Genomic DNA, 56175 nt, shown 5'->3' with positions numbered 1-56175 from the left:
ACATTCCGTACAACGGCGGCAACCCCGCGCAGCTCGCGCTGCTGTCCGGTCAGGTCGACTTCAACTTCGACAACCTCGCCACCGCGGCGCCCAACATCCGCGCAGGCAAGCTCAAGGCCATCGCCGTGACCACCGCGGAGCGCAGCAGCACCCTGCCCGACGTACCGACAGTCGCGGCAACGCTGAAGGGTTTCTCGATCGATACGTGGTGGGGCCTGGTGGCGCCGGCCGGAACGCCGCCGGACGTCGTGGCGAAGCTGAATCACGCCTTCGTTGCTGCGCTGAACGCGCCGGAAACGAAGACCAAGTTCGCATCGCTTCTGGCCGAGCCGGTCGCCAGCACGCCGGAGCAATTCGGCGCGTTCATGAAGAGCGAACTCGCCAAGTACGAGAAGGTCGTCAAGGCCACCGGAGCAAGGGTGGACTAACCCCCAGGCTTGCTCGCTTCGCGTAGCCGCCAACCCCCTTTCAGGGGGCAATGCCTGCGGCCCGGCGAAGCCGGTTCCGCGGCATTCCTGAACTCACTCGCCCAGGTAGGCGGCGCGCACCTTGGGGTCGCTCAACATCACCTTGGCGTCGCCGCTCATGGTGATCAGGCCCGACTCCATCACGTAGCCGCGATCGGCCAGTTGCAGCGCACGGCTGGCGTTCTGCTCGACGAGGAGCACGGTGACGCCCTGGTCGTAGACCTGCTTCACGACTTCGAAGATCTTGTCGACCATGATCGGCGACAGGCCCATCGACGGTTCGTCGAGCAATAGCACCTTGGGGCGTGCCATCAGCGCGCGGCCCATGGCGAGCATCTGCTGCTCGCCGCCGGACATGGTGCCGGCGAGCTGCGTCGCACGTTCCTTCAGGCGCGGAAAGGTCGCGAAGACGCGTTCGATGTCCTTCGCGATCTCGGCCTTGTCCTTGCGGATGTAGGCGCCGATCTGCAGGTTCTCGGTGATCGTCATGCGCGTGAAGACGCCACGGCCTTCGGGCACCATCACCAGGCCTTCGCCGACCAGATCCCAGGCGCCGCGGCCCTTGATGCTCTTGCCGAGAAATTCGATGTTGCCGCCCAGGAAGGGCTGCGTGCCGGTGATGGCCTTCATCGTCGTGGTCTTGCCGGCGCCGTTGGAGCCGATCAGCGACACGAGTTCGCCCTCGTGCACCTCGAAGTCGACGCCCTTGACGGCCTGGATGCCACCGTAGGCCACCTTCAGTCCGGTGACTTTCAAAAGAGTTTGCGCCATTTCAGTGTCCTCCCGTGCCGAGGTAGGCCTCGATCACCTTTTCATTTCTCTGCACGTCGGCGGGCGTTCCCTCCGCGATCTGCTTGCCGTAGTCCAGGACCGTCACGCGGTCGCACAGGCCCATCACGAGCTTCACGTCGTGCTCGATCAGCAGGATCGTGCGGTCGTCCTTGCGGATCCGGTCGATCAGTTCGCGCAGGAGGACTTTCTCGGTGGCGTTCATGCCGGCCGCGGGCTCGTCAAGCGCGATGAGTTGCGGATCGGTCGCCAGCGCGCGGGCGATCTCGAGGCGGCGCTGGTCGCCGTAGCTCAGCGTGCGTGCCTTGTAGTCGGCGAACTTGCCGATGCCGACATAGTCGAGCAACTGGTGCGCACGATCGGCAATCGCCGCCTCCTCGGCCTTGAAGCCGCCGGTGCGGAAGATGGCGCCGAAGACACCCGAATGCGTGCGGATGTGGCGTCCGACCATCACGTTCTCGAGCGCGGTCATCTCCGAAAAGAGGCGGATGTTCTGGAATGTGCGTGCGATGCCAGCCTTGGCGACTTCATGCACCGCCGTCGGCTGGTAGGGCTTGCCAGCCAGTTCGAACGTGCCGCTGTCGGGCGTGTAGAGGCCCGTGATGACGTTGAAGAAGGTGGTCTTGCCGGCGCCGTTGGGGCCAATCAGTCCGTAGACCTGGCCGCGCTGGATCTTGATGCCGACATCGGAGAGCGCCTGCAGGCCGCCGAAGCGCTTGGAGATGCCGTGAACGTTGAGGATGGTTTCAGTCATTGTCGTGCTCCCGTCGCTCACGGATTGATCGACATGGGTCGCGACGCGGCACCCGGCACTTCATCGGCCGGTGCCTCGATGCCGGGCGCTGCCGCCGGCATGCCGGACGCGGGGGCAGTCCCCTTCCGCGCCAGCGATTTCCCATGCTCCGGAGACGGCCACAGGCCGCGCGGGCGCACCAGCATGATGATGATCATCGCCAGCGCGATGAACAGTTGGCGCAGGATCGACGCGTCCAGGCGGCCATCGGTCATCGCCTGCAGCGGGCCGGCGACATAGCGCAGCACTTCGGGCAGCGCAGCCAGCAGGACCGCGCCGAGGATCACGCCCGGGAGGTGCCCGATGCCGCCCAGCACCACCATCGCCACGATCATCACCGACTCCATCAGGCTGAAGGATTCGGGCGACACGAAGCCCTGGAACGACGCAAACATCGCACCGGACACGCCGCCGAAACTCGCGCCCATGCCAAAGGCCAGCAGCTTCATGTTGCGGGTGTTGATGCCCATGGCCTTGGCCGCGATCTCGTCCTCGCGGATCGCCATCCACGCGCGGCCGATGCGCGACACCTGCAAGCGGTGCGAGATGACGATGGTGAAGACCACGAGCGCCAGGAACAGGTAGTAGTACAGCGTCACCGACGAAATGGTGAAGCCGTCGAACTTCAGGGGCTTGCCCAGGTTGAGTCCCCAGAAATGGACCGGGTCGATCGCGGTGATGCCCTTCGGCCCGTTGGTGAGGTTGATCGGGTGATCCAGGTTGTTCAGGAACACGCGGATGATTTCACCGAAGCCGAGCGTCACGATCGCCAGGTAGTCGCCGCGCAGCTTGAGCGTGGGCGCGCCCAGCAAGGCACCGAACAGCGCCGCCAAGCCCAGCGCCGCCGGGATCACCAGCAGCAGCGAACTGTGCAGTCCGTTCGGGAACATGGCCTTGACCGCGGGGAAGGTGTCGGTCAGGTGAGGCGACGCCAGCAATGCATACAGGTACGCACCGATGGCGAAGAAGGCGACATAGCCGAGATCGAGCAGGCCGGCGTAGCCCACCACGATATTCAGGCCCAGCGCCAGCATGACGTAGAGCAGTGCGATGTCGGCGATGCGAACCCAGGCGTTGCCCTGGCTCTGCAGCAGCAGCGGCAGTACCAGCAGGCCGACGGCCGCGATGACGAAATAGACGATGGACTTGCTGTTCTTCATGGTGCGCTCCTCAAGCCCGGTCCGCCACACGCTCGCCGAGCAGGCCGGACGGCCGCAGCGTGAGCATGATGATCAGCACGATGAACGCGAAGATGTCGCTGTAGTGGCTGCCCAGCACATCGCCGGTGAGCGCACCGATGTAGCCCGAGCCGATGGCTTCGATCAGCCCCAGCAGGATGCCGCCGACCACCGCGCCGGCGAGATTGCCGATGCCGCCGAACACGGCCGCCGTGAAGGCCTTGAGGCCCGGAATGAAGCCCATCGCGTGCTGCGCGATGCCGTAGTTGGACGCATACATCACGCCGGCCACGGCGGCGAGCACGGCACCGATGATGAACGTTGCCGAGATGACCATGTCGGGGCGGATGCCCATCAGCGCCGCGACGCGCGGGTTCTCGGCGGTGGCGCGCATCGCGCGGCCGAGCTTCGTGTAGTTGACCAACCAGGTCAGGATGGCCAGGCAGATCGCCGTGACGCTCAGGATCATGACCTGCGTCGGCGAGATCACCGCGCCGCCCACATGGATGGGCGTCGTCGACAGCAGGTTGGGATAGGCCTTGTTGGTGGGCTTCCAGATGATCATCGCGAGCGTCTGGAGCAGGATCGACATGCCGATCGCGGTGATCAGCGGCGCCAGCTTAGGGCTGTTGCGCAGCGGCCGATAGGCCACCTTTTCGATGACGAAGTTGAGTGTCGCGGCGACGACGCAGGCAATGAGCAGCGCAATGATCAGGATGATCCAGCCCGGCGTGCCCGGCATCGACTCCTGCATGAGGCCGATGATCGTCCAGCTCGTGAGCGCTCCGACCATGAGCACTTCACCGTGCGCGAAATTGATGAGGTTGATGATGCCGTACACCATGGTATAGCCCAAGGCTATCAAGGCGTACATGCTGCCGAGAACCAGACCGTTGATGATCTGCTGCAGCAAGATGTCCATATCGAGAGTTCCCTAATTTTGTGGCGGCACCCTTGAGAGGTGCCTCAGCTGACCGGGCGTACCGGATTGACGCCTGGTTTCACTTAGCAAAAAACCCGCCAGCATGTGTCGACGGCGGGTTTGTGGGCGGGATTGTAGTCACGCGCGGGCGCCAATTCGGTGCGTTTCCGACGGGGGTTTTCCCGCTGGCGTGCGAGGGAAGGCGGGCGTGAAGTTTCTGGTTTTCAGCGGGAAGCGTCGCGATTTCGATTGCGTAGCTCGCGCAGCTTTTCCGCGATGCGGATTTCGAGTCCACGCTCCACCGGGCGGTAGAACGGCGGGGGGTCGAGGCCCTCCGGCATGTACGTCTCGCCGGCCGCGAAGCCGCCCTCCTCGTCATGGGCGTATCGATAGCCTTTGCCGTAGTCGAGCTGCTTCATGAGCCGAGTCGGTGCGTTGCGCAGATGCATCGGCACCGGACGGGTGCCATCCGACTTGATCAGGGCGCGCACCTCGTTGTAGGCCTTGTAGACGGCGTTGGACTTGGGCGCGACCGCGAGATAGACCACGCATTCGGCCAATGCCAGCTCACCTTCGGGTGAGCCCAGACGCTCGTAGACCTCGGCGGCATCGAGTGCGAGACGCAATGCGCGCGGGTCGGCCAGTCCGATGTCTTCGCTGGCCATGCGAACCAGGCGACGCGCCATGTAGCGCGGATCGGCGCCACCGTCGAGCATGCGCACGAACCAGTAGAGGGAAGCGTCCGGATCGCTGCCGCGTACAGATTTGTGCAGCGCGGAGATCGTGTCGTAGAACTGCTCCCCGCCCTTGTCGTAGCGCCGCATGCGCTCGCCCAGCACGCGCAGAAGCCAGTCGTCGGTGATGTTTTCGAGTTTCTCCGCGCCAGCAGCGACGGACAAAGTCTCCAGGGTGTTGAGGAGCCGGCGGGCATCCCCGTCGGCGTAGGCCACGAGGCGGTCCACGGCCTTGGCCTCGATGGCCGGCACGGCCCGGATGCCTTGTGCGCGCGTGACGATCTGCTTGAGGTCGTCTTCGCCGAGCGGCTGCAGCACGTAGACCGCCGCCCGGGACAGCAGTGCCGAGTTGACCTCGAAGGAAGGGTTCTCGGTGGTCGCGCCGATGAAGGTGAAAAGGCCCGACTCCACGTGCGGCAGGAAGGCATCCTGCTGGCTCTTGTTGAACCGGTGGACCTCGTCGACGAAAACGATGGTGCGTCGCTGCTCGAGACCGTCGCGTGCCGCAGTGGCGCGCTCCACCGCATCCCGGATGTCCTTCACGCCGCCGAGCACGGCGCTGATGCTCAGGAACTGCGCGTCGAACGCATCGGCCATGAGCCGCGCGATGGTGGTCTTGCCCACGCCGGGCGGCCCCCAGAGGATGCACGAGTGCGGCTGGCCCGATTCGAAGGCAATGCGCAGCGGCATGCCGGGGCCCAGCAGATGCTGTTGGCCGATCACCTCGCCGAGGTTCGTGGGTCGCAGGCGTTCAGCAAGAGGCTGATGAGTGGTGGCAGCCATCGGAAGCAGGTAGTGTCGCCCGGCATCCTAAGCTGCCCGCGTGATCAGCCTATTGCCGGACGACGTCTGCGCCTGCGGGCGTCTTGAAGGCGAAGGTGCCTGCAGGAAGCGCGGGATTGACTTCGACCTTGTCGAACTTCAGCACCGAGCGCTGGCCAAAACTGTCGAGGATCTCGAGCGCTGCCAGCGCCTCGCCCTGGAAACCGATCTGCACGTTCTGCAGTTGCCCGTCCTTGTTCTTCGGGCTCGCCTTGACCCACTGCAGCCCATCGCGATCCGGCGCGGCTTCCAGCGCGAAGTCGGTCTGCAGGGCCCGCAGATCCGGCGCTGCCGCGATCAGCGCCGCCGGCGTCGAACCCAGCGCCTGCGCCTGCTTGCGCTGGGTGACCTGATTCAGGTCCGCGTCATAGAGCCACAGCGTTTCCCCATCGGCGACGATGGTCTGGACGAACGGCCTCTTGTAGTCGAACCTGAATTTGCCCGGCCGCTGGAACTCGAAGGTCCCCGTGGACACCTTCGCGCGCGACGCCTGCCCATCTTTGGGCGGCGAGGTCACGGTTTGCGTGAACTCCGCACGGCCAGACTTCACCGATTTCACAAAGGCCTCCAGGCTTTCCATCCCCCCGGCAAAAGCGCCACTCGCCGACGCAACGAGCCAGGCACCAACGATCAGTCTCTTCATAACCATCTCAATTCTCCAAGGCAGCCAGGCCCGTCCGTGAAACACCGCGGAACCGGCTCCGCCGGTCCGCCGGTGTTGCCCTCTGCAGGGGGTGGGCGGCCACACGAAGTGGGCAAGCCTGGGGGTTAGTCCGATTTAGGCACCAGGATTTCGCGTTGTCCGCTGCCACTCATGGCACTGACCAGACCTGCGTTCTCCATGTCCTCGACCAGGCGCGCGGCGCGGTTGTATCCGATCTTCAGGTGACGCTGCACCAGTGAAATGCTGGCCTTGCGGTTCTTGAGCACGACTTCGACCGCCTGGTCGTACATCGGATCCTTCTCGCCGCCCTCGCCGCCGCCCTCGCCCAGCAAGTCGCCTTCGCCGTCGACGGTACCGCCTTCGAGCACCCCTTCGATGTAGTCCGGTTCCCCTTGTGACTTGAGGTAGGCCACCACCCGATGCACTTCCTCGTCGCTGACAAACGCGCCGTGGACACGGACCGGCAGCCCGGTGCCGCTCGGCATGTAGAGCATGTCACCCATGCCCAGCAGCGCCTCGGCGCCCATCTGGTCGAGGATGGTGCGCGAGTCGATCTTGCTCGACACCTGGAAGGCAATGCGGGTCGGGATGTTCGCCTTGATGAGACCGGTGATCACATCCACGCTGGGCCGCTGCGTTGCCAGGATGAGGTGAATGCCGGCCGCACGCGCCTTCTGGGCCAGCCGGGCGATCAGTTCTTCGATCTTCTTGCCGACAACCATCATCAGGTCGGCGAGTTCGTCGATGACGACGACGATGTGCGGCTCGCGCGCGAGCGGCTCGGGACTGTCGGGCGTGAGGCTGAAGGGGTTGTAGATGAACTCCTCGCGCGCCTTTGCCTCGTCGATCTTGGTGTTGTAGCCCGCCAGGTTGCGCACGCCCAGCTTGCTCATGAGCTTGTAGCGGCGCTCCATCTCGGCCACGCACCAGTTGAGGCCGTGGGCCGCCTGCCGCATGTCCGTCACCACGGGCGCCAGCAAATGCGGGATGCCCTCGTACACCGACATTTCGAGCATCTTCGGGTCGATCATCAGCAAGCGGACATCGCGCGCCTCGGCCTTGTAGAGCAGGCTCAGGATCATGGCGTTGATGCCGACCGATTTGCCCGAACCGGTCGTACCCGCCACCAGCACGTGCGGCATCTTGGCCAGGTCGGCCACCACGGGATTGCCGACGATGTCCTTGCCGAGGCCCATCGTGAGCATCGACTTGCCTTCGTTGTAGACCTGCGAACCCAGGATTTCGCTGAGCTTGATCGACTGCCGCTTGGCGTTCGGCAATTCGAGCGCCATGTAGTTCTTGCCGGGAATCGTCTCGACCACCCGGATCGACACCAGCGACAGCGAGCGCGCCAGGTCCTTCGCGAGGTTGACGATCTGCGAACCCTTCACGCCGGTGGCCGGCTCGATCTCGTAACGGGTGATAACCGGGCCCGGCGAAGCCAGCACAACGCGCACTTCGACGCCGAAATCCTTCAGCTTCTTCTCGATCAGGCGCGACGTCATCTCCAGCGTGTCGGCCGAGACCGTTTCCTGCCGCGCCTGCGCCGCGTCGAGCAGGTCGACCTGCGGCAGCTTGCTGTCGGGCAGCTCGCGAAACAGCGGCTTCTGGCGCTCCTTGGCCACGCGGTCGCTGCGTGGCACTTCGGCAAGGGCGGGTTCGATCTGCACCGGCGGGGACGGCGCCTTGCGCTTGGGGCGCGGGACGATGCGCAGTTCCTCGTCGGGTGCATCGAGTTCCGGCTCCTGATCGGTCGACGCCAGCTCTTCGCGTTCGCGCACTGCCTGCTTGCCCATCGCGATGTCCTGGGCGATCTCGCGCTTTTCTCGGCGCGATTCGAACAGCGAGTAGAGACGCGAGCCGATGCGTTCCGCGATCTGGCCCCACGAAAATCGGAACACGAGTGCCGAGCCAACCACCCCGGCCGCGATGGCGATCAGCGCGGAGCCGGTGAATCCCATCCACTTCACGCTCGCCGGACCGACCAGATAGCCCAGGATGCCGCCGCCATGGCCCGGCAACCGGAACTCGAGTCGATAGAGACGCGACCATTCGAGCATGGCGCTGGCGCACAGAAGCAGGATCAAGCCGAACCAGAAAGCCAGCCGGCTGCGATTGAACGGGCCGCGCGGGGGTTGATCGCCCGAGCCAGCGTCTCCGCCCCGCATCCATCCGGCCAGTGAGGACAGCCAGACGCGCAGACCCGCCGCCAGGCACCACCAGACCGAGTACCCGGCCAGGAAATAGCTCGCATCCGCCAGCCACGCGCCGATGCGGCCGCCCCAGTTCTTGATTTCACCGCCCGTTCCGGACGTCGACCAGGCGGCGTCGGAAGGCGTGAAGCTCAGCATCGACAACAGCCAGAACAAAAGTGCGACGAAACCCGCGATCAGGGTGATCTCGTGCGCAAATCGCATCGCGCGGAGGCGCGCCGGTTGCGCCTCGTTCGACGAAGACGATTGAAGGGTGTTGAGCGAATAGGTCATGAACGGCACAGCCACCGGTCCGCAGTGGCGGTCCGGTAGCCCAGAGAAACTACAACGAAAACGATCGCGGCCGCGTTGTCAGGGCCGGCGACGTGGGGGCCACTGCGCGGCTGCGCGCGCGGCCAGACGGTCAGGTGAGCGATGAGAGTCGTTCCTTGACGATCATCGAGCCGTCCGGCTGGGTCTGCACGAACCCGCGCTCCTCCAAGTCCTTCATGACGCGGCTCACCATTTCGCGCGAAGCGCCGACCATCTTGGCCAGGTCCTGCCGCGAAATCTTGTCCTTCACCTTCAGGTTGCCCTGGCCGTCGTCGACCGCGAATTCGAGCAGCGAGCGCGCAACGCGGCCATAGACGTCCATCAGCGCCAGGGACTCGATCTTGCGGTCCGCATGCCGCAGACGCGCGACCAGCCCCCGCATGATGTTGTACGACATCGAGGAGTTCTCGGGCAGGCAGCGCGCGAATGCTTCACGGCCGAGCATCAGCACGTCGGTCTGGATCTCGGTGCGCACCGTCGCGGAGTGCGGCTCATCGTCGATCATGCTCATCTCGCCGATGTAGTCACCGGGTTGGAGCGTCGCGAGGATGACCTCGCGGCCCCGGCTGTCGGTGCTCATGACCCGGGCGCGCCCCGTCAGGATGATGTAGAGCGCATCGGACTTCTTGCCCTGTTCGACCACGACCTCGGCGCGCTTGAAACGCTTTTTGACGATCGCATCGGCGATGCTCGCGGACTGCGTGGGTGTCAGCGCAGCGAACAACGGCACGCGGCGAAGCAATTCAAGATTGGACAGCATCGACATTCATCAATCCCCGGATTCAGCGCGATGTTCAAATCGATGGATTAATACAATCGCGCGCATTGAAAACAGCCCCCGCCCGGTCTTGAACCGTACGGTGATACTCCATATCTATCACCCTGAAAATGTACACGCTGCCGCAGCGCCAATCCTAGGTTTTCTACTCATGTCCTCCCCACGCCACGCCAAGGTTCTTATTCTGGGCTCCGGCCCCGCCGGCTATACGGCCGCAGTCTACGCGGCTCGCGCCAACCTCCAACCCATGCTGATCACTGGCATCGCCCAGGGCGGTCAACTCATGACCACGACCGAGGTCGACAACTGGCCGGCCGACGTCCACGGCGTGCAGGGGCCTGATCTCATGCAGCGCTTCCTGGAACACGCAGAGCGCTTCAAGACCGAGATCGTCTTCGATCACATCAACAAGGTCGACCTGAGCAAGCGCCCCTTCACGCTGACAGGCGACAGTGGCGTCTACACCTGCGACGCATTGGTGATCGCCACCGGCGCCTCTGCGAAGTACCTCGGCCTCGACTCCGAACAGCACTTCATGGGCCGCGGCGTCTCGGGCTGCGCGACTTGCGACGGCTTCTTCTATCGCGACCAGGAGGTCTGCGTGATCGGCGGCGGCAACACGGCCGTCGAAGAGGCGTTGTACCTTTCGAACATTGCCAGCAAGGTCACGCTGGTGCACCGCCGGGACAAGTTCCGGGCCGAGCCCATCCTGATCGACAAGCTCCACGAGAAGGTCAAGGAAGGCAAGATCGAACTCAAGGTGCACAACACGCTGGATGAAGTGGTCGGCGACGACTCCGGTGTCACCGGCATCCGCCTGAAGAACACGCAGACGGGAGCGACCGAGCAGCTGGATCTCAAGGGCTGCTTCATCGCGATCGGACACCATCCCAACACGGATATCTTCCAGGGCCAGGTCGAGATGAAGGACGGCTACATCGTGACGCGCTCCGGGTTGCAGGGGTTCGCGACCATGACGAGCGTGCCGGGCGTGTTCGCCGCAGGGGACGTGCAGGATCACATCTATCGCCAGGCGATTACCAGCGCCGGAACGGGTTGCATGGCCGCACTAGACGCGCAGCGCTTTCTGGAGCAGGACGGAACGCTCTGACCGCCGGCTCGGGCGAAAGGCTATAATCCAAGGCTTTGCCGAATCTGCCACTCCTTTCGGAGCCTGGCTCATACGACAAGCCGGGGTACCGCCACCCGTTTCTGGCGAGGTCAAGCTGCAAACCACCTCGCAATCCGATTGCGTCCAGGTGCCAGCTGTTCAAGAAAGAGTGTCCACATGGCACGCGTATGCGAAGTAACGGGCAAAGGCCCGATGGTCGGGAACAACGTTTCCCACGCCAACAACAAAACCAAGCGCCGGTTCCTGCCGAACCTGCAATACCGTCGTTTCTGGGTCGAAACGGAAAACCGTTGGGTTCGCCTGCGTGTTTCGAGCGCTGCCCTGCGCCTGATCGACAAGAACGGCATCGATGCCGTGCTCGCAGACCTGCGTGCACGCGGCCAAGCTTAAGGAGCTGAATCATGGCAACGAGCAAAGGCGGACGCGAAAAGATCAAGCTGGAATCCACCGCGGGTACCGGCCACTTCTATACCACCAGCAAGAACAAGAAGACGATGCCTGAAAAGATGTCGATCATGAAGTTCGACCCGAAGGCGCGCAAGCACGTCGAGTACAAGGAAATCAAGCTGAAGTAATTCAGCTCGGAACCACAAAAAACCCGCTGCGAACCAGCGGGTTTTTTGTTGTCTGCCTTATTGAGACTGCGGCGAGCGAATGAATCCTTCGGACACTAAAAAGCCGGCGCGAGCCGGCTTTTTAATTGAGCAGACCGATCGCGTCAGGCACGTGCCGCGCGCAAGCGCGTCGAGAACTCGCGCAGACCTGCAATACCGCTTGCTTCCGCACGGTGGCACCAGGCAGCAAGATCCGCGGCAAGCTGCTCACGCGACTGGGAAGTGTTGAGCCAGAGCTGGCGCAGCTCTTCTCGCATCGTCACCATCTTGTCGAGGACAGGATGCGCAGCACGGGCCTGCACCAGGTGCGAGCGCGCGGCGGCGGGCACCTTGTCGTCGTCACGGTGCAACCAGCGCTTTGACGCCTTGAGAACGGAAAGGTCCGCACCCTTGGCCTTCAGTTGCGCGAGCTCGTCGCGGGTCGCGCGGCGCATTTCGCGCGCATAACCCGCCATCACTTCGTACCGATTGGCGATCAGGGCCTCGAGCGTCTTCTCGTTGGCGACGGGGACAACATCACCCATCTGCATCTTCGGCGGCACCTTCTTGACCTTGGCCCAGCCGATCTTCTGCATCAGGCTGATGTAGACCCAGCCAATGTCGAACTCGTACTTCTTGACCGAGAACTTGGCCGAAGTCGGGTAGGTGTGGTGGTTGTTATGCAATTCTTCGCCGCCGATGATGATGCCCCACGGAATCAGGTTCGTGCTGGCATCGGTCGCCTCGAAATTGCGATAGCCCCAGAAGTGGCCGATGCCATTGACGACGCCGGCAGCCCAGAACGGAATCCACAGCATCTGTACGGCCCAGACAGTCAAGCCCAACCCGCCGAACAAGGCAACGTTCAGGATGAGCATCAAGCCGACGCCTTGCCAGCTGAAGCGCGAATACAGGTTGCGCTCGAGCCAGTCGTTGGGCGTGCCGTGCCCGAAACGCTCCATCGTTTCCTTGTTCTTCGATTCCTTGCGGTACAGCTCGGCGCCGCGCCACATGACTTCGTCGATGCCCTTGACCTGCGGGCTGTGCGGGTCTTCCTCGGTTTCGCACTTCGCGTGGTGCTTGCGGTGGATGGCGACCCATTCCTTCGTCACCATGCCGGTGCCGAGCCAGAGCCAGAAGCGGAAGAAATGCGACGGGATCGGGCCCAGGTCCATGGCCCGGTGCGTTTGCGTCCGGTGCAGGAAGATCGTGACGGCTGCAATCGTGATGTGCGTCGTGACGAGCGTGTACAGCACGACTTGCCACCACGTGAGGTCCCACAAGCCGTTTCCGAGCCAGTCGATGGCCGCGCTCAGTACGGCAGAGTCAGGAAGCAACATTGAATTCGGTACTCCATGGCCACACGAAGGTGCAGCCTCCAGGTAACCGGCAATTTTAAAGGTTCGGCCCCCAAAAGGGGGTTAAATCCTTGATACATCGCAAGTTTTCCCCTTCTTTGGAGCTTTGCACCTACTTGCGGTTCCACACCGCAGCGAAGAAGCCGTCGGTGGCATGGCGATGTGGCCAAAGTCGGAGGTAGCGCTTGCCGTTCTCTCCGCCAGCGCACAGGGATTCAGCCCCGGGGACCTTCAGGGCGTCAAGCACCTCCGCTGCATCGAGCGCCTGAAAATCGGGATTGGCCGCGCTAAACGCCTCCGCAATGGCTTCGTTTTCCTCGGGAAGCACGCTGCACGTGGCGTAGATCAGGCGGCCGCCTGACTTGACCAGGCGCGCCGCACTCTGAAGGATCGCCGCCTGCTTGACCGTGAGTTCCTGCACCGACTGCGGTGATTGACGCCATTTCAGGTCCGGATTGCGCCTCAGGGTGCCAAGGCCCGAGCAAGGAGCGTCCACCAGGACGCGGTCGATCTTGCCTGCGAGCCGCTTGATCCGATCGTCGCGCTCATGGGCGATCGCGGCGGGATGCACATTCGAAAGCTTGCTGCGTGCAAGCCGCGGCTTGAGCGCGTCCAGGCGGTGCGCCGACGTATCGAATGCATAAAGGCGACCCGTATTGCGCATCGTGGCGCCGATCGCGAGCGTCTTTCCCCCCGCGCCAGCGCAGAAATCGACGACCATCTCACCCCGCTTGGCGTCGAGCAGCAAGGCCAGCAACTGGGAGCCTTCATCCTGCACCTCGACCGCGCCGCGCGCGAATGCGTCGAGCTTGGTGAGCGCTGGCTTCCCGTCGACGCGAAGTCCCCAGGGCGAAAACGGGGTCGGAACTGCCTTGATCGAGGCGAGCGACAGCTCCTTTTGCACTTCGGGCCGCTTGTCCGTGAGGGCATTGACCCGCAAGTCCAGCGGCGCAGGCTGCTGCAAGCTCTCGACCAATGGCCAGAACTGGTCGCCGAGCTGCGCCTTCAGCGGCGAAACCAGCCATTCGGGCAGGTTGTGCCGATGCCGTTCGAGCAGGTCGTCCTGCTTGACGGCGTCGCAGTTGTCGAGCCAGCGCTTTTCCGTGTCGTTGAGCGCACTTTTAAGAAAGTCGCGCGGGCCATGGAAACCCAGGATCGCCATGCGCCGCTCCTTCGGGCCGCTGCCTGAAGGCGAAAGGTGATCGAAGAGCAGCTTCTTCCGCAACACGGTGTAGACCGTCTCGGCCAGCGTGGCGCGCTCGCGCGGCCCCAGTTCGCGATGGTCCCGGAAAAAGCGGGAAACGACCTGATCGGCCGGGTGATCGAATTTCAGGACGAGGCCGACCAGATCGGCGCTGGCCTCAAGAAGGGCTTTGGGGTGCATCCCCCATTGTCTCAGTCGCCAGCCGACCTAGATGGTGCTGCGCGCCCAGACCTGCCCGAATGCCAGCCGCTCGATCTCCGCGAGCGTCGGCGAATGCCCTGCCCAAAGCACCAGCGCAGCGCCCGGCAGACTCAGGGTGTGCTCGAGCTGCCTGCAGAGGTTCCAGCGCTCTTCGTCGGAAAGCATGGGAAGCTCGAGGAAAACCACATAGGCACGCCGCCAAGGGAATTCGCGGAGGTTCTTGCGAACCACCCACGCCCGGGAGATCGCGCTGCAGCGCACGAGGTCGGCGCGCAGTTCGCCCAGTTCAAACTCGCTCAGGTCGTGACGAGTGATCTGGCTGAAGTAGGGCGTCTCGGTGATCTCTTCCCACGCACGTTGCTCGGCCTCTTCCGCCGTCTTCGCCCTGTCACGCCAGAGCTTGAGCGCCCGCTCGTCGTGAGCGCCAGTGTCGGGATCCTCGAGCAGCGACACCGCCGTCTTGGCCGCCCACCACCGGCTGGCCGCGCTCGATTCGTGCAGCTTCTCGAGCACCTCGAGGCGCGCCGGCCGATCTTTGGCCGGCAGCATCTGGGCGAGTCCGCGCAATGCACCGGGGTGATTCGCGGTCATCTGCAGTGCGCGTTCGTAGATGCCACGCACGTCGGCAGTCGCGTCGACCCGGCGCGAGCAGTCGGCCCATTCGACCATCTCGTCGGCGTTATTGCGCCCGGCGCTGGCCGCCAGCGCAGCGACCCGCTCGCGCACACGCACGAGGTAGGCGTGGTGCTGGGTCCAGTCATTGGCATGAGCCCGGCACCATTCCTCGTCGAAATGTGCGGTCCATTTCTCCGGGTCGCCCAGCAACGCGAGCGCAGATTTCGCTGACCAGGATGGCAGCGCCGCCTTTTCGTCCAGCGCTTCCAGCCGGTCGCGGAGCACGGGATGGGTGTCATCGACATCGCTGACGCTACGGAGCGCACTGCGCAAGGCCGTGCGCGCGAACTCGTCGTCGACAGGCGCGCAAAGCTTCTGCGCCATGGCCGAGAACGGTCCGGCCGGCATCGGCTCGTCGACCGCGCGCGACCAGTGCGACGGCCAGAATTCATCCGCATACCAGGAGCCCTTGACCGCGATCTCCGTCAGGGCGCCCGCAACGACGCGCGTGCCCAGCAGACGCGCGGCGACGCGATCGGCTTCGTACTCGTCCTGCCGCGCCAGCGCAAAGGTCTTGGCGGCAAAGCGCGGGAAGTACCAGCGAAAGAAGGCCTGCGATGCAAAAGCCATCACGCCGTCGTCGCGCTGGAAACTCGCGTCCAGCTTGAGCCAGGACAGCCGGGTCCGGTAGATCCAGGCGCTCAGCTTCCCATGGTTGCCACGCAGATGGCCGTACTCGTGGGCCAGCACCGAGAAGAGACGGCGCCGGTCGAGCGCCATCAGGAGCGGCAGCCCGACGCTGAGATAGTTCACCGCGCCGCCAAAGAGTCCGAAGCGCGGCAACTGCCGGATGCTCGCGTTGAAATCGCGGTCGAGGTAGACGCGATGGACAGGTGGACCGTCGATCTTGTTTCGGATCCGATCGAGCGCCTCGAACAGGGCCGGCGCATCCTCGCGTTCCAGCGCGACGCCCTCGGGTTCGTCGAAGCGCACCCAGAGTGCGCGCAAGGTGGCCCACAGTAGGCCCAGCGCGAACAGCAGGAGCCATCCCCGGGTCACGCTGAAACGCGATCCCTGGCTGGTCGAGGAAATGATCCAGGAGATGATCCCGACGGCAAGGGCGAGGCAGGCAAACACCCAGAGATAGCCCAATGCGGCAAATGCAGCGACGCCGCGGCGATAGCCGGTGCTGTCGTCAGCGCTGGCATGCTCGCTCAATCGAACGAGATGAACAAAATCAGCCCGATCCATCCCGACCTTTCACCCTTTTGAAGGAAACACCCAGCGTGACCGACAACGACCTTCCGCCCCTGATCGAGACCCCGCCCGGCCGCTACCGCCACTACAAAGGCGGCGACTACGAGGTTCTTGGCACGGTCCGACACAGCGAAACACTGGAGCCGATGACCCTCTATCGCGCGCTGTACGGTCAGCGCGGCCTTTGGGTACGACCCGCGGCGATGTTCGGGGAGACCGTGGAGATCGGCGGCTCGTCACAGTTGCGCTTCGTCAAACTCGACTAGAGATTCGAAGCGCAGATTGTGTCAGTTTGTTTCTACAAACCACGCCGCAATGGCGCGCGGGTAAACCCTATGTTCTTGCGCTAATACACGGGCGGCGAGAGTTTCTTCGGTGTCGCCCGGCATCACGGGCACTGCCGCTTGCGCCAGGATTGGTCCGTGGTCGAGTTCGACCGTCACTTCGTGCACGGTCACGCCGGCCACCCGGCAACCCGCCTCGATGGCGCGGCGATGGGTGCGCAGCCCTGGAAATGCAGGCAGCAGCGAAGGATGAATGTTGAGCAGCCGCCGCTCGTAGCGGGTCACGAAGCCGGGCGTCAGGATGCGCATGAAACCCGCAAGAACCACCAGCGCCGGCGAATACTGGTCGATGGCGTCGGCCAGCGCCGAATCGAAGTCTTCGCGCGTCGGGAAGTCCGTGTGCGAAACCACGGCGGTCGGAATGCCGTGCTCACGCGCCACGGCCAGTCCCTGTGCGTCCGCCCTGTTGCTGACGACCGCCGCAACGCGTGCGCCGAAACGCGTGGCCCATCGCTCTTTCTCGGCAGCGCGAACGATGGCGGCCATGTTCGAGCCACTGCCCGAGATCAGGATCACAATGTTTTTCATGGGACGCGGGATTATCTGTGCTCGTTTCCCCGAGTCCCGGTTTGTCGCGACGCGGACACCTTGGACTAGCACGACCGTGCTAAAACTGCCGATTCCCTAGAGACGCCGCGCCCGCGGCGGTCGATCAACACAGCGAGGCACGCATGGATTTGAGCTTCACGCCCGAAGAACAGAAGTTCCGCGAAGAGATTCGCGCCTGGGTCAAAGAGAACCTTCCCGCAGAGATTTCCCATAAGGTGCACAACGCGCTCGAACTCACGCGCGACGACCTTCAGCGCTGGGCGAAGATCCTCGGCAAGAAAGGCTGGCTGGGCTACGGCTGGCCCAAGGAATTCGGCGGCCCTGGCTGGACCGCGATCGAGAAGCACCTCTTCGAGGAAGAGGCCGCCCTCGCCGGCGCGCCGCGCATCATCCCCTTCGGCCCGGTGATGGTCGCCCCGGTGATCATGGCCTACGGAAACCCCGAACAGCAGAAGCGCTTCCTGCCAGGCATCGCGAGCGGCGAAGTCTGGTGGAGCCAGGGCTACAGCGAACCGGGTTCCGGCTCCGACCTCGCCTCCGTCAAGACCAAGGCCGAGCGCAAGGGCGACAAGTACATCGTCAACGGCCAGAAGACCTGGACCACGCTCGGCCAGTACGGCGAATGGATCTTTTGCCTGGTGCGCACCAGCAACGAAGGCAAGCCGCAGACCGGCATCAGTTTCATCCTGATCGACATGAAGTCGCCCGGCGTCACGGTTCGGCCGATCAAGCTTCTCGACGGCGGCCATGAGGTCAACGAAGTCTGGTTCGACAACGTCGAAGTGCCGGCCGAGAACCTCATCGGCGAAGAGAACAAGGGCTGGACCTACGCCAAGCACCTGCTCTCGCACGAACGCACCAACATCGCCGACGTGAACCGCGCCAAGCGCGAACTGGAGCGCGTGAAGCGCATCGCGAAGAGCGAAGGCGTGTGGGAAGACCAGCGCTTCCGCGACGAGATCGCGAAGCTCGAGGTCGACGTCGTCGCGCTCGAGATGCTCGTGCTGCGGGTGCTGTCCGCCGCGACCTCGGGCAAGAATTCGCTCGACATCGCGGGCCTGCTCAAGATCAAGGGCAGCGAGATCCAGCAGCGCTACTCCGAACTGATGATGCTCGCCGGCGGCCCCTTCTCGCTGCCGCTCGTCCGCGAGGCCATGGAAGCCGGCTGGCAAGGCAACTTCCCGGGCGGCAATCCGCAACTGGCCCCCCTGTCCTCGACCTACTTCAACATGCGCAAGACCACCATCTACGGCGGCAGCAACGAAGTCCAACGCAACATCGTCGCCCAGACGGTCTTGGGCTGAGCGCAGCAAACAAGGATCAAGCAATGGACTTCAATTTCAGCGACGACCAGCAACAACTTCGCGACGCGGTCGCCAAGTGGGTCGAAAAAGGCTACGGCTTCGAGCGCCGCCAGGCGACCGAGTCGGCAGGCGGCTTCTCTCGTGAAGCATGGGACGAACTCGGCGAACTCGGCCTGGGCGGGCTGTACATCCCCGAGGACGAAGGCGGCCTGGGCATGGGCCCGGTCGAGGGCATGGTCGTGATGGAGGAACTCGGCCGCGGCATCGTGCTGGAGCCGCTGGCGCAATCCTTCATCGCGGGTGCGATGCTGGCCGGCCACGCCGACGAGGACACCAAGGACAACTGGCTGCCGCGCATCGCGGGCGGACAGGCCATGGTCGTGCTCGCCTACCAGGAGAAGAAGGCACGCTACCGCCTCGACGTGTGCGAGGCGAAGGCCGTCAAGGCGGGCGACGGCTGGGCCCTGAGCGGCACCAAGAGCCTCGTGCCGGCCGGCGACGAGGCGGACGCCTTCATCGTTCCTGCCCAGGTCGACGGCAAGATTGCCCTCTTCCTCGTGGAACGCGCTGCCGATGGCGTCGCCGCACGGGGCTACGGCACGCAGGACGGCAGCCGCGCGGCCGAGGTCGTGTTCGACAAGGCCGCCGCCACCCTTATCACCCAGGACGGCCTGCCGGCGCTCGAACATGCGGTCGACATCGGCATTGCAGCCACCTGCGCCGAAGCCGTCGGCGTGATGGACAAGACGCTCGCGATCACCGTCGAGTACATGAACACGCGCAAGCAGTTCGGCGTGCCGATCGCCACCTTCCAGGCGCTCCGCCACCGTGTCGCGGACATGAAGATGCAGCTCGAACTCGCCCGCTCCATGAGCTACTACGCGAGCCTCAAGCTCAATGCACCGGCCGCCGAGCGTCGCCAGGCGATGGCCCGCGCGAAATACCAGCTGGGTGTGTCCATGCGCTTCGTCAGCCAGCAGGCGGTGCAGTTGCACGGCGGCATCGGCGTGACGGACGAGTACATCGTGAGCCACTACTTCAAGAAGCTGACGCAGTTGGAGATGACCTTCGGCGACACCCTCCATCATTTGGGCGAGGTGTCGGCGCGCATGCAGGACACGGCGGGGGTCTTCGCCTGAGCCTGCCCTGCCGTCGCTTCCGATAGCGCAAGGCGCCCGCCGGCTTCACGCTGGCGGGCGTTTTTCTTGAAATGGAATCTGCCATGCCCACGCGCCGCGACCTATTGGCCTTCGGCCTCGCCACCACCACGCTCGCCGCCTGCACCAGCGCGCCACTGGGCCACGAGCGTCCGCCCATCGTCTTCGTGCACGGCAACGGAGACTCTGCAGCACTGTGGCAGACGACGATCTGGCGCTTCGAGTCCAACGGCTGGCCCCGTGACCGCCTCATCGCGATCGACCAGCCCTACCCCCTCGCGCGCGACGACGACACCGTTGCCCAGCCGGGGCGCAGTTCGACCGCGGAGTCGATGGCCTTCCTGGGGGCGGAAGTCGATCGCGTGCTCAAGGCCACAGGCGCAAGCCAGGTCATCCTGATCGGCAATTCACGAGGCGGCAACACGATCCGCAACTACGTACAGAACGGCGGTGGCGACAAGGTCGTGAGCCACGTGGTGCTGGGCGGGAATCCCGCGCACGGCATCTGGGCCGTGAAGGGGCTGCGCGAACGCAATGAGTTCTCCGGCCTGAGCCCATTCATGCAGCAACTCAATGCGCCCAAGAATGGCAACGGCGACGAGGTCACGCCCGGCGTGAGATGGCTGACCCTGCGTTCGGACAACAACGACAAGTATGCGCAGCCCGACGGCATCTGGATCGGCTCGAAAGGCACGCCGACGAACATCGGCTTCGACGGACCGGCGCTCAAAGGTGCGACCAACCTGGTGCTGCCACTTGTCGACCACCGGGAGACGTCGTTCTCACCGGCGGCCTTCGATGCCACCTGGCGCTTCCTGACTGGCGAAGCCCCGCGCGCGCTGCAGCCCACGCCGGAAGCGCAGGTCGCGCTGTCGGGCAAGGTCACGGGCCTCGGACTGGATTCGCTCGATCCGGCCAGTGGAGCATTCGCCAACAACCTGGCCCTGCGCGGCGCGCGCCTCGTCATCTTCCCGATCGACGCCACGACCGGTGCACGGCGCGGTCCGGCGGCATGGGAGCAGACCATCGCGCAGGACGGGCGCTGGGGCCCGTTCATGGCCCGACCGGACACCGCCTATGAGTTCGTCCTGACCGCACCGGGCTACGCCACCACGCACATCTATCGCAGCCCGTTTCCGCGCTCCAGCAGCGTGGTCCAGCTTCGGCCGGAACGCATCGCCGATGCCGATCGCGACGCCCGGGCGGTGGTGATCTTCACCCGGCCGCGCGGCTACTTCGACGCCGAGCGCGACACCATGCGTTTCGACGGACAGAGCGCGCTACCGGGCGTGCCGCCGAAAGGGTCGGGCGTGTCGAGTTCGAAGCTCAAGCTGGCCAGCGACACGGCCCGCACCGTGACGTCGGAATTCAATGAAGAACGCCTGGTCGGCCAGACCTGGCCCGCCGCGCAGGGCGAAGTCAGCGTGCTCGAACTGACCTACTGAGCCGCCGCTACCCGTGCAGCCGGGAGCTCTGCGGCAGGTGCGCCATCAGGAACTCCATCTGGTCTGCCAGGATCCGGCGATTGCGCAGGATGAAGTCTTCCCACAGGCTGGGCACGTAAGGCGCGTACAAAAGAGGCATCCCGGCCTGCTCGGGCGTGCGGCTGCTCTTTCGGTGGTTGCAGGGCCGACAGGCCGTGACCACGTTCATCCAGGTATCGACGCCCTTCTGCGCGAAAGGGATGATGTGCTCCCGCGTGAGCTCTTCCTCGTGGAAGTGGCCGCCGCAATAGGCGCAGACATTACGGTCGCGCGCGAACAGCTTGCTGTTGGTCAGCCCGGGCCGCTGCGTGAAGGGATTGATCCGTGGCACGCCCTTGGTGCCGATGATGCTGTTGATGGCGATCTGCGACTGCTGTCCGGTGACGGCGTTGTGCCCACCCCGGAACACCGCGACCTGTGCGCCCACCTCCCAGCGAACCTCGTCGGAGGCGTAGTGGATCACCGCTTGTTCGAGCGAAATCCACGATTGGGGCAGCCCTTGGGCCGACAGCTTCAAGACCTTCACCACACGCCTCCTCGAGAAAAGAGAACCACGGAAAGACCAGGACATGATGCTCGCCCGACGGGCTTGCACCTGACGCACTGCGTCACAATATACCGGCTTTATGACAAATCGCCCCGACATGCCCATTCCGTGGGCACGAAGTGCTATCAAAAAGATACCAACCCATGCAGGTCTTTAGGGGATTTCGGCATCCGGGCGTGGCTCCGGCCTGCGCCCTGACCATCGGCAACTTCGACGGTGTCCATCGCGGCCACCAGGCCATGCTGGGGCTGCTCAACACCGAGGCGCGCCTGCGCGGACTCCCGAGTTGTGTCCTGACCTTCGAGCCGCATCCTCGCGACTATTTCGCGGCGCTGACCAAACGCCCTGAACTGGCGCCTGCGCGCATCGGCACCTTGCGCGACAAGCTCAGCGAACTCGCGGGAAGCGGCGTGGCGCAGACGATCGTCCTGCCTTTCGACGGACGGCTGGCATCCCAGACCCCCGAGGAATTCATCCGGCACGTTCTGATCGAAGGCCTCGGGGCGCGCTACGTGCTGGTGGGCGACGATTTCCGCTTCGGCGCCAAGCGCGCCGGCGACTACGCGATGCTCGACCGCGCGGGCGATGCGCACGGCTTCGACGTGGCACGGATGAACAGCTACGAAGTCCACGGCCTGCGCGTATCGAGCTCCGCGGTCCGCGAGGCGCTGGCCGAGGGCCGGATGAACGATGTGCAGGCGCTGCTCGGCCGGCCCTATGCGATATCCGGCCATGTGGTCCACGGCCGAAAGCTGGGCCGCGCCCTGGGCGCTTCGTCCCCGGGCCGCGACGACGGCTTCCGCACGCTCAACCTGCGCTTCAAGCACTGGAAGCCCGCCGCCAGCGGCATCTTCGCGGTGCTGGTGCACGGCCTGGCCGACACCCCGCTGCACGGCGTCGCCAACCTCGGCGTGCGCCCGTCACTCGACGCCAACGACGTCAATGCCGGCCGGGTGCTGCTGGAAACCCATTGCCTCGATTGGCCCGATCACCTCGGCGCCGAAGGGGCCTACGGTAAAATCGTCCGCGTGGAACTGCTGCACAAACTGCACGACGAATTGCGCTACACCAGCCTCGAGGCCCTGACTGCGGGCATCGCCAAGGACGGTCGCGACGCGCGTGCGTTCTTTGCCTCCACCCACGCCGAGACCCATCGCCAGACCACGCGCGACCGAATTTAGAGCGGAACCTTCGCTTTCCGCCGCGTCCGGCCGCACCTTGCCTGCAAGGGCCGCACGCCTCATCGATCCCTCGAGCGTTGCAAGGCAGCGCAGATTTCTGGAACTTCCATGGCTGACAACAAGACTGACGGCGGCACCGACTACCGCGCCACGCTGAACCTGCCCGACACCCCCTTCCCGATGCGGGGCGACCTGCCCAAGCGCGAGCCCGGCTGGGTCAAGGAATGGAACGACGAAGGCCGCTACCACCGCCTCCGCGATGCGCGCCACGGCGCGCCCAAGTTCATCCTGCACGACGGCCCGCCCTACGCCAACGGGCAGATCCACATGGGTCACGCGGTCAACAAGATCCTGAAGGACATGATCACCAAGGCGCGCCAGCTCGAAGGCTACGACGCGCTCTACGTGCCCGGCTGGGACTGCCACGGCCTGCCGATCGAGAACGCGATCGAGAAGAAATACGGCCGCAACCTCAGCCGCGACGAGATGCAGGCCAAGAGCCGCGCCTACGCGACCGAGCAGATCGCCCAGCAGATGAGCGACTTCCAGCGCCTGGGCGTCCTGGGCGAATGGGACCATCCCTACAAGACCATGGATTTCGCCAACGAGGCCGGCGAGATCCGCGCCTTCAAGCGCGTGATCGAGCGCGGCTTCGTCTACCGCGGCCTGAAGCCGGTGTACTGGTGCTTCGACTGCGGCTCTTCGCTGGCCGAATTCGAAATCGAGTACGCCGACAAGAAGTCGCAGACGCTGGACGTCGCCTTCAAGGCGCACGACCCCGCCAAACTCGCGGCCGCCTTTGGCCTGCCCGCGCTGACCAAGGACGCCTTCGCGGTCATCTGGACCACGACCGCGTGGACCATCCCCGCGAACCAGGCGATCAACCTGAACCCCGAACTCGACTATGCACTGGTCGATACCGACCGCGGCCTGCTGGTGCTCGCCGCCTCGCTGGTCGAGATGTGCATGAACCGCTATGCGCTGGACGGCAAGGTTCTGGCCACCGTCAAGGGCGAGAAGCTGGGCGGCCTGGAGTTCGAACACCCGCTGTACGACGTCGACGCAGGCTACCGTCGGCTCTCGCCGGTCTACCTGGCCGACTACGCGACGGCCGACGACGGCACCGGCCTGGTCCACTCCTCGCCGGCCTACGGCCTGGACGACTTCAACTCCTGCGTGGCGCACGGCCTGTCTATCGACGACATCCTCAACCCGGTGCAGGGCAACGGCTCGTACGCGCCCGACTTTCCGCTCTTCGGCGGCAAGAACATCTGGAAGGCCGTGCCGGTCATCATCGAGGCGCTGCGCGATGCCGGCCGCCTGATGACGACCGAGACGATCACCCACAGCTACCCGCACTGCTGGCGCCACAAGACGCCGGTGATCTACCGCGCCGCCGCCCAGTGGTTCATCCGCATGGACGAGGGCGAAGGCGTGTTCACCAAGGACAAGGCGCCGCAGACCCTACGCCAGACCGCGCTGCAGGCCATCGAGCAGACGAGCTTCTATCCGGAAAACGGCAAGGCGCGCCTGCACGACATGATCGCCAACCGGCCCGACTGGTGCATCAGCCGCCAGCGCAGCTGGGGCGTGCCCATCCCCTTCTTCCTGCACAGGGATTCGGGCGAACTGCATCCGCGCACGATGGAGATCCTGGACCTGGCCGCCGACATCGTCGAGAAGGGCGGCATCGAGGCCTGGAGCCGCGTCACCACCGAGGAAATCCTCGGCGATGCCGACGCACCGCACTACACGAAGAGCACCGATATCCTCGAAGTGTGGTTCGACTCCGGCTCGACCTTCTTCCACGTGCTGCGCGGCACGCATCCCAACGTGCACCACGAGACCGGCCCAGAGGCCGATCTCTACCTCGAAGGCCACGACCAGCACCGCGGATGGTTCCATTCATCCCTGCTGATCGCCGCCGCGCTGGAAGGCCGCGCGCCCTACCGCGGCCTGCTCACGCACGGCTTCACCGTCGACAGCCAGGGCCGCAAGATGAGCAAGTCGCTCGGCAACGGCATCGACCCACAGGAGGTCAACAAGAAGCTCGGCGCCGAGATCACGCGCCTCTGGGTGGCGGCGAGCGACTACTCCGGCGACATCGCGGGCGACGACAAGATCCTCGCCCGCGTGGTGGATGCCTATCGCCGCATCCGCAACACGCTGCGCTTCCTGCTCGCCAACACCAGCGACTTCGACATCGCGAAAGATGCGGTGCCGCTCGACCAGTTGCTCGAGATCGACCGCTACGCGCTGAGCCGCGCCGCGCAGTTCCAGGCCGAGGTGCTGGCGCACTACAAGGTCTACGAGTTCCACCCGGTGGTGGCCAAGCTGCAGGTGTATTGCTCTGAAGACCTGGGCGCCTTCTACCTCGACGTGCTGAAGGACCGCCTCTACACGACCGCGCCGGGCTCTCTCGCACGCCGCAGCGCCCAAACCGCGCTCTGGCACATCACGCAAGCCATGCTGCGCTGGATGGCGCCGTTCCTGAGCTTCACGGCCGAAGAGGCCTGGAAGTTCTGCGGCGACGGCCAGTCGATCTTCGTGCAGACCTACAGCGATCTCGGCACGCCCGACGAGGCGCTCCTCGGCAAGTGGACCCGCATCCGCGAGATCCGCGACGCGGTGAACAAGGAGATCGAGACGGTGCGCACAGCCGGCCAGGTGGGCTCGTCGCTGCAGGCCAACGTGACGCTGAGCGCACCCGCCGAAGACCACGCACTCCTGGCATCGCTCGGCGACGACCTCAAGTTCGTGTTCATCACGTCGGCCGTCGAACTCGTCGGCGGCGATGAACTGAAGGCGCTTGTGTCGGCCAGCACGGCAAAGAAGTGCGAGCGCTGCTGGCACTGGCGCGACGATGTGGGCCACGACGCCGCCCATCCGGCCATCTGCGGCCGCTGCACCAGCAACCTCTACGGTGCGGGCGAACCGAGGACCGTCGCCTGATGGCCCGCCGTTCCCCCACCTCGGGCCTCGGCATCTGGCCCTGGCTCGGCCTCGCACTCGTGATCGTCATCATCGACCAGTTCACCAAGACGCTGATCCTCGGCTACTACAAGCTCGGCGACGCGACCTACGTCACGAGCTTCTTCAACGTCGTGCGGGCCCACAACACCGGTGCGGCCTTTTCCTTCCTGGCCGATGCGGCGGGATGGCAGCGCTGGTTCTTCATGGCCATCGGCATCGCCGCGGCGGTCTTCATCATCTGGATGCTCAAGTCGCATGCGGGGCAGAAGCTGTTCTGCTTCTCGATGGCGGCCATCCTCGGCGGCGCGATCGGCAACGTGATCGACCGGATGATGCATGGCTACGTGGTGGACTTCCTGGACTTCCACCTGGCCGGCCGGCACTTCCCGGCCTTCAACGTGGCCGACAGCGCGATCACCATCGGGGCGATCTGTCTCATCCTGGACGAACTCCGGCGCGTGAAAAGAGGGAAGTAGAGCTGACCCCCAGCCTCGCCCACTGCGTGTGGCTCGGGCACCCCCTTCCAGGGGCAACACCTTCGGACCGGCTGAGCCGGATCCGTGGTGTTTCTGGAATCAGTCTTGGGGCGCGCCGGTGCTGTTCTATAGTGCTTCTTCTTCATGAAGCACTTGTTGAATCTGCTGGCGGCCATCGCGCTGCTGGTATGGGGCACCCATCTCGTTCGCACGGGCGTCCTGCGCGTCTTCGGTGCCAACCTGCGCAGGATCCTCGTGCACAGCATGCGCAACCGGTTCACGTCGGCCCTGTCGGGGATCGGCGTGACGGCACTGGTGCAGTCGAGCACGGCCACGTCGCTGATGACTTCGTCCTTCGTCGGCCAGGGCCTGGTGACCCTGCCGGCGGCGCTGGCGGTGATGCGCGGGGCGGACATCGGTACCGCGCTGATGTCGGTGCTGTTCTCCGCCGATCTTTCGTGGCTCTCGCCGCTCTTCATCTTCGTGGGCGTGGTGCTCTTCATCACGCGGCCATCCAGCGCGGCCGGCCGCGTCGGACGGGTTCTGATCGGGCTGGGGCTGATGCTGCTTGCGCTTCAGCTCGTCGTCGAGGCCACCGGCCCGTTGTTCGAAAGCGCGGCCATGCGCGCGGTGCTTGCGTCGCTCAACAGCGACGTGCTGCTCGAAATCACCATCGGCGCCGGACTTGCGATCCTGGCGTATTCGAGTCTTGCCGTCGTGCTGCTGGTCGCTGCCATGGCGAGTTCCAACGTGGTGCCGCTCGATGTCGCCCTGGGCCTGGTGCTCGGCGCCAATCTCGGCAGCGGCTTGCTTGCGGTATTGACCACGGCGAAATCAACCGTGCCGGTGCGGCAGGTGACCCTCGGCAACCTCGTCTTCAAGCTGCTCGGTGTCGCCATCGCGGCGCCGTTCGTCGGCCTGGTCCTGCGCGAGATCAGGCCCTACATCTCGGATGCCACGCAGCTGGTGGTGCTCTATCACCTGGCCTTCAACGTGGTCGTGAGCATCGGCTTCATCGGCCTTACCAACACGGTCGCGCGAATGGTCACGCGACTGCTGCCGGTGCCTCAGGAATCGGCGGCTACCCAACGGCCCCACCACCTGGACCCCTCGGCGCTGTCGACTCCCACGCTCGCCATCTCGAACGCCGCGCGCGAGGCGCTGCACCAGGCGGACATCGTGGAGACCATGCTCATCGGCATGCTCAACGTGATCCGCAACAACGACCTCCGTCTGGCGCAGGAGCTGCGCAACCTCGACGACACGGTCGACGAGCTGTATTCGGCCATCAAGTACTACCTCACCAAGATCTCCCGCGAGGCCCTGGGCGAGGAGGAGAGCCGTCGCTGGACCGACATCATCAGCTTCACCATCAACATGGAGCAGATCGGCGACATCATCGAGCGGGTGATCATCGACATCGAGGACAAGAAGATCAGGCCGCAGCGCAATTTCTCGGACGCCGGCATGCGCGAGATCGTCGAGCTCCACGAGCGGCTGGTGGCGAACCTGCGGCTCAGCATGAGCGTGTTCCTCAACGGCAACGTGCGCGACGCCCAGAAGCTGCTGCAGGAGAAGGCACGCTTCCGCGACCTGGAGCATGCGTACGCGAACACCCATCTCGAACGGCTGACAGAGCAGACGACGTTGAGCATCGAGACCAGCTCGCTGCACATCGACCTGATCAGCGAACTGAAGCGCATCAATTCGCACATCTGCTCGATCGCCTATCCGATCCTCGAATCGGCCGGCGCGCTGGCACCCACGCGCATGCGCGAATCTCGGCTCGGGCCGTTGTAGGCTCGCCCCCAGGCTTCGCGCACTTCGTGTCGCTTCGCCTACTCCCTACCGGGGCAATACCTGCGGCCCGGCCAAGCCGGCTCCGCGGTATTTCTGGGCTATAGGGTGAGGATGGTGCAACCGGTTGTCTTGCGTGCTTCTAGGTCGCGGTGGGCCTGTTGCACGTCGGCCAGGGCGTAGCGCTGGTCGATCGGGATCTTCACCGCGCCGCTCAGTACGACCGCGAACAGGTCATCGGCCATTGCCTGCGTGCTTTCGCGGCTCGAGATGTGGGAGAACAAGGTCGGGCGCGTCACGTAGCACGAGCCCTTGGCCAGCATGCCGAGGTTGAAGGCGTGCACCGGGCCGGAGCCGTTGCCGAAGACGGCGAGCAGGCCGAAGGGCCGCAGGCAGGCCAGAGAGCCTTCGAAGGTGTCCTTCCCGACGGAGTCGTAGGCCACCTTCACGCCCTTGCCGCCGGTGATCTCCTTCACGCGCTCGGCGAAGTTCTCGGTGCTGTAGTTGATGGCATGCGCGGCACCGTGGGCGAGGGCCAGCTTGCACTTGGCGTCGGAGCCGGCGGTGCCGATGAGCTGGAGTCCCAGCGCCTTGGCCCATTGGCACGCGATCAGCCCCACGCCGCCCGCTGCGGCATGGAAGAGGACGAAGTCGCCGGGCTGCAGGCCTTCGGCCGGCAAGGTCTTCTTCAGGAGGTATTGCGCGGTCAGGCCCTTGAGCATCATGGCGGCGCCGGTCTCGAAGGAGATCGCGTCGGGGAGCTTGCAGACGAACTTCGCCGGCATCACGCGCACTTCGCAGTACGCGCCCGGCGGCTGGCTTGCATAGGCCGCGCGGTCGCCGGCTTTCAGGTGGGTGACGCCCTCGCCCACTGCCTCGACGACGCCGGACGCTTCCATGCCGAGTTGCAGCGGCATGGGGAAGGGGTAGAGCCCGCTGCGCTGGTAGGTGTCGATGAAGTTGAGGCCCACCGCCTTGTGTCGAATGCGGATCTCGCCGGGGCCCGGATCGCCGACCTCGACTTCGACGATCTTCAGTTCCTCGGGACCGCCATTGCGGTCGATGCGGACGGCTTTGCTCATGGCTCGTGACTCCTTCTGTTGATTGGGCGACTCGTTCTGGATCGAATCGGGGGCGCCTATGCTGCCACGGACTGCCGCTTCATGACTTGCGTGCCACGGAATGCGGCGCGCGCACCGGTACAGTTCAGGCCCATGCAGCAGCGACTTACCCCGGGCACCGCCCTCCTTCTCACGGTGCCTCCCCTGCTGTGGGCCGGCAATGCGGTCGTCGGCCGCGTCGTGCGCGATCTGGTCTCGCCGATGTCGCTGAACTTCATCCGCTGGCTGCTGGCCTTCATCGTGCTGCTCCCCTTCGCGATGACGGTACTGCGTCGCGGCAGCCCGCTGTGGCTGCACTGGAAGCGATTCGCCGTGCTCGGGCTGCTCGGCATCGGCTGCTACAACGCGTTCCAGTACCTGGCGCTGCAGACCTCGACACCCATCAACGTCACGCTTGTGGGTTCGAGCATGCCGTTGTGGATGCTGGCGACGGGCGCCATGTTCTTCGGTGCGCGGGTCACGGGCCGCGAATTGATGGGCGCAGCGCTCTCGATGGTCGGCGTGCTCCTGGTGCTCAGTCGCGGCCAGTGGGCGCAGCTGCTCGCGCTGCGGCTGGTGGTCGGCGACATCTACATGATGCTGGCCACGATCTCCTGGGCCTTCTACAGCTGGATGCTCTCGCGCACCCACGAGCCCGCCGAGGTGCGGCGCGACTGGTCCTCGCTGCTGATGGCGCAGATGGTGTTCGGGCTGGCGTGGTCCAGCCTGTTCGCCGCGGGCGAGTGGGCATTGACCGATGCGCACGTGGACTGGGGCTGGCCGCTGGCCGCGGCACTGGTCTTCATCACGATCGGACCGGCGCTGCTCGCCTACCGGTGCTGGGGCGCGGGCGTGCAGCGGGCGGGGCCGCAGACCGCCGGCTTCTTCACCAACCTCACGCCGCTGTTCGCCGCACTGCTGTCAGCGGCATTCCTCGGCGAGCTGCCGCAGTGGTATCACGGTGTGGCGTTCGTGCTGATCGTGGGCGGGATCTGGGTGTCGGCGCGACGCTGACACCGCAGGCGCCGACGGGCTCAGTACGTCCCCGGATAGGCCCCGCCATCCGCCAGCACGTTCTGTCCGGTCAGGTAGGCCGCATGCACGCTGCAGAGGAAGGCGCAGATGGCGCCGAACTCCGCCGCGGTGCCGAAACGCCCCGCGGGAATGCTCTTCTCGCGCGCGGCCCGGACGGCGCCGATGTCCTGCCCGGTCTTCTTTGCGGTGCCGACCATCGTGCCCTTCAGCCGGTCGGTATCGAAGGCCCCCGGCAGCAGGTTGTTGATCGTCACGCCCTTGGCCGCGATGCCCGAACGGGCCACACCGGCGACGAAGCCGGTCAAGCCGCTGCGCGCGCCGTTGCTCAGCCCGAGGATGTCGATCGGCGCCTTCACCGAACTCGACGTGATGTTCACGATGCGGCCGTATCCGCGGGCGGCCATGCCGTCGACCGTGGCCTTGATCAGCTCGATCGGCGTGAGCATGTTGGCGTCCAGCGCCTTGATCCACGCCTCGCGGTCCCACTCGCGGAAGTCGCCGGGGGGCGGCCCGCCCGCATTGGTGACGACGATGTCGAAGTCCTTGTGCAGCGCGAAGGCGGCGGCGCGGCCTTCGGGCGTCGTGATGTCGGCCGCCACGTGCTTCACGAAGGGCCTGGCGCCGCCTGCGCCGGCCGCAGCGGCCTCCAGCGTCTTCGCCGCGGCTTCGAGCGCCGCGGCGCCCCGCGCGACGACCACCACGTTCACGCCCTCGCGAACGAGCGCTTCCGCGCAACCGTAGCCCAAGCCCTTGCTCGCGCCGCACACCAGGGCCGTCTTGCCCGAAATCCCCAGATCCATGTTGGTCCCCCAGGGCCTCAGCGCCCCATGCGTGTGAATACGAAGATGCCGGTGATGACCAGCGCCGTCCCGGCCGCGATCCACGCGGTGAAGGGCTCGCCGAGGATCACCACACCCATCAGGATGGTCGACATCGGCCCGACCATACCCGTTTGCGCCGCCATCGCGGGCCCGATGCGTTCAATTGCCATCATCACGGCAAGGACGGGCACCGCGGTACACAGCGTGGCATTGAGGATCGACAGCCAGATGACCGGCGGCGCCACGTCGAAGGCGCTGCCCATCGGGCGCAGCAGCAGGAACTGCACGATGCACAACACGCAGGCCACGCTGGTCGCCAATCCCACCAGCCGCAGCGAGCCGAGGCGCTTGACGAACTCGCCGCTCGCGACCATGTACATGGCGTAGCTCACCGCGCTCAGGAAGACCAGGAAGGTGCCCCACACGGCGGAGGCGCTCTGTCCCAGTTGCACCTCGTGGCCGAAGACCAGCAGCACGCCGACGTAGCTGATGGTCATGCCGGCGAACTGCCATCGCGTGATGCGTCGTCGGTAGACGATCCAGCCGAACAGCAGCACCAGCGTCGGGTTGAGATACAGGATGAGCCGCTCCAGGCCGGCAGTGATATAGGCCAGCCCGGCGAAGTCGAGAAAGCTCGCGAGGTAGTAGCCCGAGAAGCCCAACCCGACCACGCCGACCCAGTCGCGCCGCGTAAGCGCCGGCTTGCCGCGCCCGGCCCACCAGGCCATGCCGGCAAACAGCGGCAGCGCGAACAGCATGCGCAGCATGATGAGCGTGACCGCGTCCACGCCATGCCGGTAGGCCAGCTTGACGATGATCGCCTTGCCGCTGAACGCGATGGCGCCCAGCGTGGCAAGGATGAGGCCCGGCGCGAGACTCTTGCGAGCGGCGTGCTCCGACGTGGCCTGCAACTGCATCGAGCGGATCAGAACCCGGCAGCGAGGCCGTCGCGGCGGGCATCGCTGGCCGCCACGTAGCCTTCGATCGCCGGATCGCCCGCGCGCCAGATGAACTGGCCCGCACCGAAGTCCTGGTAGGAATCATTGATGACGTCCACCTTGTGGCCGAGTTCGGTCAGGCCTTGGACCGTCTTCGGGTCCATGGCCGCCTCGACGTTGATCTCCAGCCCGGAATTGAAGCGCCAGCGCGGCGCGTCGCAGGCGGCCTGCGGGTTCTGCTTGTAGTCGAGCATGCGCACCAGGGTCTGCATGTGGCCTTGCGGCTGCATGTTGCCGCCCATCACGCCGAAGCTCATCACCGGCGCACCGTCCTTCGTGAGGAAGGCCGGGATGATGGTGTGGAAGGGGCGCTTGCGCGGCTCGACCACGTTCGGGCTCCTGGCGTCGAGGCTGAAGCCGTGCCCGCGATTCTGCAGGCTGATGCCGAACTCGGGCTCCACGCAACCCGAGCCGAAGCCCATGTAGTTGCTCTGGATGAAGCTCACCATCATGCCGCTCTCGTCGGCGGCCGTGAGGTAGATGGTGCCGCCCTTGACCGGGTTGCCCGCCTTGAAGTCCTGCGCCTTTTTCACGTCGATGAGTTTGGCACGCGATGCGAGGTAGGCGCCATCGAGCATCTGCAGGGGCGTCACCTCCATCGACGATGGATCGGACACATAGCGGTAGGTGTCGGCGAAGGCGAGCTTCATCGCTTCGATCTGCAGATGCTGCGAGGCGACCGAGTCGACCGGGATCGAGCCGATGTCGAAGTGCTCGAGGATGCCCAGCGCGATCAGCGCCGCGATGCCCTGGCCATTGGGCGGGATCTCGTGCAGCGTGTGGTCGCGGTAGTTCTGCGCGATGGGCTCGACCCACTCGGGCCGCCAGTTGGCGAGGTCGCGCACCTTGAGGCTGCCGCCGTTGGCATTGGAGAACTTCTCGAGCGCCTCCGCGATCTCGCCGCTGTAGAACGCATCGCCCTTGGTCGCGCCGATGGCCTTCAGCGCGCGCGCCGCGGCCTGGAAGCGGAAAAGTTCGCCGACCTCGGGCGCGCGGCCCCACGGCAGGAAGCCCTGAGCGAAGCCCGGCTGCGATTGCAGGATGGGCATGGCGGCGGCCCACTTCTGCTGCACCACCGGCGGCATCAGGTAGCCGCGCTCGGCGATCTCGATGGCCGGCGCCATGAGGTCCTCGAAGGGCAGCTTGCCGAAGTGCTCGGACATCGCCACCCAGGTGCCGACCGCGCCCGGCACCGTGACCGAATCGATGCCGCGCTGCGGCGGCGTGCGCGCGTCAGTGCCGTACTTCCGCCGAAAGTACTCCGGCGACCAGGCCTCCGGCGCGCAACCCGAGCCGTTCAGCCCATGCAGCTTCTCGCCGTCCCACAGGATGCAGAACGCATCGCTTCCCAGCCCGTTGCTGACCGGCTCCAGCACCGTCATCGCCGCCGCGGTAGCGATCGCAGCATCCACAGCATTCCCGCCCTGGTAGAGGATGCGAAGCCCAGCCTGCGCAGCCTGCGGATGCGAGGTGGAAACAACATTGCGCGCAAACACCGGTATGCGGGTCGACGTATAGGGGTTCGCGTAGTCAAATTTCATAGTTGCATCCAATTCAGAGAACGGGTCTCCCGATTTCAGAAACACCGCGGAACCGGCTCCGCCGGTCCGCCGGTGTTGCCCCCGGCAGGGGGTAGGCGAAGCGACACGAAGTGCGCGCAGCCTGGGGGCGAGCTACTGGTCCCCGGTGATCTTGCGGTCCGTGATGATCTTCTTCCACTTGGCAGCGTCTTCCGCCACCATGCTCGAGAGTTGCGCGGGCGTGCTCGTCGTCGGCGAAATGCCGAGCCGCGCCAGCTTGTCCTTCACTTCCGGATCGGCCAGCGCCTGGTTGGCGGCCGTGTTGATGCGCGTCACCATGTCCGCCGGAAGACCCTTGGGACCATAGAGCCCGAACCAGGTGTTGGACTCGAAGCCCGGCAGCGTGTCGGCAATGGGCGGGAGTTCGGGCGCCAGCGGGCTGCGCTTGAGCGTCGTCACACCCAGCGCGCGCAGCCGGCCGTCGCGCACGTGCGGCATGCCGGTCGGCAGCGAGTCGAACAGCACGTCGACCTTGCCGCTGATCAGGTCCGGGATCGCGAGCGCCGTGCCCTTGTACGGGATGTGCGTGACGAAGACGTCGGCCTGCGACTTGAAGAGCTCCGCCGTGAGCTGGACGATGGTGCCGTTGCCGCTCGATGCGTAGTTGAGCTTGCCCGGGTTCTTCTTCGCGTAGTCGATCCATTCGCGCACGGTCTTGGCCGGCGAGCTGTTGGGCACCAGCATGATGCTGGGCGCGTCCCCGACGTGGGCGATCGGCGTGAAGTCGCGCACCGTGTCGTAAGGCAGCTTGGGCGTGATCGCCGGGCCGATCGAATGCGTGCTGGTCGTGGCCAACAGCAGCGTGTAGCCGTCCGCCGGCGCCTTGGCCGCCATGTCGGAGCCTATCGCGCCGCCCGCGCCGGGCTTGTTGTCGATGACCAGCGTGGTACCGAGCTTCTCGCCCATCTTCTGCGACAAGGTGCGCGCGAACAGGTCCGTCGCGCCGCCGGCCGGAAACGGCACGATGAGCCGGATCGGCTTGGTCGGGTAGCCGCCTTGCGCCAGGGCGGCGCTGGTCGCGGCCATGCAGAGCGTGGCGGCGATGGCTTGGAGGAACTGGATTCGTTTCATGGTGCTGGATTGTCCCCGTGGAGGAATTCGAATGCTATGCAGCGAGGGCGCATCGAGCCAGATAATCCAGCTTATCCAACTATGAGCATTTCTTATGCCCAAGACCGGCACGGAAGAGATCTCCCTCCAGCAACTCCGGGCCCTGGCAGCGGTCGCCGAATCGGGCAGCTTCACCCTGGCCGCGGAGGCCCTGCAGCTCACGCAGCCTGCCATCAGCCACCTCGTCAAGCGCATGGAGCACGAACTCGGACAGCCGCTCGTCGTGCGCGGCCGCCGCATCCGCATGACCAATGCGGGCGAGATGATGGTCGACACCGCGGTGCGTGCGCTCCGGCTGATCGATGAATCCGTCGACGCCTGCCGCTCTCAGTCCCAGCTACGCGAGGGCCGGGTGGTGCTGGCGGTGGGCCATCTGACGGCCGGTGCGCTGATGCCGCCCCTGCTGAGCCGCTTCTCGCGGCAGCACCCCTCGCTGGCGACGGCGCTGCTCGACAGCACGGCCGAGCAGATGATCTCGCGGATCCTCTCGCAGGAGGCCGACCTCGGCTTCGGCTCGGACATCGGGCAGAAGCATTCGGAGCTCGCGACCGAGCCGATCTTCAGCGAGCGCATGAGCCTCTTCGTGCGCGAAGACCATCCGCTGGCCAAGCGAGTGGTGATCGATGCGAAGCACCTGGATGCGCTGCCCTTCATCCACGTCAATCCGGACGCCAACGTCTGGCGCTCCGTCAGCCGCCAGTTGTCGAGCGTGGCCAATGTCTATCCGAGGGTGGTGCATCACGTGTCGATGCTGTCGACGGCCTTCGGGCTGATCCAGTCCGGTGCGGGTGTCGCGTTGCTGCCGCGCTATGTGGAGGTGCTGATGCCCGCGAACCTGCGCGCTGTGGCCGTGACACGGCCAACGCTCGAATACCCGGTCGTCGCCGTGCGACTGGCCAAGCATCCGCTCAGTCCCGCGGCCATGGCTTTCCTTTCGATGGCGCGGCAACATATGAAGGGCTGACCCCCCAGCCTCGCCCACTGCGTGTGGCTCTGCACCCCCTCCGGGGGCAATCCCTGCGGCCCGGCGGAGCCGGTTCCGCGGGATTTCTGGATCGGAAGAAGAAACGGCACCCGAAGGTGCCGTTTGAGAGAAGCGCCATTGCCCGATCAGGCTTCTTCCTCTTGGAAGGCTTCCTCGCGTTTCGACTTCACGGCCGGCAGCAGCACGATCACCAGCAGCAGCAGCGCAGCGGCGAGCAGGCCGGCGGAGATCGGGCGCGTGACGAAGACGATCCAGTCACCGCGCGAGAGCAGCAGCGCGCGGCGCAGGTTCTCTTCCATCATCGGCCCCAGGATGAAGCCCAGCAGCAGCGGCGCCGGTTCGCATCCGAGCTTGAAGAAGGCGTAGCCGATGAAACCGAAGATCGCCACCATCCAGATGTCGAAGGTGTTGTTGTTGGTCGAGTACACCCCGATCGCGCAGAACAGCACGATGGCCGGGAACAGGTACTTGTAGGGCACCGACAGCAGCTTGATCCACATGCCGATCAGCGGCAGGTTCAGGATGATGAGCATCGCATTGCCGATCCACATCGAGGCGATCAGGCCCCAGAAGAGTTCGGGGTTGCTGGTCATCACCTGCGGGCCGGGCTGGATGTTGTGGATGGTCATCGCGCCCACCATCAGCGCCATCACGGCGTTGGGGGGGATGCCCAGCGTGAGCAGCGGGATGAAGGAGGTCTGCGCACCGGCGTTGTTGGCCGATTCCGGCGCCGCGACGCCGCGGATGTTGCCCTTGCCGAAGGGCACCTCGCCCGGATGCAGCTTGGTCTTCTTCTCAATGGTGTAGGCCGCGAAGGCGGCCAGCAGCGCGCCGCCGCCCGGCAGGATGCCGAGCGCCGCGCCCAGCGTGGTGCCGCGCAGCACGGCCGGGGTCATGCGCTTGAAGTCTTCCTTGGTCGGGAACAGGCCGGACACCTTGGCGGTGAACACCTCGCGCTCATGCTCGGGCCGCGACAGGTTGGCAATGATTTCGCCGTAGCCGAACACGCCCATGGCGATGGTCACGAAGCCGATGCCGTCGGTAAGTTCGGGGATGTCGAAGCTGAAGCGGGCGACACCCGAGTTCACGTCGGTACCGACCAGCCCCATCAGCAGGCCCAGCACGATCATCGCGATGGCCTTGAGCAGCGAACCCGAAGCCAGCACCACGGCGCCGATCAGGCCGAGCACCATCAGCGAGAAGTATTCGGCTGGGCCGAACTTGAAGGCCAACTCGGTCAGCGGCGGTGCGAAGGCAGCCAGGATCAGCGTACCGACACAACCCGCGAAGAACGAGCCCAGGCCGGCGGCCGCCAGTGCGGGACCAGCCCGCCCCTTGCGCGCCATCTGGTAGCCGTCGATGACGGTCACCACGGAAGACGATTCGCCGGGCAGGTTGACCAGGATGGCGGTGGTGGAGCCGCCGTACTGCGCGCCGTAGTAGATGCCGGCCAGCATGATCAGCGCCGACACGGGCGGCAGCGCGTAGGTGGCGGGCAACAGCATCGCGATGGTCGCGACGGGGCCGATGCCCGGCAGCACGCCGATCAGCGTGCCCAGGATGCAGCCGACCAGGCAATAGAGCAGGTTGGTGAAGGTAAAGGCGACGCCGAAGCCCAGCGAGAGATTTGCTACGAGATCCATGTTGTCGTCCTCAACCCGTGATGAAGGTGGGCCACACCTGGATCTGCAGCTTCAGCGCCCAGATGAAGGCGATGTAGCTGCCGACGGCCAGCACCGTCGCGAGGATCAGCACTTTGCGGAGATCGAATTCGCTGCCCGCCAGGCTCGCGATGATCACGAGCGCGTAGATGGCGATGATCATTCCCATGGCCGGCACGCCGATGCTCGGCAGGCCGCCGAGCAGCAGGCCGAAGGCGAGGTTGGCGCCGATGATGTAGACCACCTGCTTCCAGGCCCACTTGCCGATGATCTCGCCGTCCTCGGTCTCGACCGTGAGGCCGGTGAACATGATGGCGAGGCCGATGACGGCCATCAGGATGCCGAGCATGAGGGGAAAGTAGCCGGGCCCCATGCGGGCGCCGCTGCCGACGTTGTAGGTGGTCGCGCCCCAGGCGAAGGCAACCCCGACGACGGCAAACATCACCCCCGAGAAAAAGTCTTTCTGACTCTTGATCTTCACGAATGGTCTCCACGAAAAATTTCGATCGGAGATTGTGTGGTCAGGTAGAAGTCAGGTGGATGTGGATTCCACTAACGGGGGCCCCAGGGAATACCCTGGGGCTCATGCTCGCCCCCAGGCTTACTCACTTCGTGTAGACGCCCACCCCCTACCGGGGGCAACACCGGCGGCCCGGCAAAGCCGGCTCCTCGGGTGTTGCTCGCCCCCAGGCTTACTCACTTCGTGTAGACGCCTACCCCCCTACCGGGGGCAACACCGGCGGCCCGGCAAAGCCGGTTCCTCGAGTGTTGCTCGCCCCCAGGCTTACTCACTTCGTGTAGACGCCTACCCCCCTACCGGGGGCAACACCGGCGGCCCGGCAAAGCCGGTTCCGCGGTGTTTCACGAACGGGCCTGGCGATGCCGGCCTATTCCAGGGGAGGGGTTGCGCTGAGGACTTCCTCGATGGTTGTGACGCCTTCCGCGACACGCAGGGCACCGGCCAAGCGCAGCGGGCGCATGCCGTCGGCGACGGCCTGGCGTCGCAGGGAGGTCATGTTGGGCTCCTTGGTGATCTCGCTCTTGAATGCCTCGGTGATGCTGAGCAGTTCGTAGAGGCCCATGCGGCCCATGTAGCCGGTCATGCGGCAGTCGACGCAGCCGACGGGCTTGTAGGCGCGCACCGAGCCGTTGATCTGCCAGGGCGAGACGAACTCGGCGAGTTTTTCGCGGGTCACCGATTCGTCAGGCTCCTTGCAATTCGGGCACAGCGTGCGCACCAGGCGCTGGGCGAGCACGCCGAGCATCACCGCGTTGATCAGGTAGGAGGGCACGCCCAGTTCCATCATCCGCGTGATCGCGCTCGGCGCATCGTTGGTGTGCAGCGTGCTGAAGACGAGGTGGCCCGTCAGCGCGGACTGCACGGCCATCTCGGCCGTTGCGAGGTCGCGGATTTCGCCGACCATGATGATGTCCGGGTCCTGGCGCATCAGAGCGCGCAGGCCTTCGGTGAATCCGAAGTCGAGCTGGTGCTGCACCTGCGTCTGGTTGAAGGAGGGCTCGATCATTTCGATCGGGTCCTCGATCGTGCTCACGTTGACCTCTTCGGTCGCGACGCGCTTCAGCGTCGAATACAAGGTGGTGGTCTTGCCCGAGCCCGTCGGGCCGGTGACCAGGATGATGCCGTGCGGCCGCGTCACGAGTTGCTCCCACCGCCGCGCGTCGTGCTGCGCGAAGCCGAGCGCATCGAGGTCCTTGACCGCCGTGTCGGGGTCGAAGATCCGCATCACCATCTTCTCGCCGAAGGCCGTCGGCAGTGTCGAGAGCCGCATTTCAACTTCGTCGCCGCGGATGTTGCGGGTCTTGATGCGGCCGTCGAGCGGCCTGCGCTTCTCGACCACGTCCATGCGACCGAGCAGCTTGATGCGCGCGACCATCGCGTTCATCACGCCCATCGGCATCTGGTAGGCAGGATGCAGCACGCCGTCGATGCGGAAGCGGATCACGCCCTGGTCGCGGCGCGGCTCCAGGTGGATGTCGCTCGCGCGCTGGTCGAAGGCGTACTGCCAGAGCCAGTCGACCACCTGCACGACGCTCTGGTCGTTGGCGTCGAGCTGCTTGTTGCTCTTGCCGAGCTCGACGAGCTGTTCGAAGCTCGCGCCGCCGGTGTTGCCGCCGGCCTTCTGCGCCGCCCGCACCGACTTCGCCAGCGCGAAGAACTCGGCTGTGTAGCGCTGGATGTCGGTCGGGTTCGCGACCACGCGCCGCACCGACCGGCGCGCCTGGCGTTCGACCTCGGCGATCCAGTCGGTGAGAAAGGGCTCGGCCGTGGCAACCACCACCTCGCTCGGCGTCACCTGCACCGGCAGCACCTTGTGCCGCTCGGCGTAGGCCGCGCTCATGGTGTCCGCCACCTTGCCCACGTCGACCTTGAGCGGGTCGATGCGCAGGTAGGTGAGTCCTGCACGGCCGGCGAGCCACTGCGTGAGCATTTCCAGGTCGAGCGGCTTCCCGTCGCTCTCGCGCGTCATCGCCACGTTGGCCAGGCGCACCAGCGGCGCCTGGCGGCTTTCCGCCTGCGCGCAGCGCGCCAGCGTGCGCTTGGCTTCCACAGGCGAGATGACGCCGTCCTTCGCCAGCCATTCGATCAGGTGACGCAGATCGAGCGGACCTTCGTGGCTGGAAGAGGCAGGTAGCGACACAGCAGCATTCATATCAGCACAACGTTCGTTCAAGAAACACCGCGGAACCGGCTCCGCCGGGCCGCCGGTGTTGCCCCCTGCAAGGGGGTGGGCGGCCACGCGAAGCGGGCAAGCCTGGGGGTGTGCTCATCCTTGCGGTTTGAACACGCGCAGCCACTTGGGCGCGGGCAGGCCCCATCGAGTCTGGATGGTTTGGGCGCGGTCGGCAAGCGCGGGGCGCTTGGGCCGGGTGGCGTTGCGCTGGGCGACCACGACGGTGTTGCCCTCGCGCGTCGGCTTGAAAGCCCAGACCGCGTCCTGGCCGAATGCGGCGGAGATCTTCTCCAGGCTGCGCTCGTAGCTGGACGACCGGCCGAACAGGTTGACGGTCATGCAGCCGTCGTCGGTCAGCAAGGCGCGGCAGTCGGCATAGAAATCCTCGCTGTCGAGCACGGGCGCGGCGGCTTCGTGGTCGTAGAGGTCGACCTGGAGCGCATCGACCGTGCCTGCCCACTGCGGCTTGCGGATCTCGACGGCCGCGTCGGCGACGACCACCTGCAGCTTGCCGTCGTCGGCCGGCAGCTTGAACCATCCCCGGCATGCCGCGACGACCTGCGGGTTGAGTTCGATGGCGGTGGTGCGCATGCGCAGCGTCTTGCGGCAGAACTTGGTGAGGCTCGCCGCACCCAGCCCCAGTTGCATCGCATGGCGCTTCTGCACGCTGGCCGCATCGACGAAGAGCAGCCACGCCATCATGCGCTGCACGTATTCGAGCTCGATCTCGAAGGGCGCGTCGAGCTTCATCGACCCCTGGACCCACTCGGTGCCCAGATGCAGGTAGCGCACGTCTCCCCAATCGGAGAAGTTGACCTCGGGAAGGGAGACCTTCATGGAATGACCAGATACCTTTCAAACACCTCGCGCCACGCCTGCACCTTGCGCTCGAAGCTCCACGACGCGTTGGCCGGGCTAGACGAGGGCAGCCGATGGACCGGCACACCCAGCGCGCGCGTGTGCCGCGCATGCTTGAAGCTCTCGCCGCCGTTGTGGGCGATCGCCGCGAGTTTCGGCAGCCGCAGGCTCGCGATGTCGTTGACGACCGCGTCGCGAATCGCCGAATCGAGACTGCCCTCGCGCTCGCAACTGGCGTACACGTCCCACACGCCCAGGCCGCGCTCCAGCAACCATCCGCTACGTTTTTGATAGCTGTCTTCGCCCACTGGAAGCGGGTTTCCGGGCCACAGGGCCTGCAAAATTTTCCAGAAGTGATTCTGCGGGTGCGCATAATACCGCTGCTGCGCGATCGACCGGGCTCCTGGAAAGCTGCCGAGTATCAACAAGGCGGTGTTGCCAGAAACGATAGGCGCAAGCCCCGTGAGCACAGCCTTCACGTCGCCTGGGCGCAAGGTTGGCTCATCCATAACGCTTGCCGGATTGCAGAAGCGCCGGCACCTGTGAGGAGAAGAGCATGAATACGGAAGCGATCTGGATTTTCCTGACGACGCAGGGGGTGGATTTTGGCCTGAAAGTGATCGGCGCCCTGATCGCCTGGGCCGTCGGCCGATGGCTCATCGGCCTCGCGCAGCGGCTGGTCGGCAAGGCGCTCGAGCGGGGCAAGCGCATCGACCCGACGCTGAGTCACTATCTGGTCTCGATCCTCGGCGTGGTGCTCAACATCGTCCTGATCCTCGCGATCCTGGACATGTTCGGCGTCCGGACGACCTCCTTTGCCGTGCTGCTGGCAGGCGCCGGCCTGGCGATCGGCACGGCTTGGGGCGGGCTGCTCACGCACTTTGCGGCCGGGGTGTTTCTCCAGGTGCTTCGACCCTACAAGGTCGGCGACTACGTCACCGTCGGCGGCGGCGTCAACGGAACGGTCAAGGAACTGGGCCTGTTCGGCACGACGCTGGTCACGCCCGACAACGTCATCGCCACGATAGGCAACAACAAGGTGCTGTCGGAGACGATCCAGAACTTCAGCCACCTGCCCTGGCGCCGTGTGGACACCACCGCGAAGGTCGCCAACGGCGTGGACGTGAACCAGGCCATCGAACTGTTGAGGGCCGAGGTGAGCAACATCCCGAACGTCTCGAAGGAACAGCCGCCGGACATCGAGATCCTCCAATTCACGCCCGAGGGTCCGCTGCTCGCGGTGCGGCCGTACACGCACACCGACCACTACTGGCAGGTGTACTTCGACACGCATCGTGCGGTCGTTAAGACTTTTGGCGCGGCAGGCTATCCGACGCCCGAGACACCGCTCGTGCGTCGCGCCATTGGGCCGGCGACCGCCTGAAGAAAAAAACCCGCCGGCGGCGGGTTTCTTCATTCGCAAGCCGTGAAGCTCAGGGCTTCGCGCCCTGCTTGACGGCCTCGTTCTGGGCCGTGCCCGGAATCTTCTCGCCGATCTTGTTGCCGACCTTGCGCGTGCCCGAGGCAGCGTCGTCAGCCACGTTGTCGATCGCCTTGCCCGTCGCCTTGGCGCCGTGCTCGGTCGCCTTCGCGGCCTTCTTGGTGCCGCTCTTGGTGGCATCCCAGGCCTTCTCGGTGCCGCTCTTGGTCGCGTCCCAGGCTTTTTCGGTGCCGTTCTTGGTTGCGTCCCAGGCCTTCTCGCCGGCGTTCTCGGTCTTCTGGGTGGTGCTCTGCGCAAATGCCGACCCGCCGATGCAGGCGAGGGCCACGGCCATGGAGGCCGAAAGAGTGCGAACGTTGATGGATGGGGTCATGGAAAAGCTCCTTGTATGAGTTGGAGTGACTGGCTCGCCACATGGATGCAACGAGTGCACAGGATTCAAGGATGACACCGAAAACTGAGCCGGCACTTGCTCGAACGCAAGTCGGGCGGTCTTCCTACGTGGCACCCGGGCGGTCGACCGACACGCCGATCAGCGAAGACAGACGAGGCAGGGCCGCAATGGCATTGCGAGTGGTCGCTTCGGCCAGCGCGGCCGGCTCGATCCCCCGCAGCCCCGCCACCACCTCGGCAATTCGCGGCAGCTCGCCGGGCTCGTTGCGCCCCTGCGGCTCGCCCGCGTCCCGTTGCGCCTGCGTGCGATAGAGCCAGTGCGGCTGGATGTCGGGCGCATCGGTTTCCATCACGATCGCATCCAGGGGCAGGGTCGCCGCGAGCCGCCGCAGTTGCAGCGCGCGGTCGAAGGTCACCGCGCCACCGAAGCCCAACTTGAGCCCGAGGTCGATACAGGCCTGCGCCTGCTGCTCGCTGCCGTTGAAGGCATGCGCGATGCCGTGCCACTTCTGCCCGGGGGCCACCTGCCGCAAATGCTTGAGAACCTTGTCCACCGAGCGCCGGACATGGATGATCACCGGCAGTTCGTGCTTTCGCGCGAGTTGCAACTGAGTGTGAAAAAAGCGCTCCTGCTTCTCGGGGTCCAGCCCATTGACGAAATAGTCGAGGCCGATCTCCCCGACGGCGACAAGCCGGGCGTCGTCCCGCTGCAGGGTGAGTTCGGCATCCAGCAGCGCGAGGTGCTCGTCCAGGGCCTTGTTCGTGCACAAGGGATGGATGCCGAGCGCATAAGCATCGCCCTGAAGTCGGGCCAGCTCCCGGACCGTGCTGAAGTTGAACGCCGCCACCGCGGGAATCACGCAAAGCGCCACGCCCCGACTCGATGCGCGGGCCCGTATCCGGGGCATTTCCGTTCCGAATTCGGGCGCGTCGAGGTGGCAGTGGGTGTCGACGTAGGAGACCATCGGGCGATGATGCCCGAATGGATGCACGGCCGCGGAAAGCGTGCTACCGTGCCTCCTCAAGCGTTCTCTTTTGCCGGAGGTGCCCGATGCGCAGGCCTGCTTTCTACAGCCGCTCGCCCCGAGGGCCGCAGGGTGCGGCCGAACCCGGTGCGCCCGACGCTTCCGGCGCGCCGGACGGGCCCGCCGCCCCCCCGGCAGTGGCCGCACAGCGCTGGCAACCCGGTCGGCGAAGCTTCGGCGCCTTGCTGGCCCTGGTCGTCGCCATGGGCGCCACCGGCATCGCGATGTGGCCGCATCAGGGCAACCGCACGCTCACCCAGAAAGACATCGACTCGGCCGTCCTGCGCACCTTGCAGACGGCCACCCTGCCCTCGCCCGCGGCAAAGGCCGCCGAGATCATCCGCCCGTCCGTGGTGCGCGTCGTCGGCTACGGCACCGAGAAGACCACGCCCGAAGCCAAGACCGAGAAGCGCGGGCGCAACCTCGCCAAGGGCAAACCGCCCGAAGCACCGCCGGAACAGACCGGTCCCGGGCAGTTGGTGGAGCGCGGCGTCGGCACCGGCGTGGTGATCGTCGACAAGGGCGTCATCCTGACCAACCTGCATGTCGTCGCCGGCGCGGAAAGCATCAAGGTCACTTTCGCCGACGGCCTCGAGGCGCCCGCCACGGTAACCGGCGTCCAGCCCGAGAACGACCTCGCGGTGCTGCAGGCCCAGAAGCTGCCTGACGACCTCATCCCCGCGACCATGCGTTCGACGGCCGACCTGATGCCGGGCGACCAGGTGGTGGCGGTCGGCTTTCCGTTCGGCATCGGCCCCTCGGTGTCCGCTGGCGTGGTGTCCGGCCTCAAGCGCTCGTTCCGCTCGCCGGAAGGCAAGCAGGAGCTGGGCAACCTGATCCAGTTCGACGCCGCCGCCAACCCCGGCAATTCGGGCGGTCCCCTCATCAACATGAATGGCGAAGTGCTCGGCATCGTGACCGCCATCCTCAACCCGACCCAGCAACGCACCTTCATCGGCATCGGATTCGCCGTGCCGATCGAGAACGCCGCCAGCGCAGCCGGCTCACCGCCGTTCTGATTCCGACGATCCCAACGAAAGCACTTCGCATGAGCACAGAGACCGAATCGCCCGGCGCCGCCACTGCCACTGCCGAACTGATGGAGCAGATCCTCTACCAGGTGAAGCGGGTCGTCGTCGGCCAGGACCGCTTTCTCGAAAGAGTGATGGTCGCCATGCTGGCGGGCGGCCACCTGCTGGTCGAGGGCGTGCCCGGTCTGGCCAAGACGCTGACGGTGAGGACGCTGGCCGACACGGTGCGCGGGCAATTCAAGCGCATCCAGTTCACGCCCGACCTGGTGCCGGCGGACCTGGTCGGCACGCGCATCTACAACCAGAAGACCGGCGACTTCAGCACCTCGCTGGGCCCCGTCTTCGCCAACCTGCTGCTGGCCGACGAAATCAACCGCGCGCCCGCCAAGGTGCAGAGCGCGCTGCTCGAAGTGATGCAGGAGCGCCAGGTCACGATCGCCGGCGAGACGCACAAGGTGCCCCGCCCGTTCCTCGTGATGGCGACGCAGAACCCCATCGAGACGGAAGGCACCTACCCGCTGCCCGAGGCCCAGGTCGACCGCTTCATGATGAAAGTGCTGGTGGACTACCCGAGCGACGAGGAAGAGTTCGTGATCGTCGAACGCGTGATCGGTCCGCCGGTCGAGGCCGCGGCGGTGGCGACCACCGACCAGCTCGCCGCCCTGCAGGCCGAGGCCCGCCGCGTCTATGTCGATCCGTCGCTGATCCAGTACGCGGTGAAGCTCGTGTCGGCGACACGCACGCCGGAGAAGCACGGCCTGAAGGACATGCGCCGCTTCATCACCTTCGGCGCCAGTCCGCGCGCCAGCATCAACCTGACCGAGGGCGCGCGCGCGCTCGCGCTGCTGCGTGGCCGCAGCTATGCGCTGCCCGAGGACATGACCGCGCTGGTGCCCGACGTGCTGCGCCATCGAGTGACGCTCTCGTACGAAGGACTCTCGGAGGGGCTCACGCCGGACAGCCTGGTCGACAAGATCATGCGCGCCGTGCCTGCCCCGCCCAAGCCGCTCGAACATGAAAAGCTGGTGGCCTAGACGCGCGAAGGCAGCGAACGACGAACAACTCGCCGCGGTCGAAGCCGCGGCGAGCGGCGTGGAGCGCGCCCTGCGTCGCCTCGAGTGGACGGTGGTCCGCCGCCTCGACGGCCTGCTGCAGGGCGACTACCGCACGCTGATGCGCGGCACCGGCCTCGACCTGGCCGACCTGCGCGAATACCAGCACCACGACGACGTTCGCCACATCGACTGGAATGTCACGGCGCGCCTGCAGACGCCGCACGTTCGCGTCTTCACCGAAGACCGCGAGATGGCGGCGTGGTTCGTTCTCGACCTGAGCCGCTCCGTCGATTTCGGTTCCGGCACCCGGGCCAAGCGCGAGATCTCCGCCGGCTTCGTCGGCGTCATCGCGCGCCTGCTGACGCGTCACGGCAACCGCGTGGGCGCGATGGTCTACGGCAATGACGTGGAGGCCGTGATTCCGCCGCGCAGCGGCCGCCGGCACGTGCTGCATCTCCTGCATGCGATGGAGCGACGCGCGGACCAGGCCGCACCCAACCAGAAGGGCATGACCCGGCTGGCCGACCTGCTGAAGTCGGCCGCGATGCTGATGCCGCGCCGCTCGACCGTGTTCGTGGTGTCCGACTTCATGAGCGAACCGGGCTGGGAGCGCCCGCTGGCGCACATCGTGCAGCGACACGACGTAGTGGCGGTTCGCCTCTTCGATCCGCTTGAACTCGAACTCCCCGACCTGGGCCTGGTCCCGCTGCGCGATGCCGAGACTGGCGAGCAGCTCTGGGTCGACACCCACGACGCGGGCTTCAGGAAGCGCTTCGCGCGCATCGCCGCGGAACGCGAAGCCACCTTGCGCGAGACGCTGGCGAAGATCGGCGTCGACGCGCTCGAACTCTCCACAGACGACGACCTGGTGGAGGCCATCGTGCGCTTTGCCGACATGCGCAAGCGCCGCGTGCGCGCCGGGTCGGCGAACCCCAAGGCGGCAGCATGACGTTTCTCTGGCCCCAATTCCTCTGGCTCCTGCTGGCGATTCCGCTGCTGGTGCTGCTGTATGTCTGGCTCATGCGCCGCAAGAAGAAGCTCGCGCTGCGCTACGCCAGCCTCTCGATCGTGCGCGAGGCGATGGGCGCCGGCCAGACCGTGCGGCGCCACATTCCGCCCCTCCTGTTCATGCTCGCGCTGGTCGCGATGCTGATCGCCGCCGCCCGGCCGATGGCCGTGGTCGTGCTGCCATCGAACCAGCAGACCATCATCCTCGCGATGGACGTGTCCGGCAGCATGCGTGCGGCCGACGTGCAGCCCAACCGGCTCGTCGCGGCCCAGGACGCGGCCAAGAGCTTCATCAAGGAACTGCCGCGCACAGTGAAGGTCGGCATCGTCGCCTTCGCGGGAAGCGCGCAGGTGGCGCAACTGCCGACCACCAATCGCGAGGACCTGATCACCGCCATCGACTCCTTCCAGCTGCAGCGCGCGACCGCGACCGGCAACGCGATCGTCGTCTCGCTCGCCACTCTGTTCCCGGATGCCGGCATCGACATCTCCGACTTCGGCCCGCAGAGCCGCGAGCGCGGCGTGTCGATCGACCGCGTCGGCAAGCCGCCACCGAAGGAGTTCACGCCTGTCACGCCCGGCTCGTACACCTCGGCCGCGATCATCATGCTGACCGACGGGCAGCGCACCACCGGTGTCGACCCGCTGGATGCGGCCAAGGTGGCCGCGGACCGCGGCGTGCGCGTCTACACGGTGGGTATCGGCACGGTCGACGGCGAGACCATCGGCTTCGAGGGCTGGTCGATGCGCGTGCGGCTCGACGAGGAAACGCTCAAGGCCATCGCCAACAAGACGCAGGCCGAGTACTTCTACGCGGGCACCGCGACCGACCTCAAGAAGGTCTACAACACGCTGAGTTCGCGCCTCACGGTCGAGAAGAAGGAGACCGAGATTTCGGCCCTCTTCGCGATGGGCGCCGCGGCGCTGGCACTGCTCTCGGCCGGCCTGTCGCTGCTCTGGTTCAACCGCATCCTGTAGCTGTCCGCCGCGTCGTTCTTGCACCTTGGTGCAGCGAAGGCTGCCCCATGGACAGGTAGGCGGCGCCCCCTGGCCTCGCAATAATTTCCTGCGGTGCTCCGGCAATCCGTGCCGAGGCCGAGGAGCCACGGCCGCTGGCATGGCAGGCAAAGGGGGATCAGCCAGGTGACCACCGAAATTGTCGAAATTCTGCGGACGCACCCGGAAATTGCGCTCTTCCTGGTGCTCGCCCTCGGCTATGCCTTCGGCCAGATCCGCTTCGGCCCCATCCAGCTGGGCGGCGTCTGCGGCACCCTGATCGTCGCGCTGCTCGTCGGCCAGTTGGGAATCACCCTGGCCGACAGCGTGAAGAACACCTTCTTCATGCTCTTCATCTTCGCCCTCGGCTATGCCGGCGGTCCGCAATTCTTCGCCAACCTGGACGCAAAGGGCCTTCGCATGGGGCTGCTCTGCGGGGTCGAGGTCGTCACCGTGATCGCGCTGGTGGTCGGCGCCACGAGCGTGTTCGGCTTCGACCAGGGAACGGCCGCAGGCCTGATGGCGGGCGCGGCGACCGAATCCGCGGTGGTGGGCACCGCGACCGACGCGATCTCCAAGCTGGCCTTGCCCGCCGCCGGGATCCAGCAGTTGCAGGCCAACGTGGTGACGGCCTATTCGATCACCTACGTGTTCGGCCTGATCGCGATCGTGGTGTTGACGAGCCAGATCTTTCCCCTCCTGCTGCGCATCAACCTCCGCGATGAGGCCGACAAGCTCTGGCGATCGATGGGAGGCAGCGACGACGACGGCGCTTCCGCATCGGCGACGCCCGAAATGGTCGGCCGTGTTTTCGAGGTCACCAGGGGACAGGGCCGCACGGTGGCCGAACTGATGGGCCCGCTCGACCGGCATGCCGGCATCGAGCGCGTCAGGCGCAACGGGCAGGACCTGGCGATCACGGCGGCGCTTCGCCTCGAAGCGGGCGACCAGGTGCTGGTGATCGGCCAGCGCAGCGCCCTGGTGAAGCTCGGCGATGAACTCGGCCGCGAGTTCGCGGACACCGCCGCGTTCGACGTGGTGGTCGAGACGGCCGAGGTGGTGCTCAGCAAGCCCGAATGGTTCGACTGCGAACTGCGCGATCTGAAAACGCCCCGCGCCGGCAGCACGCTCACGCGGCTTCCGCAGAACGTCCATGTGGTCGGCGTGATCCGCGACGGCAACGCGATGCCGCTGCTGCCGGACCTCCGGCTCAAGAAGCGGGATGTGCTCAAGCTCTTCGGTCCCGTCGCGGACATGACGAAGGTGGTGCCGCGCTTCGGCGTTCGCGTCGTGCGCTCGGCACGCAGCAACATCAGCTACATGGCCGCCGGCATCCTGCTCGGCGTCTTCATCGGCGGCTTCAGCATCAAGCTGGGCGGCATCCCGTTCTCGCTCGGGACCGGCGGCGGTGCGCTGCTGACGGGCCTGGCCTTTGGCTGGTACCAGGCGCGCAATCCGCACCGACTCAGCATCCCCGACGACGCGCTGGCGCTGATGAAGGACATCGGCCTCGCCACCTTCATCGCCTGTGTCGGCCTCGCCTCGGGGCCGCAGGCGCTGACGCTGATCCGCAAGTTCGGCATCGCGCTGCCCTTGCTGGGCGTCGCGATCGCGGTGATCCCGGCCTGCATCTCGCTGGTGGTCGGCCGCCACCTGCTGAAGCTGCCGACGCCGGTGCTGCTGGGCGCCATCGCCGGGCAGCAGTGCAGCACGCCGGCGCTGAGCGCGGTCCAGAACGTGGCGGGCAACACCACCCCGCTGCTGGGCTACACGATCACCTACGCCATCTCGAACGTCGTGCTTCCGCTGATGGGTCCGCTGATCGTGGGCATCGTCGGCGCGATGCAGGCGAAATGAGAGCGCCACGCTGAATCACCGGAAAGGACGCGAACCATGGAATGGTTGCACGATCTCTTCAAGCGATCGCCGGAGATGGCGCTCTTTCTTTCGCTGTCCGTCGGCTATGCCATCGGCAAGATCAAGTTCGGCAAGTTCCAGCTCGGCGGCGTGGCCGGTTCGTTGCTGGTGGCGGTGGTGGTCAGCCAGGTCGGTGTGAAGGTCGACGACGGCGTGAAGGCCGTGCTGTTCGCGCTCTTCATCTATGCGGTCGGCTTCGAGAGCGGGCCACAGTTCTTCAATTCGCTCGGCAAGCGCTCGCTGAAGGAGATCGTGCTGGCCGCCTTCATGGCGGCGACGGGCCTTGCGACGGTGGTCATCATGGCCAAGCTGTGCGGGCTCGACAAAGGCCTTGCGGCCGGCGTGGCGGCGGGCGGCTTGACGCAGTCCGCCATCATCGGCACGGCTGGCGATGCGATCGCCAAGCTCGGCCTCGCCGCGGACGAAACGGCGCGGATGCAGGGCAATGTCGCGATCGGCTACGCGGTGACCTATGTCTTCGGCTCCTTCGGCGCGATCATCGTGTGCGTCAACATCCTGCCGAAGCTCATGGGCCGCTCGATCCGCGACGATGCGATCGCCGCGGAAACCGCGATGCTGGCCGGTGCCGCCGCGCTGGGCCCCGACCAGCAGGCCGCGGCGCCCGCACTGGTCGGCCGCATCTACCAGCTGACCAGCGACCCGCGACGGACGGTCGCCGACATCGAATACGCGAACCCGGCGACCACCATCACCATCGAGCGCGTGAAGCGCGACGGCAAGTTCATCGAAGTCGGCCCGGAGCTGAAGCTGCAACAGGGCGACATCGTCCTCGTGGTCGGCCGGCGCGAGGCGGTGGTGAGCAGCGCACCGCTGATGGGCAAGGAACTCTACGGCGTCGACGGCATGGAACTCACTATGCAGAAGCGCGAGATCGTCCTGACGAACAAGGACTTCGATCGCAAGTCGATCGGGCAGATCCGCGAGGAGACCGCGGGCGGCGCGCGGCACGGTGTCTTCGTGGTCGGGATCAGCCGCATGGGCAAGGACCTGCCCATGAACCCCGACACCGTGGTACAGGTCGGCGACCTCGTCTCGATCTTCGGCGCGGAGCAGGATGTCAAGCGGGTCTCGACGCGCATCGGCGAAACCATCGTGCAGAGTTCGAAGACGGATTTCGTCTATCTCGGTGCCGGGCTGGTGGTGGGCTTGCTGATCGGGCTGCTGAGCGTCAAGCTGGGCGGTATTCCATTGACGCTGGGCAGCGGCGGTGGCGCGCTGCTGTCGGGCCTGCTGTTCGGCTGGTACCGCGCGAAGAAACAGACCTTCGGGGCGCTGCCTCCGGGCGCGGTGCAACTCCTCAAGGACCTCGGGCTCGCGGGCTTCGTGGTGGTGGTCGGGCTGTCTTCCGGGCTGCAGGCGGTCGAGACCATCAAGCAGCTCGGGCTGACGATCTTCGGCGTCGGTGTGGTGGTCACCATCGTGCCGATGATCGTGACGATGCTCTTCGGGCGCTACGTGCTGCACTACGACAACACGGCCGCCTTCGCAGGCGCGTTGTCCGGCTCGCGCAGCGCCAACCCGGCTTTCGGCGAAGTGCTCGACAAGGCCGAGAACTCGATCCCGACCGTGCCCTTTGCCATCACCTATGCACTGGCCAACGTGTTCCTCACGCTGCTCGGGCCGTTGATCGTCGCACTCGTGTGACCGACGTTCCGAGCGCAATCGCCTCATCCAAACCAAGGAGCAAGCCATGGACTTCAGCGACGTCGAAAAACTGGGCAATCTGAGCCCGTTCGAACTCAAGGATGCATTGATCAAGGTGGCATCGCAGGGCGACCGGCTCATGCTCAACGCCGGACGCGGCAACCCGAACTTCCTCGCGACCACGCCGCGCCACGGCTTCTTCCAGTTCGGCCTGTTCGCGACGAGCGAGGCCGAACGCTCCTACGTCTACATGGACGACGTCGGCGGCTTCCCGCAGCGCGAGGGCATCGAGGCGCGCTTCGAGATCTTCGTGAACCGGCACCGCAATGTGCCCGGCGTCCGCTTCATCGAGGCCGCCGTCTCGTACGTTCGCGACCAGCTCGGCCTGTCGGCGGGCGACTTCATCTACGAGATGTGCGAGGCGATCCTCGGCTGCAACTATCCGGTACCCGACCGCATGCTTCGCCTGTCGGAAATCATCGTCGGCCACTACATCCACCGCGAGATGATCGGCACGCACCCGTTCGTGGGCAAGTTCGACATGTACGCGGTCGAGGGCGGCACCGCGGCGATGACCTATCTCTTCAACAGCATGCGCGAGAACCATCTGATCTCGCCCGGCGACACCATTGCGCTCGGGATGCCGATCTTCACGCCCTACATCGAGATCCCGCACCTCAACGACTACCGGCTGGTCGAGATGAACATCGAATGCGGCCCCGAGACCAACTGGCAGTACACGAAGAAGGAACTCCAGAAGCTGCTCGACCCCAAGGTGAAGGCCTTCTTCCTCTGCAACCCGAGCAACCCGCCTTCGGTGAGGATGAGCGCCGAAGTGCTCGACAACATCGTGGAGATCGTCAAGAAGCGGCCCGACCTCATCATCCTGACCGACGACGTGTACGGCACCTTCGCGGACGACTTCACCTCGCTCTTCGCGATGTGCCCGCAGAACACGATCCTGGTGTATTCGTTCTCGAAGTACTTCGGCGCGACCGGCTGGCGGATGGGTGTGGTCGCCACGCACCAGGACAACGTCCTCGACCGCCGGATCGCGGCACTGCCCGAAGCCACGCGCAGGGAGCTCGACGAGCGCTACTGCTCCATCACCACCGACCCGCGCGGCCTCAAGTTCATCGACCGGCTGGTGGCCGACAGCCGCACCGTGGCGCTGAACCACACGGCCGGCCTCTCGACGCCGGTTCAGGCGCAGATGGTGATGTTCTCGCTGTTCTCGCTCATGGACGAGCCGCAGGCGTACAAGGCCGCCATGAAGCGCATCGTGCTCCGGCGCAAGCAGGCGCTCTACAAGGAGCTGGGCATCCCGATGGTGTTCGACCCGAACTCGGTACGCTACTACCTCCTGCTCGACATGAAGGACATCATCACGCAGATGTATGGCGCGGACTTCGCGGACTGGGCGCTCAAGCAGTTCAGGCCCAACGAAGCGCTCTTCCGGCTGGCGCAGGACACCGGCGTCGTGCTGCTGCCGGGCAAGGGCTTCGGCACGCAGAATGCATCGGGGCGCGTGTCCCTGGCGAATCTCAACGAATACGACTATGCCAACATCGGCAAGTCCATTCGCAACCTGATCGACGAGTACTACGCGGTCTTCAAGAACAAGGGCAGCGGGCAGAGTACCGGACCCAAGGGAGCGAAGAAGGGCAGGAAGTAACGAAGCCAAGGATCTCCATCGATGTTCAATCTCACGGGCAAGGTTGCGCTGGTCACGGGCGGCAACGGCGGCATCGGTCTCGGCATGGCGAAGGGCCTGGCCCAGGCCGGAGCGCGCGTCGTCGTCGCGGCGCGCAATCCGCAGAAATCGGCCGCGGCGGTCGCTGCGCTCAAGGCGCTGGGCAGCGACAGCTTCGCCCTGGCCGCCGATGTGACTGACGAGCGCGCAGTGACGGCACTGTTCGACGAGTTGGCCGCGCGTTGCGGCCGGCTCGACATCCTGGTCAACAACGCCGGCACCACGGTGCGCAAGCCCGTCGACCAGCTCACGCTGGCCGAGTGGCACCAGGTGATGGACACCAACCTCACCAGCGCCTTTCTCTGCTGCCGTGCCGCGCATCCGCACCTCAAGGCCGCGGGCGGCGGAAAGATCATCAACATCGGCTCGATGATGTCGATCTTCGGTGCGCCCTACTCGCCAGCCTACGGCGCGAGCAAGGGCGGCATCGTGCAGCTGACCCGGTCGATGGCCACCTCGTGGGCGGCCGATGGCATCCAGGTCAACGCGGTGCTGCCGGGCTGGATCCAGACCGAGCTGACTGACGGAGCGCGCGCCCAGGTGCCCGGCCTCAACGAACGCGTGGTCGCCCGCACTGCCGCGGGACGCTGGGGCCAGCCGGAAGACCTGGCCGGCATCGCGGTGTTCCTCGCCAGCGCGGCCTCGGACTTCGTGACGGGCACGGCCATCCCGGTCGACGGCGGCTACTCGATCGCGGGCTGACCGGGCCTTCAGCCCATCTGCAGGAGGATGTCGCGCAGGCGGTCGAGGGACGGATCGATGTCCTCGGTCTCGATGGCGCCATAGCCCATCATCAGGCCTTGCCGCGCCGGGCTGAAGTGATAGAAGCCATCGAGCGTGTAGAGGCCGACGTCCACGCGCCGCGCGAGCCGCAGGAGCATGTCCATGTCGAGGTCGCGCCTGCACAGTGCCGCCAGGTGGAAGCCCGCGGTGGCCGGCACCAGTTCGAACCAGGGCGACAGGTCGCCCTCGAAGCGGCGCGTGATGCGCTCGCGCCGCTCGGCGTAGACCGCATGGCAGCGCCGGATGTGCTTGAGCAGATCGCCATCGACCATGAACTTCGCAAGCGCCCATTGCGTCGGCGTGGAGGTGTGCCAGTCGCTCAGGTGCTTGGCGACGCCCACCGCCTGCACGATCGCCTGCGGCGCGATCAGGTAGCCGAGGCGCAAATCCGGCGACATCGTCTTCGAGAAGGTGCCGACATAGGCCACGCTGCCCTGCGTGTCCATGCTCTGCAGCGAATCGGTGGGCCGGCCCTCGTAGCGGAACTCGCTGTCGTAGTCGTCTTCGATGATGATCGCGCCCAGCGCGTGGGCGCGCGCCAGCAGCGCCTCGCGGCGGGACGCGCTCATCGGCATGCCCAGCGGAAACTGATGCGCGGGCGTGACGTAGATAAGCCGCGTGCCGTCGGGGATCCGCTCGACCATCATTCCTTCGGCATCGACCGGTATGCCCACCACGTTCGCGCCCTGTGCGCTGAACAACAGCTTCGCAGGCGGGTAGCCCGGCTCCTCGATGGCCGCGGTGCTGCCCGGCTCGACCAGCACGCGGGCCACCAGGTCCAATGCCTGCTGCGCGCCGTTGGTGACGATGATGTCGTCCACGCCGCAGCGCACGCCGCGCGAGAAAGCCACATGGCGGGCGATCGCATCGCGCAGCACCGGAAGGCCTTCCGTCGGTCCGTACAGGCCGCGCGACCGGGCCGCTTCGCGCAGCGCATGCAGCACGCAGCGCCGCCAGTCCGCATGCGGAAAGAGGCTGCGGGCCGGGGCGCCGCCGATGTACTCGTAGCGTGAGTTGCCTTCCGGGGCAGGGTGGCGCAATGGCGTGTCCATGCTGCGCCATCGCTCGGCCGTTGCCGCGCCGGCAAAGCGGGGGGCGGGACTTGGCAAGGCCCTGGGCCGGACATCGCCAGCGACGAAGGTGCCGCTGCCGACACGCCCGACGAGGAGCTTGTCGTAGGTGAGTCGCGCGTAGGCCTCGCCGACGGTCTTGCGCGAGAGCCCCAGTCGCTCCGCCAGCAGGCGCGAGGGCGGCAGCTTCTCGCCCGCCGCCAGCCGGCCGGCGCGGATGGCTTCCCTCAACTGCCGGTAGAGCTGGCCGGTCAGGTCCTTGTCACCTTCGATGACGACGTGCAGCTCCATCGGATTGGACTCCTGCGAATGGCTGGAATTGGCCGCCTTGGAAGGGGCCGCTGGTTTTTAGCATTGACGCACCCTCAACCGATACGGAGCAACACCATGGAACAAAGGATCGATTTTTACAAAGCCTCGCCAGACGCCCTGAAGGCCTTGATTGCGCTGGAAGTCGCCGTCGGGAAGCTCGGGCTGGAGCCGGCCCTGCTCGACCTGATCAAGCTGCGTGCATCGCAGATCAACGGCTGCGCATTCTGCGTGGACCTGCATTCGAGCGACCTGCGCAAGAAGGGCGAGACCGAACGTCGCGTCCACACGGTGTCGGTCTGGCGCGAGACGCCGTTCTTCACGCCGCGCGAACGTGCCGCGCTGGCCTGGACCGAAGCCGTCACCCTCATCGCGGACGGACATGCGCCCGATGAGGACTACGAGGCGCTGCGTGCGCACTTCAGCGAGGCGGAGATGGTCAATCTCACGCTCGCGATCGGCGTGATCAACACCTGGAACCGGCTCTCGATCGGTTTCCGCAAGACGCTTACCGCCTGAAGAGCCTCCCATGAAGTCGCAGGCGCTCGCCGTCTCGTCCCTGGCGCAGAAGCTGCCGTTGTACCTGCTGATCGCCGCGCTGCCTTTCAGCGACTTCCTGCAGACCGGCATCGTGGCCTTCAACGCCGGACCGGTGATGGGCGACATCGGCGCCAGTCCGGAGGAATACAGCCTCGTCGCCACGCTCTACGCCGCGGTGGCCATCGGGGCGATCACGATGCACCGGTGGCTGATCGAGCGGCTCGGCTGCCGGCGGGTGATGCTGGGCGCCAGCGCGTTCTTCGCGATCGGCGCCCTGGCCTGCGGCCTGAGCGGCGACCTGCTGCAGTTCAGCCTGGGGCGCGTGCTGATGGCACTCGGGTGCTCTTCCTTCATGACGGCCGGCCGGGTGCTGGTGAACCACATTCCGCCGTCGCCGCGTCGCTTCACCGGCGTCAAGTTCTTTGCCTCGGGCGTGGCGTGGGGCGTGGTCGCGGGGCCCGTCGTGGCGTCCACGGCGCTGGCGCTCCACGGCTGGCGTGCTTC

The 56175-nt window shown here is 65.8% G+C and carries 51 protein-coding genes (2 of these 51 running past the window's edge); 25 read left to right on the top strand and 26 right to left on the bottom strand.

All coding sequences use genetic code 11. The annotated features are described in order from the left end of the window. Window positions 1–428: the 3' portion of a Bug family tripartite tricarboxylate transporter substrate binding protein gene (locus ACSFBL_RS25785; protein WP_435518663.1), read on the top strand. 544 nt of this gene lie to the left of the window's left edge; only the last 428 of its 972 coding nucleotides appear in the window; its start codon lies off the left edge, out of view; its stop codon occupies window positions 426–428. Window positions 429–521: 93 nt separating this feature from the next. Here the strand turns inward: ACSFBL_RS25785 and ACSFBL_RS25780 are convergent, their stop codons facing one another. From ACSFBL_RS25780 to ACSFBL_RS25745, 8 genes are all read right to left on the bottom strand, one after another. After that, a complete protein-coding gene (locus ACSFBL_RS25780) occupies window positions 522–1238 on the bottom strand; it encodes an ABC transporter ATP-binding protein (protein ID WP_435518662.1) in 717 nt (238 codons plus the stop codon). A 1-nt stretch (window position 1239) separates the two neighbouring features. After that, window positions 1240–2010, bottom strand: coding sequence for an ABC transporter ATP-binding protein (locus ACSFBL_RS25775; RefSeq protein ID WP_286602697.1), 771 nt, complete (start codon window positions 2008–2010; stop codon window positions 1240–1242). 17 nt (window positions 2011–2027) lie between these two features. Beyond that, window positions 2028–3209, bottom strand: coding sequence for a branched-chain amino acid ABC transporter permease (locus ACSFBL_RS25770; protein ID WP_435518661.1), 1182 nt, complete (start codon window positions 3207–3209; stop codon window positions 2028–2030). Between the two features lie 10 nt (window positions 3210–3219). Then, window positions 3220–4149, bottom strand: a complete 930-nt coding sequence (locus ACSFBL_RS25765) for a branched-chain amino acid ABC transporter permease (protein WP_435518660.1) — start codon at window positions 4147–4149, stop codon at window positions 3220–3222. A gap of 224 nt (window positions 4150–4373) precedes the next feature. Further along, window positions 4374–5666 (bottom strand): replication-associated recombination protein A, encoded by a 1293-nt coding sequence (locus ACSFBL_RS25760; RefSeq protein WP_435518659.1) that lies wholly within the window; start codon window positions 5664–5666, stop codon window positions 4374–4376. A 49-nt stretch (window positions 5667–5715) separates the two neighbouring features. Continuing rightward, window positions 5716–6348, bottom strand: a complete 633-nt coding sequence (lolA, locus tag ACSFBL_RS25755) for an outer membrane lipoprotein periplasmic chaperone LolA (protein ID WP_435518658.1) — start codon at window positions 6346–6348, stop codon at window positions 5716–5718. A gap of 125 nt (window positions 6349–6473) precedes the next feature. Next, on the bottom strand, window positions 6474–8855 hold the full coding sequence (locus ACSFBL_RS25750) for a DNA translocase FtsK (RefSeq protein ID WP_435518657.1): 2382 nt from the start codon (window positions 8853–8855) through the stop codon (window positions 6474–6476). A 130-nt stretch (window positions 8856–8985) separates the two neighbouring features. Next, window positions 8986–9660 carry a Crp/Fnr family transcriptional regulator gene (locus tag ACSFBL_RS25745; protein WP_435518656.1) on the bottom strand — a complete coding sequence of 225 codons (675 nt, stop codon included), beginning with the start codon at window positions 9658–9660 and terminating at the stop codon, window positions 8986–8988. 163 nt (window positions 9661–9823) lie between these two features. On the opposite strand from ACSFBL_RS25745, the gene trxB reads away from it, so the two are divergent. The 3 genes from trxB to rpmG all read left to right on the top strand — a co-directional run bounded on the left by trxB (window position 9824) and on the right by rpmG (window position 11379). Next, window positions 9824–10783 carry a thioredoxin-disulfide reductase gene (gene trxB / locus ACSFBL_RS25740; RefSeq protein ID WP_435518655.1) on the top strand — a complete coding sequence of 320 codons (960 nt, stop codon included), beginning with the start codon at window positions 9824–9826 and terminating at the stop codon, window positions 10781–10783. A 177-nt stretch (window positions 10784–10960) separates the two neighbouring features. Beyond that, window positions 10961–11194 carry a 50S ribosomal protein L28 gene (rpmB, locus tag ACSFBL_RS25735; RefSeq protein ID WP_028251282.1) on the top strand — a complete coding sequence of 78 codons (234 nt, stop codon included), beginning with the start codon at window positions 10961–10963 and terminating at the stop codon, window positions 11192–11194. 11 nt (window positions 11195–11205) lie between these two features. Beyond that, the gene (gene rpmG, locus ACSFBL_RS25730; RefSeq protein ID WP_007830291.1) at window positions 11206–11379 is read left to right on the top strand and encodes a 50S ribosomal protein L33; all 174 of its coding nucleotides are present in this window, start codon (window positions 11206–11208) and stop codon (window positions 11377–11379) included. Between the two features lie 143 nt (window positions 11380–11522). Here rpmG and ACSFBL_RS25725 read toward each other — a convergent pair whose 3' ends face one another. The 3 genes from ACSFBL_RS25725 to ACSFBL_RS25715 all read right to left on the bottom strand — a co-directional run bounded on the left by ACSFBL_RS25725 (window position 11523) and on the right by ACSFBL_RS25715 (window position 16026). Then, window positions 11523–12737, bottom strand: coding sequence for a DesA family fatty acid desaturase (locus ACSFBL_RS25725; protein ID WP_435518654.1), 1215 nt, complete (start codon window positions 12735–12737; stop codon window positions 11523–11525). Between the two features lie 130 nt (window positions 12738–12867). Next, window positions 12868–14139: an RsmB/NOP family class I SAM-dependent RNA methyltransferase gene (locus tag ACSFBL_RS25720; protein WP_435518653.1), complete on the bottom strand. Its 1272-nt coding sequence runs from the start codon at window positions 14137–14139 to the stop codon at window positions 12868–12870. A gap of 27 nt (window positions 14140–14166) precedes the next feature. Continuing rightward, window positions 14167–16026, bottom strand: coding sequence for a M48 family metallopeptidase (locus tag ACSFBL_RS25715; RefSeq protein WP_435518652.1), 1860 nt, complete (start codon window positions 16024–16026; stop codon window positions 14167–14169). A gap of 35 nt (window positions 16027–16061) precedes the next feature. Between ACSFBL_RS25715 and ACSFBL_RS25710 the strand changes: the two genes are divergently transcribed. Further along, window positions 16062–16298 (top strand): DUF1653 domain-containing protein, encoded by a 237-nt coding sequence (locus ACSFBL_RS25710; RefSeq protein ID WP_435518651.1) that lies wholly within the window; start codon window positions 16062–16064, stop codon window positions 16296–16298. A 21-nt stretch (window positions 16299–16319) separates the two neighbouring features. Here the strand turns inward: ACSFBL_RS25710 and purN are convergent, their stop codons facing one another. Beyond that, window positions 16320–16904, bottom strand: a complete 585-nt coding sequence (purN, locus tag ACSFBL_RS25705; RefSeq protein ID WP_435518650.1) for a phosphoribosylglycinamide formyltransferase — start codon at window positions 16902–16904, stop codon at window positions 16320–16322. A gap of 143 nt (window positions 16905–17047) precedes the next feature. Here purN and ACSFBL_RS25700 point away from each other — a divergent pair, with 143 nt between their 5' ends. The 3 genes from ACSFBL_RS25700 (at window position 17048) to ACSFBL_RS25690 (ending at window position 20831) form a co-directional block, all read left to right on the top strand. Then, window positions 17048–18229, top strand: coding sequence for an acyl-CoA dehydrogenase family protein (locus ACSFBL_RS25700; protein WP_435518649.1), 1182 nt, complete (start codon window positions 17048–17050; stop codon window positions 18227–18229). Window positions 18230–18252: 23 nt separating this feature from the next. Further along, on the top strand, window positions 18253–19368 hold the full coding sequence (locus tag ACSFBL_RS25695; protein WP_435518648.1) for an acyl-CoA dehydrogenase family protein: 1116 nt from the start codon (window positions 18253–18255) through the stop codon (window positions 19366–19368). An 83-nt stretch (window positions 19369–19451) separates the two neighbouring features. Further along, window positions 19452–20831: an alpha/beta fold hydrolase gene (locus ACSFBL_RS25690; protein ID WP_435518647.1), complete on the top strand. Its 1380-nt coding sequence runs from the start codon at window positions 19452–19454 to the stop codon at window positions 20829–20831. Between the two features lie 7 nt (window positions 20832–20838). Here the strand turns inward: ACSFBL_RS25690 and ACSFBL_RS25685 are convergent, their stop codons facing one another. Continuing rightward, complete coding sequence (locus tag ACSFBL_RS25685) at window positions 20839–21396, bottom strand: HNH endonuclease (protein ID WP_435518646.1); 558 nt, start codon at window positions 21394–21396, stop codon at window positions 20839–20841. A gap of 164 nt (window positions 21397–21560) precedes the next feature. Between ACSFBL_RS25685 and ACSFBL_RS25680 the strand changes: the two genes are divergently transcribed. The 4 genes from ACSFBL_RS25680 (at window position 21561) to ACSFBL_RS25665 (ending at window position 27847) form a co-directional block, all read left to right on the top strand. After that, window positions 21561–22598, top strand: coding sequence for a bifunctional riboflavin kinase/FAD synthetase (locus ACSFBL_RS25680; RefSeq protein WP_435518645.1), 1038 nt, complete (start codon window positions 21561–21563; stop codon window positions 22596–22598). A 108-nt stretch (window positions 22599–22706) separates the two neighbouring features. Continuing rightward, on the top strand, window positions 22707–25550 hold the full coding sequence (gene ileS, locus ACSFBL_RS25675) for an isoleucine--tRNA ligase (protein WP_435518644.1): 2844 nt from the start codon (window positions 22707–22709) through the stop codon (window positions 25548–25550). Beyond that, complete coding sequence (lspA, locus tag ACSFBL_RS25670; protein ID WP_435518643.1) at window positions 25550–26047, top strand: signal peptidase II; 498 nt, start codon at window positions 25550–25552, stop codon at window positions 26045–26047. Before ileS ends, lspA begins: the two co-directional genes overlap by 1 nt. Window positions 26048–26191: 144 nt before the next feature. Continuing rightward, a complete protein-coding gene (locus ACSFBL_RS25665; protein ID WP_435518642.1) occupies window positions 26192–27847 on the top strand; it encodes a Na/Pi cotransporter family protein in 1656 nt (551 codons plus the stop codon). Window positions 27848–27945: 98 nt separating this feature from the next. On the opposite strand, the gene ACSFBL_RS25660 is transcribed toward ACSFBL_RS25665, so the two are convergent. Then, a complete protein-coding gene (locus tag ACSFBL_RS25660) occupies window positions 27946–28926 on the bottom strand; it encodes a quinone oxidoreductase family protein (protein WP_435518641.1) in 981 nt (326 codons plus the stop codon). A 132-nt stretch (window positions 28927–29058) separates the two neighbouring features. Here ACSFBL_RS25660 and ACSFBL_RS25655 point away from each other — a divergent pair, with 132 nt between their 5' ends. After that, complete coding sequence (locus ACSFBL_RS25655; RefSeq protein WP_435518640.1) at window positions 29059–29958, top strand: DMT family transporter; 900 nt, start codon at window positions 29059–29061, stop codon at window positions 29956–29958. A gap of 20 nt (window positions 29959–29978) precedes the next feature. Here ACSFBL_RS25655 and ACSFBL_RS25650 read toward each other — a convergent pair whose 3' ends face one another. The 4 genes from ACSFBL_RS25650 to ACSFBL_RS25635 form a co-directional block, all read right to left on the bottom strand. Next, window positions 29979–30779: an SDR family oxidoreductase gene (locus ACSFBL_RS25650; protein WP_435518639.1), complete on the bottom strand. Its 801-nt coding sequence runs from the start codon at window positions 30777–30779 to the stop codon at window positions 29979–29981. A gap of 17 nt (window positions 30780–30796) precedes the next feature. Beyond that, complete coding sequence (locus ACSFBL_RS25645) at window positions 30797–31717, bottom strand: DMT family transporter (protein ID WP_435518638.1); 921 nt, start codon at window positions 31715–31717, stop codon at window positions 30797–30799. Window positions 31718–31725: 8 nt separating this feature from the next. Continuing rightward, window positions 31726–33339: a gamma-glutamyltransferase family protein gene (locus tag ACSFBL_RS25640; protein ID WP_435518637.1), complete on the bottom strand. Its 1614-nt coding sequence runs from the start codon at window positions 33337–33339 to the stop codon at window positions 31726–31728. Between the two features lie 132 nt (window positions 33340–33471). After that, entirely contained in the window at window positions 33472–34449 is a 978-nt protein-coding gene (locus tag ACSFBL_RS25635) for a Bug family tripartite tricarboxylate transporter substrate binding protein (RefSeq protein ID WP_435518636.1), read from the bottom strand. A gap of 94 nt (window positions 34450–34543) precedes the next feature. Between ACSFBL_RS25635 and ACSFBL_RS25630 the strand changes: the two genes are divergently transcribed. Then, a complete protein-coding gene (locus tag ACSFBL_RS25630; protein ID WP_435518635.1) occupies window positions 34544–35452 on the top strand; it encodes a LysR family transcriptional regulator in 909 nt (302 codons plus the stop codon). Between the two features lie 146 nt (window positions 35453–35598). Here the strand turns inward: ACSFBL_RS25630 and ACSFBL_RS25625 are convergent, their stop codons facing one another. From ACSFBL_RS25625 to ACSFBL_RS25605, 5 genes are all read right to left on the bottom strand, one after another. Further along, a complete protein-coding gene (locus ACSFBL_RS25625; protein WP_435518634.1) occupies window positions 35599–37116 on the bottom strand; it encodes a tripartite tricarboxylate transporter permease in 1518 nt (505 codons plus the stop codon). 10 nt (window positions 37117–37126) lie between these two features. Next, window positions 37127–37615, bottom strand: a complete 489-nt coding sequence (locus ACSFBL_RS25620) for a tripartite tricarboxylate transporter TctB family protein (RefSeq protein ID WP_435518633.1) — start codon at window positions 37613–37615, stop codon at window positions 37127–37129. 406 nt (window positions 37616–38021) lie between these two features. After that, a complete protein-coding gene (gene tfpB, locus ACSFBL_RS25615; protein ID WP_435518632.1) occupies window positions 38022–39806 on the bottom strand; it encodes a type IV pilus assembly ATPase TfpB in 1785 nt (594 codons plus the stop codon). 114 nt (window positions 39807–39920) lie between these two features. Beyond that, window positions 39921–40664: a class I SAM-dependent methyltransferase gene (locus ACSFBL_RS25610; protein WP_435518631.1), complete on the bottom strand. Its 744-nt coding sequence runs from the start codon at window positions 40662–40664 to the stop codon at window positions 39921–39923. Continuing rightward, on the bottom strand, window positions 40661–41194 hold the full coding sequence (locus ACSFBL_RS25605; protein ID WP_435518630.1) for a DNA-deoxyinosine glycosylase: 534 nt from the start codon (window positions 41192–41194) through the stop codon (window positions 40661–40663). Before ACSFBL_RS25605 ends, ACSFBL_RS25610 begins: the two co-directional genes overlap by 4 nt. A gap of 47 nt (window positions 41195–41241) precedes the next feature. Between ACSFBL_RS25605 and ACSFBL_RS25600 the strand changes: the two genes are divergently transcribed. Next, the gene (locus ACSFBL_RS25600; RefSeq protein WP_435518629.1) at window positions 41242–42069 is read left to right on the top strand and encodes a mechanosensitive ion channel family protein; all 828 of its coding nucleotides are present in this window, start codon (window positions 41242–41244) and stop codon (window positions 42067–42069) included. A gap of 49 nt (window positions 42070–42118) precedes the next feature. Here the strand turns inward: ACSFBL_RS25600 and ACSFBL_RS25595 are convergent, their stop codons facing one another. Both ACSFBL_RS25595 and ACSFBL_RS25590 read right to left on the bottom strand, forming a co-directional pair. Then, window positions 42119–42499, bottom strand: coding sequence for a hypothetical protein (locus ACSFBL_RS25595; RefSeq protein ID WP_435518628.1), 381 nt, complete (start codon window positions 42497–42499; stop codon window positions 42119–42121). 124 nt (window positions 42500–42623) lie between these two features. Beyond that, the gene (locus ACSFBL_RS25590; RefSeq protein ID WP_435518627.1) at window positions 42624–43484 is read right to left on the bottom strand and encodes a TatD family hydrolase; all 861 of its coding nucleotides are present in this window, start codon (window positions 43482–43484) and stop codon (window positions 42624–42626) included. Between the two features lie 86 nt (window positions 43485–43570). Here ACSFBL_RS25590 and ACSFBL_RS25585 point away from each other — a divergent pair, with 86 nt between their 5' ends. The 8 genes from ACSFBL_RS25585 (at window position 43571) to ACSFBL_RS25550 (ending at window position 53671) form a co-directional block, all read left to right on the top strand. After that, window positions 43571–44563, top strand: coding sequence for a S1C family serine protease (locus tag ACSFBL_RS25585; protein ID WP_435518626.1), 993 nt, complete (start codon window positions 43571–43573; stop codon window positions 44561–44563). 29 nt (window positions 44564–44592) lie between these two features. Next, a complete protein-coding gene (locus ACSFBL_RS25580) occupies window positions 44593–45609 on the top strand; it encodes an AAA family ATPase (RefSeq protein ID WP_435518625.1) in 1017 nt (338 codons plus the stop codon). After that, the gene (locus tag ACSFBL_RS25575) at window positions 45590–46579 is read left to right on the top strand and encodes a DUF58 domain-containing protein (RefSeq protein ID WP_435518624.1); all 990 of its coding nucleotides are present in this window, start codon (window positions 45590–45592) and stop codon (window positions 46577–46579) included. Before ACSFBL_RS25580 ends, ACSFBL_RS25575 begins: the two co-directional genes overlap by 20 nt. Then, the gene (locus ACSFBL_RS25570) at window positions 46576–47616 is read left to right on the top strand and encodes a VWA domain-containing protein (RefSeq protein WP_435518623.1); all 1041 of its coding nucleotides are present in this window, start codon (window positions 46576–46578) and stop codon (window positions 47614–47616) included. Before ACSFBL_RS25575 ends, ACSFBL_RS25570 begins: the two co-directional genes overlap by 4 nt. A gap of 165 nt (window positions 47617–47781) precedes the next feature. Continuing rightward, entirely contained in the window at window positions 47782–49491 is a 1710-nt protein-coding gene (aspT, locus tag ACSFBL_RS25565; RefSeq protein ID WP_435518622.1) for an aspartate-alanine antiporter, read from the top strand. 36 nt (window positions 49492–49527) lie between these two features. Continuing rightward, the gene (aspT, locus tag ACSFBL_RS25560; RefSeq protein ID WP_435518621.1) at window positions 49528–51216 is read left to right on the top strand and encodes an aspartate-alanine antiporter; all 1689 of its coding nucleotides are present in this window, start codon (window positions 49528–49530) and stop codon (window positions 51214–51216) included. Window positions 51217–51262: 46 nt separating this feature from the next. Continuing rightward, window positions 51263–52891 (top strand): bifunctional aspartate transaminase/aspartate 4-decarboxylase, encoded by a 1629-nt coding sequence (locus tag ACSFBL_RS25555; protein WP_435518620.1) that lies wholly within the window; start codon window positions 51263–51265, stop codon window positions 52889–52891. Window positions 52892–52912: 21 nt separating this feature from the next. Beyond that, complete coding sequence (locus ACSFBL_RS25550) at window positions 52913–53671, top strand: SDR family NAD(P)-dependent oxidoreductase (RefSeq protein WP_435518619.1); 759 nt, start codon at window positions 52913–52915, stop codon at window positions 53669–53671. A gap of 8 nt (window positions 53672–53679) precedes the next feature. On the opposite strand, the gene pdxR is transcribed toward ACSFBL_RS25550, so the two are convergent. Continuing rightward, window positions 53680–55113 carry a MocR-like pyridoxine biosynthesis transcription factor PdxR gene (gene pdxR, locus ACSFBL_RS25545; RefSeq protein ID WP_435518618.1) on the bottom strand — a complete coding sequence of 478 codons (1434 nt, stop codon included), beginning with the start codon at window positions 55111–55113 and terminating at the stop codon, window positions 53680–53682. A 96-nt stretch (window positions 55114–55209) separates the two neighbouring features. Here pdxR and ACSFBL_RS25540 point away from each other — a divergent pair, with 96 nt between their 5' ends. Together ACSFBL_RS25540 and ACSFBL_RS25535 are read left to right on the top strand one after the other, a co-directional pair. After that, window positions 55210–55650, top strand: a complete 441-nt coding sequence (locus ACSFBL_RS25540) for a carboxymuconolactone decarboxylase family protein (RefSeq protein ID WP_435518617.1) — start codon at window positions 55210–55212, stop codon at window positions 55648–55650. Between the two features lie 10 nt (window positions 55651–55660). Then, window positions 55661–56175, top strand: partial view of an MFS transporter gene (locus tag ACSFBL_RS25535; RefSeq protein ID WP_435518616.1) — the 5' portion only. The gene runs 1039 nt beyond the window's last position; only the first 515 of its 1554 coding nucleotides appear in the window; it begins with the start codon at window positions 55661–55663; its stop codon lies off the right edge, out of view.

The organism is Variovorax glacialis (assembly GCF_051216375.1).
Taxonomy (GTDB): Bacteria; Pseudomonadota; Gammaproteobacteria; order Burkholderiales; family Burkholderiaceae_C; genus Variovorax.
Note: the sequence above shows the minus strand (reverse complement) of the source record. Positions and strands in the feature narration are given on the sequence as shown.

Excerpts from the sequence above, each read along its gene's own strand:
- ACSFBL_RS25750 (WP_435518657.1), bottom strand. The coding sequence starts at position 8,855 with ATGACCTATTCGCTCAACACCCTTCAATCGTCTTCGTCGAACGAGGCG.
- ACSFBL_RS25760 (WP_435518659.1), bottom strand. The coding sequence starts at position 5,666 with ATGGCTGCCACCACTCATCAGCCTCTTGCTGAACGCCTGCGACCCACG.
- lspA (WP_435518643.1), top strand. The coding sequence starts at position 25,550 with ATGGCCCGCCGTTCCCCCACCTCGGGCCTCGGCATCTGGCCCTGGCTC.
- pdxR (WP_435518618.1), bottom strand. The coding sequence starts at position 55,113 with ATGGAGCTGCACGTCGTCATCGAAGGTGACAAGGACCTGACCGGCCAG.
- ACSFBL_RS25610 (WP_435518631.1), bottom strand. The coding sequence starts at position 40,664 with ATGAAGGTCTCCCTTCCCGAGGTCAACTTCTCCGATTGGGGAGACGTG.
- ACSFBL_RS25575 (WP_435518624.1), top strand. The coding sequence starts at position 45,590 with ATGAAAAGCTGGTGGCCTAGACGCGCGAAGGCAGCGAACGACGAACAA.
- ileS (WP_435518644.1), top strand. The coding sequence starts at position 22,707 with ATGGCTGACAACAAGACTGACGGCGGCACCGACTACCGCGCCACGCTG.
- purN (WP_435518650.1), bottom strand. The coding sequence starts at position 16,904 with ATGAAAAACATTGTGATCCTGATCTCGGGCAGTGGCTCGAACATGGCC.
- ACSFBL_RS25590 (WP_435518627.1), bottom strand. The coding sequence starts at position 43,484 with ATGGTCTCCTACGTCGACACCCACTGCCACCTCGACGCGCCCGAATTC.
- ACSFBL_RS25555 (WP_435518620.1), top strand. The coding sequence starts at position 51,263 with ATGGACTTCAGCGACGTCGAAAAACTGGGCAATCTGAGCCCGTTCGAA.
- tfpB (WP_435518632.1), bottom strand. The coding sequence starts at position 39,806 with ATGAATGCTGCTGTGTCGCTACCTGCCTCTTCCAGCCACGAAGGTCCG.
- ACSFBL_RS25640 (WP_435518637.1), bottom strand. The coding sequence starts at position 33,339 with ATGAAATTTGACTACGCGAACCCCTATACGTCGACCCGCATACCGGTG.
- ACSFBL_RS25700 (WP_435518649.1), top strand. The coding sequence starts at position 17,048 with ATGGATTTGAGCTTCACGCCCGAAGAACAGAAGTTCCGCGAAGAGATT.
- ACSFBL_RS25635 (WP_435518636.1), bottom strand. The coding sequence starts at position 34,449 with ATGAAACGAATCCAGTTCCTCCAAGCCATCGCCGCCACGCTCTGCATG.
- ACSFBL_RS25745 (WP_435518656.1), bottom strand. The coding sequence starts at position 9,660 with ATGTCGATGCTGTCCAATCTTGAATTGCTTCGCCGCGTGCCGTTGTTC.
- rpmB (WP_028251282.1), top strand. The coding sequence starts at position 10,961 with ATGGCACGCGTATGCGAAGTAACGGGCAAAGGCCCGATGGTCGGGAAC.
- ACSFBL_RS25585 (WP_435518626.1), top strand. The coding sequence starts at position 43,571 with ATGCGCAGGCCTGCTTTCTACAGCCGCTCGCCCCGAGGGCCGCAGGGT.
- ACSFBL_RS25570 (WP_435518623.1), top strand. The coding sequence starts at position 46,576 with ATGACGTTTCTCTGGCCCCAATTCCTCTGGCTCCTGCTGGCGATTCCG.
- ACSFBL_RS25715 (WP_435518652.1), bottom strand. The coding sequence starts at position 16,026 with ATGGATCGGGCTGATTTTGTTCATCTCGTTCGATTGAGCGAGCATGCC.
- ACSFBL_RS25650 (WP_435518639.1), bottom strand. The coding sequence starts at position 30,779 with ATGGATCTGGGGATTTCGGGCAAGACGGCCCTGGTGTGCGGCGCGAGC.
- aspT (WP_435518621.1), top strand. The coding sequence starts at position 49,528 with ATGGAATGGTTGCACGATCTCTTCAAGCGATCGCCGGAGATGGCGCTC.
- ACSFBL_RS25780 (WP_435518662.1), bottom strand. The coding sequence starts at position 1,238 with ATGGCGCAAACTCTTTTGAAAGTCACCGGACTGAAGGTGGCCTACGGT.
- ACSFBL_RS25605 (WP_435518630.1), bottom strand. The coding sequence starts at position 41,194 with ATGGATGAGCCAACCTTGCGCCCAGGCGACGTGAAGGCTGTGCTCACG.
- ACSFBL_RS25765 (WP_435518660.1), bottom strand. The coding sequence starts at position 4,149 with ATGGACATCTTGCTGCAGCAGATCATCAACGGTCTGGTTCTCGGCAGC.
- rpmG (WP_007830291.1), top strand. The coding sequence starts at position 11,206 with ATGGCAACGAGCAAAGGCGGACGCGAAAAGATCAAGCTGGAATCCACC.
- lolA (WP_435518658.1), bottom strand. The coding sequence starts at position 6,348 with ATGAAGAGACTGATCGTTGGTGCCTGGCTCGTTGCGTCGGCGAGTGGC.
- ACSFBL_RS25665 (WP_435518642.1), top strand. The coding sequence starts at position 26,192 with ATGAAGCACTTGTTGAATCTGCTGGCGGCCATCGCGCTGCTGGTATGG.
- ACSFBL_RS25695 (WP_435518648.1), top strand. The coding sequence starts at position 18,253 with ATGGACTTCAATTTCAGCGACGACCAGCAACAACTTCGCGACGCGGTC.
- ACSFBL_RS25540 (WP_435518617.1), top strand. The coding sequence starts at position 55,210 with ATGGAACAAAGGATCGATTTTTACAAAGCCTCGCCAGACGCCCTGAAG.
- ACSFBL_RS25630 (WP_435518635.1), top strand. The coding sequence starts at position 34,544 with ATGCCCAAGACCGGCACGGAAGAGATCTCCCTCCAGCAACTCCGGGCC.
- ACSFBL_RS25720 (WP_435518653.1), bottom strand. The coding sequence starts at position 14,139 with ATGCACCCCAAAGCCCTTCTTGAGGCCAGCGCCGATCTGGTCGGCCTC.
- ACSFBL_RS25680 (WP_435518645.1), top strand. The coding sequence starts at position 21,561 with ATGCAGGTCTTTAGGGGATTTCGGCATCCGGGCGTGGCTCCGGCCTGC.
- ACSFBL_RS25645 (WP_435518638.1), bottom strand. The coding sequence starts at position 31,717 with ATGCAGTTGCAGGCCACGTCGGAGCACGCCGCTCGCAAGAGTCTCGCG.
- ACSFBL_RS25550 (WP_435518619.1), top strand. The coding sequence starts at position 52,913 with ATGTTCAATCTCACGGGCAAGGTTGCGCTGGTCACGGGCGGCAACGGC.
- ACSFBL_RS25660 (WP_435518641.1), bottom strand. The coding sequence starts at position 28,926 with ATGAGCAAAGCCGTCCGCATCGACCGCAATGGCGGTCCCGAGGAACTG.
- ACSFBL_RS25690 (WP_435518647.1), top strand. The coding sequence starts at position 19,452 with ATGCCCACGCGCCGCGACCTATTGGCCTTCGGCCTCGCCACCACCACG.
- ACSFBL_RS25600 (WP_435518629.1), top strand. The coding sequence starts at position 41,242 with ATGAATACGGAAGCGATCTGGATTTTCCTGACGACGCAGGGGGTGGAT.
- ACSFBL_RS25775 (WP_286602697.1), bottom strand. The coding sequence starts at position 2,010 with ATGACTGAAACCATCCTCAACGTTCACGGCATCTCCAAGCGCTTCGGC.
- ACSFBL_RS25580 (WP_435518625.1), top strand. The coding sequence starts at position 44,593 with ATGAGCACAGAGACCGAATCGCCCGGCGCCGCCACTGCCACTGCCGAA.
- ACSFBL_RS25770 (WP_435518661.1), bottom strand. The coding sequence starts at position 3,209 with ATGAAGAACAGCAAGTCCATCGTCTATTTCGTCATCGCGGCCGTCGGC.
- ACSFBL_RS25625 (WP_435518634.1), bottom strand. The coding sequence starts at position 37,116 with ATGGATCTCGTAGCAAATCTCTCGCTGGGCTTCGGCGTCGCCTTTACC.
- trxB (WP_435518655.1), top strand. The coding sequence starts at position 9,824 with ATGTCCTCCCCACGCCACGCCAAGGTTCTTATTCTGGGCTCCGGCCCC.
- ACSFBL_RS25725 (WP_435518654.1), bottom strand. The coding sequence starts at position 12,737 with ATGTTGCTTCCTGACTCTGCCGTACTGAGCGCGGCCATCGACTGGCTC.
- ACSFBL_RS25595 (WP_435518628.1), bottom strand. The coding sequence starts at position 42,499 with ATGACCCCATCCATCAACGTTCGCACTCTTTCGGCCTCCATGGCCGTG.
- ACSFBL_RS25655 (WP_435518640.1), top strand. The coding sequence starts at position 29,059 with ATGCAGCAGCGACTTACCCCGGGCACCGCCCTCCTTCTCACGGTGCCT.